The following is a 56,626-nucleotide window of genomic DNA, read 5'->3' as shown; positions in this document are numbered from 1 at the left end:
GCATCAGCCTCTTTTGATGGAGAAGTACTAAAAACCGTTACTTCGGCACCAAAGGCAACCGCAAATTTAACGGCCATGTGACCTAAACCACCCAAACCTAAAACTGCAACTTTATGGCCTTTTGTAATTCCCCAACGCTTAATCGGCGAATAAGTAGTAATACCTGCACACAATAACGGTGCAACACCTGCTAAAGGTAATTTATCTGAAACATGCACTACAAATTCTTCGGTACAAACGATTTTGTTCGAATAACCGCCATAGGTTGGTGTGGTTTTATCGCGTTCAACACTATTATATGTCCAAACAGTTTCGCCTTTTTCGCAAAATTGCTGCTGACCACCTTTGCAGGTAGGACATTCTTTACAACTATCTACCATACAGCCAATTCCGGCCAAATCGCCAACTTTAAACCTGGTAACCTGCGATCCTACTTCGGTAATACGGCCAACAATTTCGTGTCCCGGAACCATCGGATACCTTGCTGGTCCCCATTCGCTCCTTACCTGGTGGATATCAGAATGGCAAATACCACTGAATAAAATTTCTATTAATACATCTTTCGGCCCAACATTCCTTCTATCGAAATTCCATGGAGCCAATTTATCGGTTTGGCTATGCACAGCGTATCCTTTTGCAGCTATCATATCTATTTTAAATTTTGTTCAAAGCTAGAAGATTAAGCATTAAGCTTTGTCAGCGCGGGTTCATTTCGGCAGGTGCCATATTGTTGCAATTACGCTATTACACGCAAATATCGCAGGTTTAAAATTTATAGTGATTTTCTTAATTGTTCAAAAATGGCAAATATTTCCAGAAAATGTAGGGTTCGGTTTTCCATAGAAGGTTTTCGTCCCGCTCTTTGCTAAATTCCGATGAAAAATGGGAATACCGCTTTCGATCGGGTTTATATACTATGGATACTGCACAGACCTAAGCTAACACCTTATCTGGCGTAATCGGCAAGGTTCTGATCCTTTTACCAGTGGCATTAAACACTGCATTGGCAACCGCTGCAGAAAAACCGATCAACGCGATTTCGCCCATTCCTTTTGCGCCCATCGGGTTGATATATGGATCGGGTTTATTGATAAAATTGACGTCAATTTCCGGCACATCAGCATTTACCGGAACATGATAATCGGCAAAATTGTTATTGATGTACCTTCCGTAACGGTGATCGATTATTGATTCTTCTGTTAAAGCCATACCAATACCACCTACCGCACCGCCCAGCATCTGGCTCCGCGCTGTTTTCGGACTCACAATCGTACCCGAATCGCCAACGGAAACGATTTTACTCACTTTTACCACTCCGGTTAAAGCATGAACTTTTACCTGCACAAAGTGGATCGAAAAGGAATACATTGAATAATTATCCTTTTCCTTACCGCTCTGGCTTTCTTTGGTTACCTCTATAGAAGGTAAATTGTTCTTTTTTAATACCTCCACAAAATTAGCAGTGGCATCCATATTCGAATTTGCTGCCAGCTCGGCAATTGCCGATTTCAAAGCCACGCATACATCGTTAACAGCAGACCCGACGGTAGATAATGTTGCGGAACCACCCTGACTAGGCGCAGGAGGTAAAGAAGAATCGCCCAGTTCGAAAGTAATTTTATTCACCGGAATTTTCATCAGTTTATTGGCAATTAACGTCATACCGGTACCTGTTCCGGGGCCGATATCGCTTGTTGCACTTTGTAAAAGCAGCGATCCATCGGCCTTTAATATGCCTTTAACGCTGGCCTTACCCCTGTTGGCATTAAATACACCAACACTTACGCCATAACCCGTTTGCCATGGTCCTTCAACCAAACTGCCCGGTTTATTTTTACGGTTGCTCCAGTCAATTTTTTCGGCACCAATTTTATAGGCTTCCTTAATATTCTTACTTGAAAAAGGTTTATTTTTTTGTTGATCGGTTTCAGGATCGTTTTTGATCCTAAAATCCAATGGATCCATATCCAGTGCATGTGCCATTTCGTCGATAGCGCTTTCCAGAGCAAAAGCACCTGTGGCTTCACCAGGACCGCGCATCCAGATCGGCACACCAAGATCAACCGGAACAATGGCATAAGAAGTATTTACGTTATCGCATTGGTACATAAACTTCGCCATATTTACCACGCCTTCGGTAAAGTTCTCGTAAGTAGAAGTTTCGCCATAAGCCCGGTGTGTAATGCCGGTTAATTTACCATCTTTATCTGCCCCCAAACCAATGGTTTGGATAGCCGCAGGCCGGTTACCTACCATCGTAAACATCTGCATCCTGGTAATCACCACTTTTACCGGTTTGCCAATATGTTTCGAAGCCATTACCGTTGCAATTTCCAATGGCCAGGTACGCAAAGCCATGCCAAAACCACCTCCCACAAACTCCGAATTTACCTGAATATTTTCCATCGGGATTTTAAAAACGTTGGCAATGGTGCCCTGCGTAGCTTTTACACCCTGTGTTTTGGCATAAACAGTAACCTGATTATTCGGACGCCAATCGGCAATAATACCATGCAGTTCCATTGGGTTATGCGTTTCAATTGGCAAAAAATACCGTTCTTCGAGTTTTACTTCGGCAGTTTTATAAGCATTTTCCACACCTCGTTTATAATCGGCCTGCCCTTGTAGTTTTTTTGCCTTCGGATCTTTTAAAGCCTTTGCAAAATCAGTATTAAATTCTTCTTTCGCATATGTTGCTTTTACCAGAGAGGCCGCATAAGTAGCCCTTTCGAAGGTATTGGCCACTACGATAGCAATCGGTTGTCCGTTATAAAATATCTTATCAGTATAAAATATCTTCATCTGCGGACCACCTTCCTGCTCGTAAGCAGTTGCCGATGGTTTGTTTAAATGCGAAATCACAGCAATAACGCCAGGTGCATTTTCTGCAGCTTTTGTATCGAGGCCGGTAATTTTTCCTTTAGTAATGGTACTGGTTACCAATACCCCATAAGTTAAGCCGGGGAGTTCGTATTCTGCAAAATATTTAGCTTTTCCCGTAACTTTTAAAATGCCATCTACGCGGTCGGTATCTTCTTTTAACATGCGCTTTTCCATAATTAAGCTTTCGATTTTGCAAGATTTAACGCCTCGATAATTGTATTGGGTGCCAGTTTAAGCTTGAAATTATTTTCGCCAAAACCCTTAGCACCCGTCATGGCCAGTTCTGCTGCCTGTTCGAAATTCGACAAGGTAGCTTCTTTTCCTTTAAGGAAATTTTCGGACGCCGTTAAACGCCATGGTTTGTGAGCTACACCGCCCATAGCCAAACGGATGTCGGTAATTTTATTATTGTTCAATTCAAAAGCAGCTGCAACCGAAACGAGTGCAAAAGCATAAGAAGCACGGTCGCGTACTTTTAAATAATAGTAGTTTTTAGCGAGATTATTCACTGGTATTTCCAGTCGGATAATCATTTCATTTGCTTTCAGGTTATTGTCTAGCTGTGGGGTATCTCCCGCCAGGCGGTGGAAATCTTTAAAAGCTATTTTCCGCTCGCCTTTGCTATTGGCCAGCACCACTTCGGCATCTAAAGCGGTTAAGGCAACACACATATCGCTTGGATGCACGGCAATACATTTTTCGGAAGTACCAAAAATGGCATGCATACGGTTAAAACCTTCCATTGCGCCACAACCTGTACCCGGCTGACGTTTATTGCAGGGCATTTCGGTATCGTAAAAATAACCACAACGCGTACGCTGCATCATATTTCCTCCTACCGTGGCTACATTACGCAATTGCGCCGAAGCACCGGCCTGTAAAGCCCACGAAAGCAATGGCAGTTTTTCTTTGATCAAAGCATGGTCTGCAACGGCAGTATTGGTTGTTAAGGCTCCAATGTGGATTTTATTTCCAATCTGTTCAATCTGTTTTAAGGGAATGTGATTGATATCGATCAGTTTTTCGGGTGCAGTAACACCCCTTTTCATCAGGTCGATCAGGTTAGTACCGCCAGCTAAAAATTTAGCACTTTTATCTTTTAGCAATAGCGCAATGGCCGATTTGGCCGAGGTTGTTCTTAAATATTGAAAATTGATCATACGTTTGCCCCTCCTTCCTTCACATCCACAATGGCATCAACAATATTCGGGTAGGCACCACACCTGCAGATGTTGCCACTCATGTATTCGCTGATTTCGGCCCTCGAACTGGTGTGTCCTTCGCGGATGCAGGCCACCGCCGACATAATCTGTCCGGATGTGCAATAACCGCATTGAAAACCATCATGTTTGATGAAAGCGGCCTGCATCGGATGTAAGGTATCTCCATCGGCCAGACCTTCTATCGTGGTAATTTTCTTTCCTTCGTTCATCACCGCTAAACTTAAACAGGAATTTACCCTCTGCCCATCTACGTGTACGGTGCAGGCGCCGCACTGACCATGGTCACAGCCTTTTTTGGTTCCGGTTAAATGCAGTTCTTCGCGCAGGTAATCCAGAAGGGTTACCCTTGGCTCTACTGATGCTTTATATGTTTTATTATTTACAGTCAGATTTAGTGGAATTTTCTCAAAAAGCTCGGCGAAACGTTCATCGGCATTGTTTTCAGCTGCTTTAACCGCGATGCCCGGCGTTAAGGCAATAGCCGTAATTACGGAACTTTTTTTAAGGAAATCGCGTCTGCTATCGCCCTGATTTGGTTTTTGATCAGAAGGTTTCATATTTGAATGAGATTAGCTTTAGGATGTTTTTCTAAGTTCGTAATTCTAAAGTTTAAATGATAGTAAATCAGAAATTTAGAATTGTTCTATCTAACAATATTTGAGATAACCCACTAGAAATAAATCATTAACAAAATAATTTCCATAATGTTCATCCAATTTATATTTTTATAAAATGGACAACGTAAAACCACTCCCCGATTTAACCGCAGAAGAGCAACGCGTTTTAGGCGCTTTAATAGAAAAAAGCCGCACCACGCCCGATTATTATCCAATGACTTTGAACAGCTTAACTGCTGCCTGTAACCAAAAAAGTTCAAGAAATCCTGTAGTAAATTACGATGAGGAAACAATTACCTTAACCTTAAACCAACTTAAAATAAAAGGCCTCATCTCAACCGCTACAGGCGGATCGAGCCGCGCCACAAAATACAAGCATAATCTGGCGATAGTTTATCCATTATTGCCTTCGGAACTGGCCATTATCTGTCTTTTACTTTTGCGCGGACCGTTAACTCCTGGAGAAATCAACAGCAACTCGGGTCGCTTATACGAATTTGAAAGCATTGAAGAAGTATTAGAGCAGCTTCAGAAACTATCGGATGATGAACCTGCTTTCGTAAAACAGCTGACTAAAAAAGCCGGACAAAAGGAAGCCCGCTTTGTTCACCTTTTGGGCGAGCAGGCAGAAACCACCTCCGAAGCAGAAACCGAAACCCTTGCAGCACCAAGTTTTGATACCACAGAATTGGAAAACCGCATCCAAAAACTGGAATTAGAAGTAGAAGAGTTAAAAGAGCTGGTTAATTTGTTGATGGATAAGTAGGTTCATTAGTCATTGGGCATTGGTTTATTAGTTTGCTACCCCTAAACCAACTCCGTCATTTCGAGCGGAGTGCAACGTAGCCGAGAAATCTGTCTCGAGATAGGTCTCTCCGTTCCGCTTTGCTCCAGTCGAGATGACGACGCTTTTTTTCAGTGCCTCCGTGGCAAAAACAAAACTTAACAAAAAAGGTCTTAGCGGGACGCTAAGACCAGTAAATCACTTTAATCTATAAACCTAAATTAAGCCTCATACTTTTTAAAAATCGTACTTGCAGTATGTCCGCCGAAACCAAAAGTGTTGTTTAAAACATAATTGATTTCTTTTTTAATCGGTTCGCCCAATACAATATTTAATCCTTTCGGGATATTTTCGTCGAGGTTTTTAGTATTAATGGTTGGAGGAATCACATTATCCCTGATTGAAAGGATACTGATCAAACTTTCAACGGCTCCTGCTGCGCCTAATAAATGGCCAGTCATCGATTTAGTAGCTCCAATTACCACAGGTAAGCCATTAAAAACAGTATTAATACCATTTAATTCGCTTAAATCGCCCAATCCGGTTGAAGTAGCATGTGCATTGATATAATCGATTTTATCAGCTGTAATATTGGCGTCTTTTAGTGCACTTCTCATGCCCAAAGCTGCTCCAATTCCATCCGGAGGTGTTCCGGTTAAGTGGTAGGCATCAGCTGCCATTCCACCGCCAACAATTTCAGCATAAATATGAGCACCACGTTGTAAAGCATGCTCCAGCTCCTCCAAAACCAATGCTCCCGCACCTTCGCTCATCACAAAACCGTCCCTGTCTTTATCGAAAGGTTTTGAAGAACCCTGCGGGTCTTCGTTATTTTTAGACAATGCCTGAGCTGCATTAAATCCACCAACCGATGATTTTGTTAAAGCGGCTTCCGAGCCTCCGGCAATCATTACACTTGCTTTTCCTAAACGAATGGTATCAAACGCATTGATAATTGCTGTGTTTGATGATGCACAAGCCGAAACCGTGCAATAATTTGGTCCGCGAAGTTTATGACGGATGGAAATCGCCCCGGCAGCGATATCAACGATCATTTTCGGAATGAAATAAGGATTAAACCTTGGTGTTCCATCTCCGGCATGAAATTCTTCCAGTTGCGCTTCAAAAGTACCGATACCGCCATTTCCGGTTGCCCAGATTACCCCAACTTCTGCCAGTTGATCATCGTTCATTGTACTGAAATCCAATCCTGCATCTTTTATCGCCTGATCGCTCGAGCCGATGGCGTACTGGGTAAACAGATCGTACTTTTTAATTTCTTTTTTCTCCAGGTATTCTTCAGGATTAAAATCCTTCACTTCACCTGCAAATTGCGTTTTAAATTTGCCTGAATCAAATTTTGTAATGGGGCCAATGCCACTTTTACCAGCTAAAATCTGTTGCCAAAATTGCTCAACAGTATTGCCAAGCGGGGTTATAGCACCTAAACCTGTAACTACTACTCTTTTCATTTTATTTTTTTTAGTCACTAAGCTCAAATGATCAAACCATGAAATATGGCCGGTCATTTGAGTTTTTACACTTATTGCCGCGAAAGTAAGCATTCCTGCGGTGAAAAATGTCATAATAAAAGCAAAGGAAAATCCTTGCCGGTCTGTTCTCCGTTAATTTTGGACCGAATCAATATTGGCCTTTCTGCTGGCATTCATTACGTTTAATGCATCAACCGGCGATTGCCTGAACAGTTCGTAAATCTTAGCTGTATCACCCACCCTGATCTCATATTCATCATTGGCCAAAGCAGCCACTAAGTCATCGGCCACCACTGATGGTTTGATACCATTATGTCCACCAATTTCTTTTGAAAATTCGGTATCCACCAATGGAGGCATCAATTCGAAAACCTTAACAGCTGTATCTTCCAGACTTAATCTTAAAGAAGTGCTGTACGAATGAAGCGCTGCTTTACTGGCCGCATAAGTAGGCAAACTTATACCCGGAACATAAGCCACAATAGAAGATACATTAACAATTGCCGACGCTTCCTGTGCTTTTAAAACAGGCAATAATTTTTGATTGATCCTGATGATCGACAGGTAATTGGTCAGCATTTCGTCTTCTGCATTTGCAAAAGCGTCCTGACCTTGGTCTGCTAAATTATAAAGAATTGCCCTACCAGCATTGTTAATTACGATATTTAACTGAGGAAAATCTACTTTAATCCTTTCTACCAATTGCTCAACATCGCTAGCTTTGCTTACATCCGAAAGGATGGTAGTTACGTTATTTAGCGACGCAGCAGCAGCATCAAGCCTTTCCTGGTTTCTGCCGGTAATAATCACATGGTTATCTAAAGCGGTTAATTGTTTTGCGATTTCTAAACCGATACCGGCAGTTCCGCCGATTAATAAAACTGTATTTTGTGAAGTTTTCATTTCTATATTTTTTTAAAATTTTAAGATTAAACAGGTGCTCACAGCATGAGTATAAACGGTATGAGTTTCATCAATTAACTGTGCTTCTACCAAAGCGGTGCGACCGCCCAGATTAATCACTTTGCCAGTGGTTTTCAATTTTCCGGTTTTAATGGTAATGGCCTTGAGGAAATTTACTTTAAGCTCTAAAGTGGTATAACCTTTCCCTGCAGGTAAGAGCGAATGCACCGAACAGCCCATGGCCGAATCTAAAATGGCTGTAATTACTCCGCCGTGTACAGTACCGATGGGGTTGTAATGAAATTCCTGAGGCGTGAATTCGAAAACTACGTTGCCGGCTTCAATTATACTTACACTAAAATCAAGTGTATGTAAAAGCGGAGGCAGAGGAAATTTATCATCGCTCATGGCCTGTAAATAATCAATTCCGTCCATTTGCATGGCTTCTTTTGCGCCTTTCATGGGATCATCCCAGGTTATTGTTCTTTTTCTTTCCATATTAAAATACCAATCGGTATATTTTTGGCTAAAAATTTTTAGCCTAGGCTATCAACATATTTTTTTAGCGAGCCCATAATCAGGCTCCAGTATTCTGTTTTTGAGGTTAATTTAGAAATCATAATTCCTCCTTCCACCATTGCAATAATGGTTAAAGCAATTTGTTCCGGATGTTGATCTGCACTGATTTCTTTATTGGCAATTCCTGCTTCAACCAGTTTAGCGATTTTGTTTTTCCAGTCTAAAACAGCCTTTAGTACCCTGTTCCTCAATTCCGGATGGGTATCATCGGCATCAATTGCCGTGTTTAAAACCGGGCAGCCTCCTTCAGACACCGAACCATCAATAAATTTCTGATAGATATCGATGTACACCAAAAGCTTATCTTTCATGGTAGTTTGCCTGCTCATTTCAGCTTCTATCCTGCTAGAAACATTATTCAGGTTATAATCAAAAGCGGCCAGCGCAACCTCATCTTTATTGGTAAAATTGCCATAAATGCTACCCTTGGTTAAACCTGTAGCAGCCGTGATATCATTTAAAGAAGTACCCGCATAACCCTTCATATTAAAAATCGGTGCGGTTTTCTCTACAATGAAATTTCTCGTTTTTTCTGCTTTAGTCATGTTATTCTGGATTGACAATGCAAATATATATCAATCGGTATATTAATTACAAATCATTTTATCATTACAATCTCCTTTTCGCAATACATAAATCAATAGATCATAAGTCGTACAAAAAGCCGATTATTTGTTTTACGTTTGAATTTTGTAACTTAGATTTATGAACAAACCAGAAAGTATAGAAGACTTTTATCAGAACAAATTCAGTTTTTTGCCGGATAATTTACAGAATGGCGTTGGACACTTTAATGTTTTTAAACTGGAAGATTGTTTAAGGGACGACCACAAGCCGATGAGCTATAACCGCAGGGACTATTATAAAATATGCCTTACACGCGGCCATAATGTTTATCATTACGCAGATAAAAGTATCGAGATAGACGGAACGGCACTGATTTTTTTCAACCCCCTTGTTCCTTATACCTGGGAGCTGGCCAGCGGAAAACAAAGTGATGTAACCGGTTATTTCTGCATTTTTACCGAAGCTTTTTTTAAAGAAAAAATCCGCGGGAACATTGGTGATCTGCCGATGTTTGTACCTGGAGGAAATCCTGCCTACTTTTTAAATGAAGGTCAGGATGCACAGGTAGAAGCTATTTTTGCTAAAATGTTTGAGGAAATTAATACGGATTATGTTTATAAATACGACCTCCTGCGAAACTACATTACCGAAATTACCCACTTTGCATTAAAAACACAGCCTTCAGAAAGTTTATTTAAACATACTGACGCCAATACGAGGATTACCTCAGTATTTACAGAACTGCTGGAACGCCAGTTCCCGATTGAAACGACTACGCAAAGACTTACCATGCGCTCAGCGAAAGATTATGCGGCACAACTTTCGGTACACGTAAACCACTTAAACCGGGCCATTAAAGAAACTACCGGCAAAACCACCACAAATTATATCACAGAACGTTTATTGAGTGAAGCAAAAGCTTTATTAAAACATACTGACTGGAATATATCTGAAATAGGCTATTGCCTGGGCTTCGAAGAACCCACTCATTTTAATAACTTTTTCAAAAAACTGACCAACCATACCCCTACTTCTTACCGAATTGTTTGAATTTCGTAATCATAAGTTTGATTAGCGTAATAGTTAGAAGTCGTTTGTACTGTAATTTTGTACTAAGAAAAAAGAATAAAATTATGGGCATGAAAAAAGTTTGGTTTATTACCGGTGCTTCAAAAGGCTTAGGATTAAGTTTGGTCAATCAATTATTGAAAGCTGGTCAATCTGTTGCAGCTACCTCAAGAAACATTGATGAACTTAAAAAAGCCGTAAATGCTGATACCGGAAAATTCCTTCCACTCGCCGTTAACCTGGCTGATGAAAAAAGTGTGGAAGATGCGATTAAAGCGACCAATTCAAAATTTGAAAGGATTGATGTGGTGATCAACAATGCCGGCTATGGTATAGGAGGCAGTATTGAAGAATTAAGCGATGCCGAAACACGCAATAGTTTTGATGTAAACGTTTTCGGAACGTTAAATGTAATCAGAAAAGCTTCACCTTATTTACGTGCACAACGTTCGGGACATATCATCAACATTGCATCGATTGCAGGTATTGCCGGCGCAACAGGTTGGGCGGTTTATGCTGCAGCAAAATCGGCGGTTATTGCATTATCGGAAGTATCGGCCGAAGACCTTAAAGAATTTGGTGTAAAAGTAACGGTTGTTGCTCCGGGGGCTTTCAGAACGAGTTTCCTTACTCCTGATTCATTAACATTGGCCGCCAATCCAATTGCAGAATACGAAGAAGTGAGGGCGATCCACAACAAATATTTAAAAATGGATGGTCAGCAGATTGGTGATCCGGAAAAAGCAGCTGCCGCTATGATTTCGCTGGCCAGTATGCCAAATCCGCCAGTGCATCTACTTTTAGGCAACGATGCTTTTCAAAGGGCAAACAGTAAACTAGAGGCTTTAACCAAAGAGTTTAAAGACTGGAAAGCCATCACGATCTCAACAGATTTCGACGATTAATCACATGCTAAGTACGAATTAGCAATCAAAGCAGAGGTTGTATTATAAGTATAGAATTGTCATCCTGAGCTTGTCGAAGGACCTGCGATAAAACTGTCTAAGGCGTTTCGACAGGCTCAACATGACCAATTTTAGAGAAACTAGTTTTATAATCCAACTTCATCAATTCATTTCAACTTAAAAAACAATTATCATGGAAAATCAAAAAGTTTGGTTTGTAACAGGCGCGTCCAAAGGTTTAGGACTAACCTTAGTAAAAACATTATTAAACAACGGCGTTAATGTGGCCGCAACATCGAGAAATTTAAACGATTTAATTCAAGCAGTGGGTGAACACGAAAACTTTTTACCGCTAAGCGTTGATTTGATTAACGAAAACAGCGTAGAAACTGCAGTTAGCCAAACCATCAGCAAATTCGGTCAGGTTGATGTAGTGGTAAACAATGCCGGATATGGTATGTTGGGCGCATTGGAAGAATTAAGCGATAAAGAATCGCGTGAAAATTTTGATGTTAACGTTTTCGGCTCGTTAAACGTGATCAGAAAAGTGCTTCCACAATTAAGGAAACAACAATCAGGTCATATTTTCAATATCTCTTCTATAGGTGGTTTTTCAGGCAATTTTCCTGGCTTCGGAATTTACTGTGCTACAAAATTCGCGGTAGTTGGTTTTACCGAATCGTTGGCTGCAGAAGTAAAATCTTTGGGTATTAAAGCAACCGTTGTTGAGCCAGGTTATTTCAGGACAGCATTTCTTACTGAAGGTTCGTTAGCTGTTCCAGGTTCACCAATTGATGCTTACAAAGAGGTACGCGAATCGCAGGCAGCGCACCAAAATGATATCAACAATCAACAGCCAGGCGATCCGGCTAAAGCAGTTGAGGTAATTATCGAGGCATCTAAAAGCGAAAACCCGCCACTTCATTTATTTTTAGGCCCCGATGCTTATCAGGTTGCGGATGCAAAAATTGCAGATGTACAAAGAGACATGGCAAACTGGAAATATCTTGCAACGGCGACCAATTTCGAGGAGATTGGGGCGTAGTATTTACACAATCGTCATTTCGAGCGAAGTGCAATGCAGTCGGGAACCCGAAGGCTCAGCGAAGCTAAATCTGTCTCGAGATAGATTTCTCTCCCGGACCTTCGGAACTGCGCTTCAGTCGAGATGACGATTTTTATTAAAGCCCGTCAAAACGAAGGTTTTTATCCTTATTGCTGGGTTCTAATTGAAAAAAATATTTGCCAACACACTAACTTTTTACATTTTCATTTACAAAATCCTGCATATACGTCTTGATCAGCTCCCTTGTACTTCTGAACTGCGCCATAATTTCGGCTTCGGTGCCCATTGCTTTTGCCGGATCGGGAAAGTTGTGGTGTAATTTTATAGCCTTTGTGGGGAAATACGGACAACTCTCTTTCGCGTGATTACAAACCGTAATCACATAATCGAAAGGCACATTGAAATACTCCGCAATATTGTTCGATGTTTGGCCGGAAATATCGATTCCATCCTCTTCCATTATTTTTATTGCCCTGGGGTTAACACCATGAACCTCAATTCCGGCACTGTAGATTCTGGCATTATTTTGAGCAAAGTATTTTAAATAACCTTCTGCCAGCTGACTTCTGCAACTATTTCCGGTGCAAAGCACCAATACATTTTTCATTGATATAAATTTTATTAATTAACAACAACCACTACCTGGTGTGCAGCTGTTCTGATCAGCTGCCAGATTAACCAATTCGATCTTTCTTTTTTCAGTTTGAGCAGGTGCGCAACATTCTTCATCGTTTTCTGTGGTGCCGCAACTTCCGCCGCGACTAATGGCTTTGCATTGTGTGGCATCGGGTGTTAAATTTATAACCAGGTTATCAACATCAACTATAAACTCAGCCGGATACATTTGTCTGGTATCAAATTCTGAATTACCAAATTCGATTTTCACCACTCCTTTAGGGTTTAAAGAGAGCTTACTTTCTACCAGATCGATAATTGACAATGCTTTTTTCACCTGCATAGCCCTGCCATCTTCCTCTTCTGTAGGTTCCCATAGCTGCACAATAATTTCTGTCCAGGCGTTCATCACCCCTCCGCAATCAACTGAAGTAATCGGTGCCTGTTTAATTTCTGTGATGTGATAATTGGCTTTTACCCAATTATTTCGGGCATATTGAAACTGTAAAATCAGCTCGGGATGTTGTTGAAGTTCAGCTTTAAAGCTGCTCCATTCGATTGAAAATTTATTAATCATAATATTGCAATTTAACGATTGATTTAGGTAAAAAATTTTAACAGCAGTTTTGTTCGCCTTTATAAGAAGCGAAAAAATTGCCCAATTGATTTTGAAGTAATTTCCATGTTTTAGGTTCGATACAATAACAAATACTTACCCCTTCTATGGTGCCCTGTATAATACCGGCATTTTTAAGCTCTTTTAAATGTTGAGAAATGGTTGCCTGTGCCAAGCCCAGTTCCTCAACCAGATCGCCACAAATGCAGGTATTTGATTTAAGAATGCGTTGAAGAATGGCAATACGCGCGGGATGTGCCATCGCTTTTAGCAATGCCGCCATTTGGTTTTGTTCTTCAGAGAAGATTTCGGTTTTGGTAAGTCCCATAATTTTACATCGCAATATTACGATAGATATTTTAGAAATCAAAACTTTATTTTAATTTTCAGTTTCATTAAAAACAGATTATCTACAGAATTGGATAGTTTATTTACTGTATCGTGTTTATCAATAAAAATTAAGCAAAAAGGTTATGTGGAAATTTTATGCCATACTCTCTGCTGTATTTGCAGCGGCAACGGCCATTTTAGCCAAAGTTGGATTAAAAGGTGTTAACGGAAATATAGCAACTGCTGTAAGAACCATTGTGATCTTATTTATTGCATGGGGCATTGTTTTAGCCAGCGGAGAAATTGCAGAGCTTAAAACGCTGAGTAAAAACAACCTGATATTTTTAGGCTTATCAGGTTTGGCAACAGGTTTATCATGGATTTTCTATTTTAAGGCACTCGAAACCGGCAGTGTTTCTAAAGTGGCCCCTATTGATAAATTAAGCGTGGCCATTGCCATGGGCTTAGCCTTTCTGATTTTAAAAGAACCGATTGATACAAAGACATTAATTGGTGGAGGGATGATTGTAGCGGGTAGTTTGGTGATATTACTTTAAGATTTGGTGTTTATTTTTAGCCATGGAGGTACAGAAAGCACGGAATCGACTTAAGCACTAATTTTTCATCATTAAGAAGTTAAGAACATTAAGACGTTATTAGATAAGATGATTAATTAGTCCAAAGTCTTAAGTCGGCAGTCCGTAGTCTATGAACCATCAGACTATTGACTAATGAACCACTAAAATAAAAAACGTCGACTAAAAATAGCCGACGTTTTTTGGTTTACGAAAATTTTAAATATTATTTCTTAGGTTTCGGGCTCATGTAAAAAGTAAGCTTCCCGCCATTGGTGATATCTGCATGTTTGATTTTATGATCGGTAATTTCTTTGCCGTTCAATAAAACCTTTTCTACATATACATTTTTATCACTTTGTTTAATGGCTTCAACCGTGAAAGTTTTGCCGTTCTCTAAATTGATTACCGCATTGTTAACCAACGGACTACCTAATGAATAAACATCAGAGCCTGGTGCCACCGGATAAAATCCTAAAGAAGAGAACATGTACCAGGCACTCATTTGTCCGCAGTCGTCGTTTCCACCTAAACCATCAGCAGTAGGTTTATACTGCATATTTAAAATGTGGCGAACCTGTGCCTGTGTTTTCCATGGCTGATCGGTCCAGTTGTAAAAATATACAATGTGGTGTGCCGGCTCATTTCCATGAACATATCCACCAATGATACCTTCGCGGGTAATATCTTCAGTATGGGCAAAAAACTCATCAGGTAAATGCATGGTAAATAAAGTATCTAAACGTGTTGCGAATTTCTTTTTGCCGCCCATCATTTCTATTAGCGAAGCCGGATCCTGTGGAACAAAGAAGCTATAATTCCAGCTATTTCCCTCAATAAAACCCTGTCCTTCAGTATCTTTCGGATCAAACTGTTTTTTAAAGGTTCCGTCTGCCAGTTTCGGACGCATAAAACCCGAAGCGTTATCGTAATTGTTCTTCCAGTTGTTAGAACGTTTGATAAACTCGTTGTAAACATCCATGCGGTTCAGTTTCTTGGCCAATTGTGCAATCGACCAGTCATCGTACGAATATTCTAAGTTATTGGAAACTGAAATACCCGATTTTTCGGCAGGGATATAACCTTTATCCATATAATAGCCGATGCCTTCGTAATCGCGGTGTTTAGCTGTTGCAATGCAGGCGTCCAGTGCTTTGTTCGGATCGCCGGTGTAAGTACCTTTTATAATTGCGTCAGAAATTACCGAAACGCTGTGGTAGCCACTCATACACCAGTTATCATTGGCATAGTGCGACCAAATGGGTAACATGTGCAAGCTGCTCTGATCGTAATGCGCTAACATTGATTTCACCATATCATTACTGCGGGCTGGTTGTGTAATGTTGAAGAATGGGTGTAAAGCCCGGTAAGTATCCCAAAGTGAGAAAGTAGTGTAATTGGTAAAACCATCGGCTTTGTGTACGCCCTGATCTAAACCTTTATATTCGCCGTTAACATCGGTATAGGTTGTTGGATTTATATACGCATGATATAAAGCGGTATAAAAGTTTATTTTATTATCGTTTGAGGTTTTTACCTGAATTTTATTCAGTTCTTTATTCCAGGTAGCCTGCGCCTGCGCTTTTATTTTTTCGAAATCCCAGCCCGAAATTTCTGCACGCATGTTTTGCAAAGCATTTTCCTGACTAACCGGCGATAAAGCAAATTTAATTTTGATCTTCTCCCCTTCTTGCGTATCAAAATCGAAGAACATTTTTAACTTTTTGCCTGCAATTTCAGGGAAGTTCTGATCCTGGTTAAATTTACCCCAGAAACCTCTGTAAGCCTGTTTAGCATCGTAGCTTTTGCGTCCGTAGCTTTTAAAAGGTTTGGAAAAACTCATGGCAAAATAAACAGTCCTGGTTCTGGCCCATCCATTGGTTTGTCGGTAACCTGTAACCAAGGTGTCATTTACCACGCGAACATAAGTCCAAACGGTTTTTTCTTCGTAATTGTAAATACCAGCCATCAGATCTAAAATAATGTGCGACTGATCTGATTTAGGGAAAGTATATTGATGCATCCCTACCCTTGTGGTTGAGGTGAGCTCTGCGGTGATGTTATCGTCATCTAGTTTTACCTTGTAATAACCTGCCTCGGCAACTTCATTAGCATGCGAATATGCAGAACGGTAACCACCTTTAGGATTTGACGCAACACCAGGGTTTAACTGTAATTTTCCCTGTGTTGGCATGATCAGGAAATCGCCCAGATCAGAGTGGCCGGTACCGCTGAAATGCGTATGGCTGAAACCGGTGATGGTTTTATCTTCGTATTTGTAACCTGCGCAGTATTTATATACATCGCCATTGTATTTTCCGTTTACTTCGTAAGATAAAGTATCCGTTTCGGGACTTAACTGTACCGCGCCAAAGGGAACGGTTGCACCAGGATAGGTATGCCCCATTTTTGAGGTGCCGATAATGGGCTTTACATACTGCACCAGATTCTGCTGTGCCGATGCCATCATGGAGGAAAGCAAAAGACAAGGCAGGATAACTTTTTTAATCATATCTTTTTAAAATTAGCTTGTTTTGTTGAAAATTCTAAGGTATAAATTTATATTCAAATATGCATAAAACACAAGACTAAAACGTTTAAGTAAAACAAAAAATACATTTCAGACTGTTGAAGATACGATTTATTGCAGTGCCAAACTCCACAGATTTAGAAAAACTGCGAGGTTTATGTTCCTTATACCAAAGGCGCTGTTAAATAAACCTGATAGAACGGAAAGCCCACAGGCAAGGTACGAGCCGAGGACTTGAAGAGATAGCAGGACTGCCGGCAGCCATTAACACCGAACCACTCCTTTTCAAAAAAAGATTGATCACCTTAGCCACATAAGCAATTTGACAACCGCTTTTTACAAGTAACTGACTTCGTTTAAATAATTTCAGCTAAATAAACCTTATTTTTGCATCCTTATATTTTTAAGATGAGTAAACACGGTAGAATTCTGGTTGCCATGAGTGGCGGGGTTGATAGTTCGGTAGCGGCTGTAATGTTGCATGAGCAAGGTTATGAGGTGATTGGCTTAACGATGAAGACCTGGGATTATGCCAGCTCTGGTGGTAGCAGTAAAGAAACCGGTTGTTGCTCGCTGGATAGCATTAACGATGCCCGTACGCTTGCAGTAAACTATGGTTTTCCGCATTATATTCTGGATATCCGCGATGAATTTGGTGATTATGTAATCGACAATTTTGTGGATGAATACCTGGCCGGAAGAACCCCTAACCCATGTGTATTGTGCAATACGCACATTAAATGGGAAGCGCTTTTAAAACGTGCCAATAAACTGGATTGCGAATTTATTGCAACGGGGCATTATGCCAACATTCGCCAGCAAGATAGCGGCCGTTATGTTATTTCGAAAGGAAAAGACGAAAATAAAGATCAGTCTTATGTACTGTGGGGTGTTTCGCAGGAAAACCTTTCACGTACTAAATTTCCGTTGGGCAGTTTTGCAAAATCGGAAATCAGGCAGATGGCTTTGGATATGGGACAGGAAGAACTGGCTAAAAAATCGGAGAGTTACGAAATCTGTTTCGTACCGGATAATGATTACAGGGCTTTCTTGAAACATAAAGTAGAAGATTTAGAAGACAGGGTTGCCGGCGGAAACTTCATTTTAAGCAATGGAATGGTGGTTGGACAGCATAAAGGTTATCCTTTTTATACCATCGGCCAGCGTAAAGGTTTGGGAGTGGCATTTGGAGAGCCAATGTTTGTAACCCAGATTTTGCCAGAAAGCAATACCGTGGTTTTAGGCAGAGCCGAAGAACTTGAACGTAAAGAAGCCATGGTTCGTAATTTAAACCTGGTTAAATATGCCAGCATTGAAGAACCAATGAATGATGTGATTACAAAAATCCGTTATAAAGATGCGGGTATGTTAAGTACAATTGTTCAGGAGAAAGATAAAATGCGTGTAGTGTTTGATCATAATGTTTCGGCAATTGCACCAGGCCAATCGGCTGTTTTTTATGAAGGAAATGATTTATTGGGTGGCGGATTTTTGATTTAACAGACTATCCATTACAACTTAAATAGCAATCATCATATTGTTCTGATTTTAACGTTGGAATCAGCATCTTAATAATAGCTCAATAGAACGCTAGTCATCTCGACCGAAACGTCCCGAATATTCGGGAGAGAGATCTATCTCGAGACAGATTTCTCGACTGCGTTGCACTCCGCTCGAAATGACGGTATTTATTAGGAGTGTACTTATTAACCACTCCGTCAGTAAAATTGATCTTTATGTAATAAATTCAAACACGAATGACGGTATGAATTGAGCTATCGTAAACAAAGAGGGCTTTGCAAATCAACTATTCAATCCCTTTAAAAACATTAATTGCGGCGGTTTTCCATTGGATGTAACCTAATTTGCCGCAAATCTGCGTTACAAAGTCTTCAATTTCTTCCGGAACATCGTTAACTACGCGCCACCTGATTTTATATTTAGGGTTATAGCTCACATAAACCACCACATCATCACTCCGCTGACCAATAGCATTTAAATGCTGCAGATGAATATCCTGCAGATCGGCCGCAGCAATCCTGAGTCTTTCATTCATAATTTTGCCTAAAGAGGCATCAGGTCTAAAATCGGTTTCGTATATGGGTAAAACGGTAACAGTCATAGAATGGGCAAATAAAATTAGCTTAAGCTATTCTTAAAAAATCAATTGCATGTGCAGGGAAAACTCAAGGTATCGGGTTTCTCCTTAAACAAATATACTAAAAATATTAGTAATATAAATTATTATCATACCTTTTTTTAGTAAAATTTAATGCTTAAAGAAGAACAGAAATCAATTACATAAAAGTTGATAACTCTACAATTGTGTATAACTCATCTAAACATCTGATAATTAGACAGGTTATTCCATTATAAACAATAGAGCTTATGAAAAAGTGCATCTATGTAGTGGAAGATAATCCTAACATCAGGGAAATTATCGAATTCCTATTGATTGAAGAACTTTACGAGGTAAGAACGTGCCCGAACACCAACGACTTCTGGCTTCAAATGAACAAACACATTCCTGATATGGTGATTTTGGATATTATGTTGCCTGATGGAAATGGCCTGGATATCTGCAATAGTTTAAAGCGGAACATTAAAACGCACAATATCCCGGTGATGATGATGTCGGCAAATAACCATTTAAATGCAGTTAAAGCGAAATGCGACGCGGAAGATTTTATCAATAAACCTTTTGATCTGAATGATTTTGCCAGCAGGGTGGAGAAATATCTGGCAGCTTAGTTTTAGTTTAAAGTCTATAATATAATAGGTCGTCAATTCGACTGAAGCGAAGTGAAATGGCCGCTTCTGTGGCCAGGAATAGATCTATTAGATTTCCCGACTACACTGCGCTCCGCTCGAAATGACGACCTCGTGTTATGAACTATTGAGTTTAAATCGCTATACTTTCGATCGCTTTATCTAAAGCTACATCTTTTAAATCCGGAATACTTAGACCTTCTGCGCGATATGCCGTAATATCGGTCATGCCCATAAAACCTAGAACCGACCTTAGATAAGATTCAGTAAAATCGTAAGCTTTCATTGGTCCTTCGGAATATACACCACCCGATGAAATAGCCAGATACAGTTTCTTGTTTTTCACTAAACCTTCCGGACCGTTTGCAGTATAGCTGAATGTCTGGCCGGCACGTGCAATATGATCAATCCATGATTTTAAGGTAGACGGAATACCAAAATTGTACAATGGCACGCCAATTACCAGTATATCGGCATCTTTAAGTTGAGCAATAGCCTCATCAGAGTGCTTTATCGCTTCTGCGAACTCGGGAGTGTGGTTTTCTTTTGGTGTAAAGAAAGAATTAATGTGAACCTCCTCTAAATGTGGAAATGGAGATTCAGCTAAATTCCGGGTAGTTAAAGTGCTGTCAGGATTTGCAGCCTGTAATTTTTCTACTATGGCATTTCCCAATTTAATACTGAAAGATGCTCCGCCCCTTGGGCTTGATATAAGATGTAATATTTTCATTTTTTTGCCTTTTTGTGCCCGACAAAATTATGGATACGAAGTATCAAAAAGCTATTACTATACTAAAGGATAGCGCTATCCTTTAGCATAGCAGCTATGCTTTTACACAAAAAAAAAGGGAGCTGATCCTGTTATGATGCTCCCTTTTAAAACTATCTTTCCATTATAAAATGAGTTACTGAATGAGCTTCAGCCGCTACCTTTTACCTTCAACCTTTATTTAACCGGTTCAATTACTGCCACAAAACCACCATCTTTTACCATATTGATATCGATGGTTTCGCCTGCTTTAATTGGTTTTACGATGCGCTTAAAATCCATGGCCTGAAAATCGGCGTTAATCCCATCTTTAATCAAAGTGATCTGATAGCTGGCATTAGGTTTTAAAAAGCCGGTTTCTATCTTTAAATCATGCTTTTGGTCGTTACCCATGGCGCCGATAAACCATTTTTCTCCTTTTCGTTTCGCGGTAACAATATATTCTCCAACGCTGGCATCTAAAATTCTGGTTTCATCCCAGGTTACAGGAACATTTGTGATAAACGAGGTAGTTTCGGGTTCGCGCAAATAATTGAACGGATTATCGGCCAGCATCTGAAAACCACTCTCGAAAACGATGTACATGGCCAGTTGATGCGCCCTGGTGCCGATGCTCATCGTATTTACCCAGCTTGGTTTGTAATCCTGCTTGTGTGCAGAGCGCATGGCCCCGGGCGTATAATCCATCGGACCAACTGCATTACGCAGAAAAGGCAAAAATAAATTATTGTTTGGGGTTGCCAGTCCGCCGCCGATATTTTGCTCCATCCCTACAACTCCTTCGTACGAAAGCACATTGGGATAAGCCACTTCAAGTCCTGCAGGTTTAAATGCACCGTGAAAATCGACCAGAATATGGTGTTTCGCTGCTTCTTTTGCCACACGGGTATAATAATTTACCATCCACTGGTCGCTCCTGTCCATAAAATCTATTTTCATCCCGGCAATGTCCCATTTCTCCAGGGTTTCGAAAATGTTGAAGTTATTTTCTACCGCCAGCCAGGTAAACCAAAGCACAATTTTCACGTTTTTCTGCTTGCCGTAGGCAATCAGTTCCTGCAGGTTAATGGTAGGATTTGGTTCGAAAGGATTTAAGGTTGTTTTCGCCCAGCCTTCGTCCATGATAATATAAGGAATACCAAATTTTGAAGCAAAATCGATGTAATATTTATAAGTATCCTGATTATACCCTGATTTAAAATCGACCCCATATACATAGGCATTATGCCACCATTCCCAGGTAACCTGACCGGGCTTTATCCATTTGGTATCCTGCAACTGGTTGGGTGTGCTTAATTTATAAACCATCTGGTTGGCAGCCAGTTGAGTATCTTTATCGGTAATCACCAAAAACCGCCATGGGAATGATCTTTTTCCGGCAGTTTTGGCAATATAATCACCTTCTTTTAAAATTTTCCTGCTCCTGTCGCCATCTTCTCCAAAAGCTAAAGGTACTTTAGGAAAAACAGCATCGATGCTTTTATCGCCGGTTGCTTTTACAAACAAACATGGATAATCATAAAGATCGGCCTCAGATAGTAATGCTTTATATTTTCCGGTGTTAAATAAAACTGGCAGTACGCTCATTTTATCTTTATTTACTTTTCCAAGATCATCCTGTCGATAAAGGATTTCGTAAGCAGTTTTAAAACTACCCGTTTCCAGGTAAGCTGTTTTAACATTATCGCTGAAATTAAGGTGAACATCTTCGTTGCTTACGGTAATGGAATCTTTTTTATTGGTGATGAAACGATAAGCAATGCCATCGTTATAAGCCCTGAATTCGACACTAAAATCGCCTTTAAAATCGAGTTTTAATAAATTATAATGATTTACGACTGTACTATTTTTAAGCGGTACAACGGGATTTGAACTGGAATTAACTGTTGAAAGGCTTTTTTTGATCAGCTTTGCATTGGCACCTAATTTAACCTGATCTAAATTTAGCTGTAGATAGGAATTGGTTAAAAGCGGATCGCCATTAAAGGTAACGGCATAACTGATTTTATCTTTAACATTAACAGAAACTTTAATGCGTTTATCGGGAGATAAGAGCTCAATTGGTGCGCTAAAGAGTTTTACAGTAAAAAACAGCAGTAAAATGAACAGGAATAAGTGTTTTCTCATATTTGATCAGGTTTATTTGTGTCAGAAAGATTGATAAATCGTTTTAGTTAAATAAAGTTAAACAAGTTTTTGTATTCACCAATGGATTTTAAACCAATAATGCTCGTTGTAAAAACGGAAAGTCTGAAAAAACCATAAAAAAAGCCGGTCTGTTAGATCAAACCGGCTATTGATTAAAGAATGTAGGAAATTATTTTGTAGCGAAGGCATTCACCTGTTTCAAATGTTTTTTCAATATGGGTAAGTATTTGCTGGCATATGCTTTTATGGCCTGGTCACTACCCATTGAGGCTTTTTCAAATAGTGCGATCGCATTTTGATGATCAGCAACCATCATGTCTACATATGCTTTATCAAACGCAGTTCCGTTTAAAGCTTTAAGTTTTTCAATTGCATCAGTTACCGTGCTTTCTTCGGCACCAGTTTTTTTCGATAAACCTGTATTGCCTGCTTCGCCAGCGGTATTTTTAGTCCGCGAAGTATCCCTGAGGTTTTCGGGAGCAGAATCTACCCTCCCATCCGGCCGCTGCCCTCCTTCCGGTGAACTCATAGGCAGATCAATTTTTTTAAGTTTGGCCAAAGCCCTCAGTTCTTCATTGGCTTTGCTGTGGTCATCTACCATCATCTGACCAAATGCTTTAATCTTTTTATCGGAAGCTTTATCTGCTGCGAGTTTTCCAGTAAGCACTTCTTTCATCCCGGCAATGGCTGCCTGCTGCAAAAACTGAGCATTTGTTAAGCTATCCTGCTTATAAACGATACTAAAAGGATATGCTTCGGCCTTAACAGGATAATTAAGCGAAATTGCTGAAATGGCTATTGCCACTGTGGCGATCTTACGGATGTAGAAATGATTTTTCATGGCTAAATGGTTCTGGTGTACATCCATACAACCTTAAGAGTGGCTAAAAAGTTTCAAAAACGATAAAAAGCTTACAACAGCAAGGGTTTAAAAACATGCATTTTGTTTAAACTTAATCGGTTTTAAACCTGTTCTATTATAAAAAGAACATACCATGGAAAATCAAGAAAATAATCAACCGGAAGAAGAAATTCAAAACATTGAACAGTTTCAGATCAACAGATCGCAGGGAAATGCAGCAGAAGGACATGCTAGTCCGGAGCCAGGCGATGATGATGAAAATTATACTGAAGATGAAGTGCCATTTGCAGATGGTGAAGGCACCCGGTTAAATGAAGAAATTGAAGGCCCTGAAGATGAAGAGGATGATGATGAAGAAGGTGAAGAAACCGATGACTACAATGAATCGGACATTGAAGAGCTGGACAAAGACCCCAATGCCTATGATGAGGATGACAGCGAAATGCTATAATCCATAACTTACACACAATGAACCGGTGCCAGATTGTTGATCAGTCTGGCATTTTTTATTTAAATAAGGATGACCCGCAATATTTGCAGAACAATGCATCGCTATCATGCCCTTCCCTGCTGCAGCTTGGGCATGATTCTGGTAATTCTTTTTTCTGCCGGGCAGCAACGGCTATGTCATGCGTTATAATACCAGTAGGCACAGCAATAATGGCATAACCGATGAGCATCACTACCGAAGCCACAAACTTACCTAGCGGCGTTATGGGCGAAATATCGCCATAACCTACCGTTGTAATGGTTACAATTGCCCAATAAATGCTTTCAGGAATATTAGAGAAACCGTTTTCGCGCCTTTCTACCAAATACATAATGGAGCCCAGAATTACGGTAATGGTTAAAACCGTAAGCAGGAAAATACTGATTTTGCGGACACTGTTTTTTAAGGCCTGGGTGAGAAAATTGATCTCAGTTAAAAAATGGCCAAGTTTAAAAATCCTGAACACCCGGAGCAACCTTAAAGCCCTGAAAACCAGTAAAGATTGTGCGCCAATAAAAAATATACTTAAATAAGATGGCAATAAGGCAATTAGATCGATAATACCCAGCGGACTGAATACATACCTGATTGGTTTCCGAATACTCACCAGCCTTAAAATATATTCTATGGTAAAAAGTGCAGCGAAAATCCATTCGGTAATGTTAAACAGCTTACCATATTTTAAATGGATGCTCACTACGCTATCAAGCATAACCACGATAATGCTGGAAAAAATGGCGATTAATAATCCAATATCAAAGGCTTTACCTGCAGGGGTATTCGATTCGTAAATGACTTCGTGAAGTTTAAACCGCCAGTCTTTTGGTTGATCTGATGCCATAGCGTTACATTTAGGCTAAAGGTAAGCATTAACCATTTACCACTTCCCCACCGTTTACATGCATCACCTGTCCGGTAATAAAAGAAGCATCATCAGAAGCGAGGAAAACATAAGCCGGACCTAATTCGGATGGCTGTCCTGCCCTTTCCATTGCTGTTTCAGATCCAAAGGATTTAATTTTTTCTTCATCAAAAGTAGAAACGATTAGAGGCGTCCACACCGGTCCTGGTGCAACGGCATTAACCCGGATACCTGTTTTAGCCAGATTTGTAGCCAGAGAACGGGTAAAAGAAGTAATTGCGCCTTTGGTTGATGAATAATCGATCAGGTTTGGTGAAGAACGGTAAGCCGTTACCGAAGTGGTGTTAATAATCGTATCGCCTGATTGAAAATGTTCCAGTACCTCGTTTGCAAAATAAAAATAACCGAATATATTGGTGCGGAAAGTATCCTCGAGCTGCTTATCATCAATTTTCTTCGGGTCTTTCTGCGGTACCTGCATTCCGGCATTATTCACCAATATATTGATCTTTCCAAATTTTTTAACGGTTGATTCTACTGCTTTTTTGCAAAAAGCCGGTTTCTTCACATCGCCTTTAATTAGCAAACACTTCTTACCTTCAGCTTCAACCATTTTTTGGGTTTCCTTTGCGTCTATATCTTCATCCAGGTAAACAATGGCTACATCGGCACCTTCCCTCGCAAAATGAACGGCTACTGAACGGCCAATCCCACTATCGCCACCGGTAATTAATGCCACTTTTTTATCAAGCTTTCCGGCACCTTTGTAATCAGCTTTAATCACTTCGGGTTTTGGATTCATTTTAGCTTCAATGCCTGGTTGTTTATTTTGTTTGGCTGGTGTTTTCTGAGTTTTCATTGCTTTGGCTTTATCAGGTTAAAATTCTGCTATAGTTCTTTAAACAAAAATTTCAGCAGCAAAGTTTTCCATTACTAAATCCCATACAGCCTTTTTAAACCAATTTAACTTAATATTTTGCTCATATCCCAACATTTTTAAAGTATATAGCTCAGTAAATTAGCACTTTAACCTAACCAAAATAGCTACAAATGAGAAAATCTATTTTATCGGCACTGCTGATGCTGAGTTTAACTTTAACCGGCTTTGCCCAAAAGCGATTAGGCAACGAAACCGCAGCACAAAAAACCAAAAGAATGGAATGGTGGACAGATGCCCGTTTCGGGATGTTTATCCACTGGGGTCTTTATGCCTTACCTGCCCGCCACGAATGGGTAAGAAATATGGAACGTATTACCAACGAAAACTACCAGAAATATTTCGATGAGTTTAATCCGGATTTATTTGACCCTAAAAAATGGGCCAAAGAAGCTAAAGCGGCAGGAATGAAGTACGCCGTATTAACCACCAAACACCACGAGGGTTTTACTTTATTCGACAGCAAATACACAGATTATAAAGCCACCAATACACAGGCTAAAAGAGACCTGGTAAAAGAGTTTCTGGATGCTTTCCGTGCGGAAGGGATAAAAGTAGGCTTTTATTATTCGCTGATTGACTGGCATCACCCCGATTTCCCTGTAGACAAAATCCATCCGTTAAGACCGCAACCTGAAACTGAGGAAGCTTATGCAGCGCTAAACAAAAACAGGGATATGGCTAAATATCGTAAGTACTTATATAACCAGGTTACAGAACTTCTCACCAAATATGGTAAAATTGATATCCTCTGGGCTGATTTCTCTTATCCTGGCAAACATGGTAAAGGCCGCGATGATTGGGGATCGGTAGAATTGCTGAAACAGATCAGAAAGTTACAGCCAGGCATTATTGTAGATAACCGCTTAGACCTGGACGATTACGAAGATGGTACCGATTTTGACACGCCTGAACAAGTGGCTCCTAAGGAACTGGAAAAATACCGTGGAAAAGTTTGGGAAACCTGTCAAACCTTCTCCGGATCGTGGGGCTACCACCGCGATGAAAATACCTGGAAGACGAACAGGAAATTATTGGATTTACTGATCACTTCGGTAGCCAATGGCGGTAACTTATTATTAAATGTTGGTCCTACGGCCCGCGGCGAGTTTGATAACCGTGCCATTACCGCTTTAGATAGTTTGGGGCTCTGGATGCACGCCAATTCAAAATCAATCTACCACTGTACTTTTGCCCCGGCCGAATTTAAAGCGCCTGAAGGTATTAAACTCACCTACAATAAGGATGCAAAAAAATTATATGTTCACCTTTTCGAATATCCTAATACAGGTACCATCAGTTTTGAGGGCTATAAAGACAAAGCAAAATATGCCCAGTTTTTACATGATAATTCAGAAGTACAAATCGACAATGAAAAATCAACAGGCAACACACTGGTATTAAAGCTGCCAAAGAAAAAGCCGGATTTTGAGATCCCTGTAATTGAATTAACGCTAAATTAATCTGCCTACATTAACAATTGAAAGCCTGCAAGTTAAATCTTACAGGCTTTTTTTTTGCGCATAAAGCTTCACTTACTTAACTAAAGATGAACAAAACATATTTTTGGTTTTTATTGTATTCCAATAAAAAGAAATACCATGAAAGTAAAAGGCACATTTATTTATACCCTTAAAACCGGCGAAAATGCTTTGATTTTGTTAACAGAAAGCAAAACCGATCAGGATAAACTTTACCATCATTTAACGGTAGACGCTTATCAGTTTAAAAAGGAAATTGTAGAAGAAGAGCCTCGTATTGTATTGATATCAGCAGGTTATAAAAATGAAAATGATGAAATTATCTGGAACCAGGATTACATACCAGTGCCTAAATGGTATGATTTGAATTAATTCGGGTAAACATATTAAGGTTAATTGATGTTAAAACATTTATGAAGTTTTTTTTGCCGCTATTTTTACTCTGCTTGTGTTCTGCTCAATCTTTTGCCCAATATACTGATAGTACCAATTATCATATATTGCTCACCTCAACAGGCTCTATTAACCGCACCAATGAAGACCGTGCCTATCTGTTAAACAATGCGTTAAATTTTGGGTTGAAAAAGAAAAGTTTTGTATTAAACTCTACTTCAGCATGGCTTTATGGCAAACAAAATAACAGCTTAACCAATAACGATTTTTCTACCACATTAAACTTTAACCTGTATAAAACCTTTCCTCATTTTTATTATTGGGGACTAGTAAATTATAATACCAGCTATTCGTTAAAATTAAAAAATCAGCTGCTTGCCGGTGGTGGCATTGCTTACAGTGTGCTGGATAAACCAAATGCTTATATAAATTTAAGCGATGGGGTATTATTTGATCAAAGTAGTCTAATTGTAGGCGATAGTTACCATACCTACCGAAATTCGTTAAGGTTACAGTATCACTTTATGATCAAAGAACTGATTACTATTGATGGAAACCATTTTTTACAGAATTCTTTCAGTAGAAAAGGCGATTATATTATACGTTCTTCGGCAACGCTGGGGTTAAAACTCCGCAAATGGATCAGTTTAACAACCGCGCTGAATTATAATAAACTGAATATTACCAATAGCGAAAACTTAAACCTTACTTATGGATTAACGATTGATAAATATTTTTAGTTTAATCCTTAGTCTCTTGTCCCGAGTCTATAGTCTTAAGTCCATAGTCGATTAGCTAGATTAGTCACCCTGAGCGGAGTCGAAGAGCAGTAGTAGTTTCGGGCAGTTAACCAATTTAAATACTTAGCCTAGCCTGTGACCATTAAGAAGTTAAGTAAGTTAAGATCTTAACGATGGCAACATGCAATCTGCCTCTCATTAACCAATAAATGTGGGTTTGAACATTTGGTATCAATTAACCGGCTAACCAATTTAAACAATTAACCTAATAAACGCATTTAGCGCCGGTTAACCAATTTAAACAATTAACCAATAAATCAACTAGCCCGACTTTTCTTCACTATTGTTGAAAATTTTATAAGAATAAAACCCGCTGAAATAGAACACTTAGCATTTTTTTTGTCACTACTGGCAAAAAGAAGTTTCAAGATATGTCTTCAAATGATAATTTTGTGCTATGGCAAATACGAACGTTAGAAAATCAATCCAGAATAAGATCGAATCATTAGGTAAGGAAATCGAAACCTTACAGGGAGAACTCAAAAGATGGGAAAAAATTGCAGCCGATTATGAAACCAATTCGGAAAGCATTGATTTGATTTTATCGATACAATTACCCGAAAAACCTGAACCAAAAGCTAAAAAGGTAAAATTGTAAAGCATTTAAACAAATAAAACCCGGGCAATTGCCCGGGTTTTTAATTGTCGTCAGCCTGAATTTATTTCAGGGTCTTTATAGCATGAAAGATGCTGAAATAAATTTAGCATGACGATCGAATGAAACAATCAGCGTTATTCCAGTACTTCTTCTATCTTTTTTACCGGAATTTTCGCCCTTGGTTTAACATTAGCCTTATTATTCCCGCCTTCCTTTAAAACAGGTTCTTTTTTAGCCGGTTTTTTCTTAAACTTACGGCCATACCAGATTAAAAAACCAGTAATCGGCAAACTCGCACCAATTAAGGAAGCCAAAAAAGCCATCACTTTACCTGGAAAGCCCAAAATGCTGCCTACATGGATATCATAATTCATTTTCCGGAGCTTTCCTCCAAAACCAGCCTCTTCATAAGGCACTGCATAAACACCCTCGCGTTTAAACTCTTTTAAAGTATGCTGATCGAAGGTATAACCAATGTTATTATAAAACTGCCCTATATTGGGATAAACCGTAATATTGATGGTGGCTTTAGCTTTTGAGGTATCAGGAAAAGTATAATAAAAACCCTGTGATTTCGGGTGACGGGTAATTATTTTCTGCCAGGCCAGGTCCATTGCTTTTTGTGGAGTATAAAATTTACCCAGTGCTAATGAATCAGATTCCAGACGCTGGAAATCGCCCAATTTTTCTCCTCCAGACGTTACCCAATATAAGCCTTCGCTATACCATTTAATGCCGTAAACCATTCCGGTTAGGGCAATAAAAAGCAAAAAGATTAAGGAATAAAAACCCAGCACGTTATGTAAATCGAGGTTTACCCTTTTAAATGAGGCGCCCCATTTAATTTTGAAACTTTTATCGCGGGTTGATTTATTCCATTTTTTAGGGTACCACCAAATCAATCCGGTAATTAATAACACCACAAATACCATGGTGCCGTAGTTTACAATTGGCCTGCCGATGGCATATGGCAGCCATAAAAATCGGTGACCATTCAGAATGAACCTGAAAAAATCTACCTCACCCTTTTTATGTACCACTTTACTGATGACCTCGCCCGTGTATGGATTAATTTTTAAACTTGTTCCTCCACCTCTTCTGCCTTCCTCTTTTTTACCCCTCAAATTTAAATTAATCGTCCTTCCCTGCTGATACTGTGCATATGAAGGAATTTTTTCGGGATAAAGTTTAAAAGCAATGGCACTCAGTTGCGATGGTGTAATTACAGGTTTATCCTGCTTTTCAATTTTGGTTTCAGGTTCCAGTAAACCTGTAATTTCTTCGTTAAAAACCCAGATACAGCCCGTTAAACAAACAATAAGAACAATGACACCTGAAATCAGGCCAAGCCAGAGGTGAAGCCATTTATTGATTCTGTTAAATAACGAATCTTTATTTTTTTTCTTTGCCGGAATAGTTTTATTTAGCGTTGCCATTGTTCTGTTTTGTTAAGGGTGAAAGTTTTAAGTTTAATATTGAAGGGCATTTATTGCTGTGATGGTACCACCTTCAACCTTTAAGCCTTTTTTTGCAGCTGCAATTTCTGCATCGAATACATACACATAACTTCCTTCGCTGGCAGTAGTAATTCCTATGTATCCTGTTTTGCCATCTTTTGGCGAATAATTATTAATCGTTGTTGCTCTGGTGATATCTGCCGGAATGCCGGTTACCCATTTAAAACTTTTACTGATGACATCAACAACCGCAAATTTCCTTGCTGTTCCTGCCAATGAGTTAGGCTGTGAATACATCTGAAGGATAAAAAGCCCTTTTCCTAAATAAGTCTGCCCAGCGATATGGTAACCTCCGGAAATCTCCTGAACATTGAAGAAATAATTTTTATCAAACTCGGTTGTACCTTTATTAATGCGGATAACGGCCGATGGATTTTTAGAGGTTGGAATACCTCCGTTAGTTGCTGCAGCAAATGAAAAAGCATAAGCATCTCCATTATCTGTTTCAACAAGTCCATCCGTGAAATAAGCCCCAATATAACTCGTGCGGTTATCTCGGATAATTTTCTCTAATTTTAATTCTGGATAAGTATAAACGGCTACCCACGAACTATCCGGATAGGCCGTACCAAATGCATCAGGCGCTGCGCCTTTTATGCTCATGTAAGGTGCAAAAAGCTTATCGCCAACCTGCGTTGCCCAGGTAAAGTGTGCCCTTTCGCCATTTCCTGCAAGTTTTACAATGTTTACCTGCTGCTCACCTACAATCTGATATTTGCGGGCATCTATCCTAAACATGGTGGCAAATTCGTTTCCTGAACGGGGAACTTTGATGGTCAGTACATCATCTTTTATGGGTGCAAAAAGCTGTACGGTTTCACTTTGGAAGTTAGTCAGCTTAGTCAGTTTGCCTGCCCCATCTAAACGGTATGAAGTTACAGCGCCAGGATTCCCCTGACCATACAACAAACTAAAGAAACGGTTTTTATGGGTAAGATAATAACGGTACGATCCGTCCTGTTCAATTCCGTTACCCTGTGTCGTAATCATGCCCGACTCTAACGAATTGGCTGTAAGCAGGTAATCGGCAATGCCCGAAGTACCAATTGGTGTAGCAGAAATTACAAATTTAGTTGCACCGGTAAGTTCGGTGTCTACATCTATTACTTCTGATGAATCCAGCTCTTTATCGCAGCCAGAAAATACAGTCAGTATCGATAAGCTTAAAAAAGGAAGTATAAATTTAGTTTTCATGTTATAATATTTTAGGTTGCGGTTATCTGTTATTGCTAAAAAAGTACCTTACTTTGGCATAAAATGCCCTGCCGGGTTTTTGCAGGGAGAAGTTGTCGTAAATGCGGTTATCCAGCAGGTTTTTACATTCCAGGCCGATGTTGTATCTGCCTCCGCCCAGGGTATAAACGGCATTTACATCCTGCATCCATTGTCTGGGAATATCATATTTGGTATCAGATGTGCCCTGGCTTGGCCATGATAAATAATAGGCATGCACATAAAGCACATTATAACCCAGGGTAAGCGTATTGCCTTTTTTGCCAAAATTGTTAAAGAAAAGCGACGCATCGGCATTGCCAAAAAGGTATGGCATGTTAGGAATACGATCTCTGAATAAAGGACTTTGCATCGTTTGTCCCTGTTCAAAACGCGTATTATTTCTTAAATTCTGGTAAGTCACATTTACTCCGGCCGTAAATAACTGTTTGAAAGAATACCTGATTTCAGATTCAAAACCCAGATTGGTTACATCGGCCAGGTTGCCCATTACCTGCTTGGTTTGGTTATTGTTTAAGGATGGCCTGATAAAATCTTTCGCATCGCGGTACATTAAATTGCCATCAAAACTAAAACGATGGATTTTGTTTAACTGCGCCTGGTAACTTAAACCTAAATTATAGTTATTGCTTTGCTCAGGCTTTAAATCGATATTCCCTTCAAGATTTAGCAAATCGCCAAAAAGTTCATCGGTTTCCGGCAAACGGTAACTTTTTTCGTATGATGCCTTAACCTGTAAATTTGGAACAATAAAATAGGTAGATGCAATGCCATAACCTGTTTTGCTATAGCTGTTTTTCTGCGTTAAATAAGCAATATCACCCCAGTTACCACTTGGATTATAACTTTGCGAATATTTATTGGATTGATAAAACTGTTTCATAAATACCGAAGTATTCCACTTTTCTGAAGCGCTGTATTTATAGCCTAATCCCAGTACATTTTTATTATTAATGCGTGGTTGTTCATATTTCTCGGCATCAGGATAAAGCTCATCAGAACCTTTTCTGTTAAAGCTGTTAAATACGTTGTTTAATGATAATGAATGGTGCTCATCAACCGTATAACTCAGGTTTGCAGTCGCTAAACCATTATTATTGCGGAATTTATACATTGAACGTTCGCGTTCGCTACCTGCACCAGGGTATTCTTTATAATCCTGAAACCAGTTATAGCGACGGTAAACCGTATCAATATTCTGCTCGGTACCGAAATTAAAATTTCCGTTCACGCGAAGGTCTAAACCTTTCGTAAACAGGTCTTTTTTGGCATACTTTACTGTTGGCATTAAAATACTGCCCTTTCTGTGCCAGTCACCAAACACGCTGATCATCCTTGCGCCTGTCTGGATTTCCGAATAATTTTGTCCAACGGTTAATCCGAACATTAACTGATCGGCAAACGATTTGTTAACCACACCTGCACCCGCAATTAAAGTTTCGTTATGATAAGTATCGTTGAAACGTTTAACCACCTGGTTTCTTAAATACTGACCGTTAAAAGCTGCCACATCAGTGGTTACTTTATAATCGTTATCAGAATAGTTCTGGAAAGCATTTAGCTGCACTTTAAAACCCGATGGAGCCGTATATCCAACATTTACAGCTGTTTTATGCGTGTTAAAAGAGCCATATGAATAAGAGGCATCCATGTAACTTTTTGTGGTATTATCGGTTACAATATTAACGGCACCGCCCAGTGCATCAGATCCTAACCAAACGGGAACTACACCTTTGTACACTTCTACACGCTGTGCAAGGTTAATCGGGATGTTATTGATCTGAAAGGAAGAACCAAAATTATCCATCGGTACCCCGTCAATAAAAAACTTTACCTGCCGGCCTGTAAAACCGTTCAGCGAGAAATCCATTCTCGAGCCTAGTCCTCCGGCTTCTCTTACCCTTACACCCGAAACACGGTCTAAAGCGTGGGAAATATCGAGCGTACTATTGTGCAGTTTTTTGGCATCGATTGAAGTAACGTTAAAAGCCTGCCTGTTTACCTGCTGGTTGGCCGTGCGACCGATAACGTTCAACGTTTCCATCTGTTCTGACGACTCTTCTAAATTAAAATTAAAAGCGCTAAGCTGTCCGTCTGTTACATTAATTTCTTTTTTCTGTGTTTTAAAACCTATTGCCGATACCTGCAAGGTGTAATTGCCAAAGGGAATATTCAGAATCTTAAAATTCCCGCTCTGATCGGTGATGGTACCATAACTGGTTTTGTGGATTTTAATGGTAGCACCCGGGATGGCTTCGCCGGAACTGGTTTTGATTTGGCCCGAAATGCTGGAGAGTCGATTTTGGGCAGAAGTAAAAATTACGCAGGCACATAACATGCCGAGTAGCAAAATTTTCTTAATTTGCATGGCTTTTAATTAGAGATTAAAGGTGAGCCGGATTTCCGGTTTTGCCACACGGGTCCGAACCGTGTGGCTTTCTTATCTGCCGCAAATATAGCCTCTATTTAGATCAAGTCCAAATAAGAATTGAACAGGATTTAAACAAATCCCTGCATTAACTGCTCAAAAAACCATAACTGCCTTGAACTACTGAACATTAGCACCACACCTTTTAATAAAAAAAGGTTAAAACCCTTTTGCCCCTCTGCATGTTATTTAGCTACAACAAAAACAATGTATATGAAAAAGTTAATTTATGTAATGGCCGTTTCAGCCCTAGCCTTTCAGGCCTGTGGTGGTGGAAATAAAGATGCCAAAGAAAGTGCCGATAGTTTAAACATGGCAAAAGATACTACATCGAATGTGGCTGCCACTGGTGGTATTGCAGTAGATGATGCAGATGCTAAATTTACTACCCAGGCGGCTGTTGGTGGCATGGCCGAAGTAGAATTAGGTAAACTGGCGCTCGAAAAAAGCAGCAATGCACAGGTTAAGGAATTTGCAACCATGATGGTTAAAGATCACGGCATGGCGAATGCAGAACTGATGGCCATTGCAAAACAGAAAAACATTACACTGCCCAGTACAGTTGATGATGAGCACAAGAAAAAAATGGATGATCTGAGCAAAAAAACCGGTGCAGATTTCGATAAAGCATATGTTAGCGCCATGGTAGACGGACATAAATCGACCTTAAAACTGATGGAAGATGAATCCAAAGATGGAAAAGATGCAGATTTGAAAGCATTCGCCACTAAAACTGCTCCTACGGTTCAAAGCCACCTGGTAATGATCAATAAGATTAACGACAGTATGAAATAATTCAGTGCAGCGTATTAAATCTCTTGAATTTAAGAGATTTAATACGTTTTTTATTACCGGCTGTCTCTCATAATAATATCTATTATAGCCGAGTTTATTTTTTCATAAGTAACGGGTTTAACGATAAACTTATCACAATAAACAGCAAAAGCATCTAATGCATATTTTTCGTGGCCGGTAACAAATATAAGATAACGGACATGATCTCGTATTACTTTAGCCACATCAAGGCCTGAAACTTCCATCCCAATATCCAGAAACAGAATATCCAGATCACTTATTTCTCTAATGGCCAAAATACCGTCAATTGGATCGGTATAGGTAGCAATGGTAATTAATTGATTATTACGGGCAATAAAATTGCCTAAAATATCGATGCTGAGCTGATCGTCATCAATAATAACACATTTGAGTTGAGCGGTATTAAATGGTTGCATTATTTAATATTTTTAGATAGTATTGCCAAAAATATGCCTAATAGCAAATTTATTTCTATAAAATAACAGTTGTATCTTTAATTTGAGTTGGAATAATTTTGATTTATATCAAAAAATACTCAATTTTTTTAAACATATACTCAAATATGGTAGCTGTAATTATTAGCCTACAGCGCTGTATGATAAAGTTCTACCGCAGATTTGCGTATTTTGAGACTCAAAATTCAGGTGGAGTATGCCAGTTAACAAAAGTTTTCCGGCTAATGATTTTCAGATAAGGATAATTTCCATTTAATTGTTTTCGTTGTTTTAGCTCATATAAAAAATGTCCTCCCAAGTCTACAATTATTTTTGCGGTAGCTAAATACCATACACTATGTGGTTGTTTCCAGCAAAAAGAGTATAGATTAGAGGTCAGTTTAATGTCCTTAAGTTCGGGATGGTAAAAATTAAGTATTTTAGGATTGGTTACTCCCTCAGCCACTTCTGCTTTTCGTACCATCGAAAGGTGATCGGAATGACAAAACTCGTAATCTGCCAGTTTTGGATCATCTACATCAGGCAGGTGTTTCAGTATTTTAAAACCTTTAAATTTTTTACCATTCAATACCCAGATGAGGTTGGGGTAAAAGGCTTCCCTGCTCTGGAGTTCTGCAACGGTAATCGGCGAATTCTGAAATTCGATGGTATAACCGGATGGCGTAAATACATCGGCACGATGAATGTCGGTATTTGCGGCATCGTAAAAAGCGACTTCTCTAAAAGAAGGTGGGAAAGCCAGTTTCCAGTCGCGGTGCCAGGCCGTTTCTTTACGGTAATATTCTTTCTTCTGCGCGGCAACATCAGGGATTATCTGAGCAGGGAGAATATCTTTTTTCATTTCACTGTTATCCATTCTATGCGGTTGGCATAAGCAAATCATCAATAGGGATAGCAAATTTAAGCTAATTATTTTAGTACGGCAAGAATTTTGGGGCGGAGCAGTTGGCATTAGGTAAGTGGCGAACCACAAAGAACGCGGAGAAATGGCGCAAAGAACACAAATTTGAATGGCTATTTTTTCAAACTATATCTTCGGACCTCAGACTTCGGACTCCCGACTATAAGACTAAGGACTAAATTACTAACTTTGCAGCATGACCATCCCAGAAATACAACAGTTAGAAGATTTTTTTGCCCAGGCGGGGAAGCAACAAGTTCCTATTTACCTTAATGAAGCTACAGTGATTACCGATTATGAGCATTTTCTGGAAAGTCATTTAACACCTCTAAAAGCTAATCCGGAGGCCAAAGTGAATATTCCAATTATTCACCGGTTAAAAATGTTAAAGCTCTTGATCGAATCGAACGCTTAAAATTCTGATTTAATTGCTATAAAAATTTTCCACATCCGTTTAAAACTTTCCCTCGTTAAAATTTGTTCTCTTGTTGATTTTTGATCCACACAAATTTTAACAACACATGGAAACCATTCTAACTGACGCTGATTACAAATTGGTTATCAACCGCATTGCGCTGCTTTCTGCAAAAAACAGCACTGGTAATGCAGAAAACGAGGAATTAAAACAATTAAGCGCTATGGCAATAGCATACGAATGCCGAAGGTATGATTTTACGATTCAACCTTATCAGAATCGCCAAATTTGTCATCCTGAATAAAATGAAGGCTCTATCAAAAGTAAGTTAACTATTGAATTTGATAGTGAAGCGTCTTCATTTATCCTCAGAATGACAAATTAACTGACAGGAAATTATTTCCTTATTTGTTATTTCCGAAATACTGGTCCAAATTATCCAGGCCGGCAGTAAATCCTTCTCTGAAACCCATTTGGAGAATAGCATCCATATCTTCGGCTTTATCGAAAGTTATTTCTACATGTACTATCGTTGCCTGTCCGTCAGCCGAAAATTCTTTTTTCCAGTACATGGTTGGGAAACCGGTATTTTCTTTACCATCTTCATCGCAAAATGAAACCGCATTGGTGATGCGTAACTCCGGCTCAATGGTTTTAAAATTTTCTTTGCACCACGATCCTTCCCCTTCCGGCCCCAGCATTTGGTATAGCCAATAGCCACCTTCTCTAAAATCCATCGTTTTGGTTACTGCACGGTAAGGATGCGGCGCCCACCATTGGTCTAAAATTTTGCTATCCGTCCACGCTTTCCAAACACTGGCCAAAGGTGCATCGAATGCTCTTTTTACAGTCAGTTTTTTGTTTGCAACGTCTTTCGTAAAGACTGCTTCATTTTTACTCATAACTTTGTATTTATTGGTTTTTTAATAGGTTGTCTAACTGGTTAAAACGGCTTTCCCAACTTTTACGGAACTGTTCCATCCAAATATCTACTTCCTGCATTTTTTGCGCATTAAAATGATAATGAATTTCCCTCCCGTTCTGCTCCTGCTTTAAAAGCTGGCATTCGGTTAAAATTTTAATGTGTTTGGATATGGCTTGCCTGCTGCTGTCAAAATGATCAGCAAGTGCATTCGGCGTCATGGCCTGTAATGCCAGCAAACTCAAAATGGCCCTGCGTGTTGGATCGGCAATTGCCTGAAATACATCTCTTCTCATAAAACTTGGTTATTAGCAACCGTTCAGTTGCAAATATAAACGCAACCATTCGGTTTCGCAAATTAATGTGAAATTATTTTTTATTATCATTAAAAACTTAAGCTCCTTAAATTTTTAAAATAAATATTTCCAACTATATTGGGCCTAATTGGTTTATTGCTATAAATTGCTCCTTATTTATGACTAAAAATATATACATCGCTTCTGCCGAGCCCTATACCGGAAAATCAGTTATTGCCTTCGGGATGATTAATATGCTGCTGGCCAAAACCCAGAAAGTAGGTTATTTTAAACCCATTATCGCGCAGGATGATCCGAACCAGCGGGACGAACATGTTGAAGCCATGCTGGATTATTTTTCGCTTCCGGTTAAATATGAGGATGCCTTTGCTTTTACCAGGCAGGAAATGCTTCACCAATCGGAAGATAGCGGTGCCATCATCAATACCATCATCAGCAAGTATAAAAAACTGGAAGATAATTATGATTTCACCGTAATTGAAGGTAGCGATTTCCTGGGCGAAGGCATGGCTTTCGAATTCGAATCGAACGCTTTAATGGCCAAAAACCTGGGTGCTCCGGTTTTGATTGTGGTATCAGGGAAAAATAAAACCGCCAGTCAGCTTTTTAAAACAGCCATCAATATTTACCGCAATTTCCTGTTGCGCGATGTACAGGTATTGGGCGTAGTGGCCAACATGGTAAATCCTGAAGAAGCAGAGCGTATTAAACAGGCTTTAACCAACCAATTGCCGGCAGAACTGCTTATTGCGGTAATCCCGACTGAAACAGGATTGCAAAGTCCTACCATGAAAGAAATTACTTTGGCATTGGGTGGCGAAGTGCTTTTTGGCGCAGAACTGATGGATAACCAGGTTGATAATTTTGTGACCGGTGCCATGATGTTGCCTAACTTTTTAAGGCATATAAAAGATAACCTGCTTATTGTTACCCCTGGCGACCGCGGGGATATTATTATTGGGGCATTGCAGGCCAATTTATCGGCCAATTACCCCAAAATTGCAGGTATTGTATTAACTGCGGGCAGCTTGCCTGATGAGCCGATTATTAAATTAATTGAAGGTTTGCAAACCATCATCCCGATTATTGCCGTACAAAAAGGAACCTTCGAAACCACCACAACAATCGGTGGGATCCATTCTAAGATCACCATCGAAAACAAAAAGAAAATTGCCCTGGCGATTGAGCTTTTTGAGAGATATGTAGACATTAAAGCCCTTGACGATAAGATCATTACCTTTAGCTATCAGGGCATTACGCCGCACATGTTTCAGTACCAATTGGTTAAATGGGCCAAACGGGATAAAAAACACATTGTTTTACCTGAAGGAAATGACGAACGTATTTTAAAAGCAGTTGAAAAACTGATTGCCCAGGATATTGTTGACATTACACTTTTAGGCGACCCTGCCGAAATTACCAACAGCATAAAAAGGCTGGGACTTAATTTAGATTTAAATACGTTAAGAATCCACGATCCCAGACAATCTACCCACTATAATGATTATGTAGATACCCTGCACGAACTGCGTAAAGCCAAAAATGTAAACATGGAAATGGCCAGGGATATGATGACTGATGTTTCCTATTTCGGTACCATGATGGTGTATAAAGGTGATGCAGATGGAATGGTTTCGGGAGCTGTACATACCACTCAACACACCATCAGGCCGGCTTTGCAGTTTGTTAAAACCAAGCCGGGTGTATCGGTGGTATCTTCGATCTTTTTTATGTGCCTGCCAGAGCGTGTGGCCATATTTGGCGATTGTGCTGTTAACCCCAATCCTACTGCCCAGCAACTGGCAGAAATTGCCATTTCATCGGCAGAAAGCAGTGCTAAATTCGGCATTGAGCCCCGCATTGCCATGCTTTCTTATTCTTCCGGAACATCAGGTGAAGGTGAAGATGTAGAACGCGTAAGGGAAGCTACCGCGATTGTAAAAGCAAGACATCCGGAGTTAAAAATTGAAGGCCCGATACAATATGATGCGGCAGTTGATCCATTAGTAGGCAGGCAAAAATTACCGGGTTCTGAAGTGGCCGGAAGGGCAAGCGTTTTGATCTTTCCCGATTTAAATACCGGAAATAATACCTATAAAGCTGTACAGCGCGAAACCGGTGCATTGGCCATTGGCCCGATGTTACAGGGATTAAACAAACCAATAAACGATTTGAGCCGCGGTTGTACCGTAGATGATATTTTTAATACCGTTGTGATTACAGCAATCCAATGTCAGGACATTTAATATGAATATTTTAGTTATCAATTCAGGAAGCAGTTCCTTAAAATACCAGCTTTTTAAAATGCCCGAAAAAGCACCGGTTTGCAGTGGTTTAGTAGAGCGCATAGGCATTGAAGGTTCGTTTATCAAACATACCGTTTATAGTAATGGTGAAAAGCACAACATTGAAGAATCGGGTTTTATAGCCAACCATGGCGAAGGATTAAAACAAGTGCTGGCCTTGTTAACCGAGGGCGAATATGCCGTAATTAACAGTCCTGATGATATTGCCGCAGTTGGTCACCGGGTGGTGCATGGTGGTGAACATTTTACAGGCGCAACGCTCATCACCGATGAAGTAAAGCAACAGATCAAAAAGCTGTTTTCTCTTGCTCCATTGCACAATCCCGTTAATTATAAATGCATTGAAGTTGCAGAGCAGACTTTTAAAAATGCCAGACAGATTGCCGTATTCGACACTGCTTTTCATCAAACCATACCTGAGCAAGCCTACCGTTATGCCATTCCCGAATGGTATTATAAAGAACATGCCATCAGGGTGTACGGATTTCACGGTACCAGCCATAAATATGTGAGCGAACAGGCCATTAAATGGTTAAATAAAGAAAATTCTAAAATCATTAGTATCCATTTGGGTAACGGATGTAGCATGGCGGCAATTAAAGATGGAAAATCTATTGATACCAGTATGGGCTTCGGGCCATTAAGCGGATTGATGATGGGTACCCGTTCGGGAGATATCGATCCATCGGTGATTTTCCATTTAATGGAACATTCGGGTTATACTTTAGAACAATTGAGTACTTTGGTTAACAAACAATCGGGATTATTAGGCGTGGGCGGATCGAGTGATATGCGCGACATTAGAAAACTGGTTAGTGAAGGAAATGCCGCTGCTGCTTTAGCTCTTAAGTTATATGCTTACCGCATTAAGAAATTTATCGGTGCTTATGCTGCCATCCTAAACGGAATAGATGCGATTATATTTACCGCAGGTGTTGGCGAAAATGATAGTAATATGCGCGAAGCGGTATGCACTGAACTGGATTACCTGGGCATTGAACTGGATCCAGCTCAAAACATTGCGTATAAAGGAGAACTCAAAGAAATTAATACTAAGGACTCAAAGGTTAAAATTTTAGTGATCCCAACCAATGAGGAATATGAAATTGCACACCAGTGTTACGGGCTTTAGCCCAATACTTCCGAAGTCGGCAACGCGAAAAGGCTAAAGCTAACTTCGGAAGTTTTCAAGGCAATTTTATAGATTTATTCGATATGGTGGAAATGACGCAACTATTTAGGTCGTTTCCAAAATAGATAAAATATTTCCTGACGGATCTCTGAACCAGGCAATATTTGGTCCGCCGTTACCACGGGAAATACCTTTTTCATCGGTTTTGATCGACTCCTGGTTGTAAATTTCGAACTTTACCCCTTTGGCAATTAGTTCATCAGCAGCCTGATCTATATTGTCAACGGGAAAATTAAGTACCGTAAAGGTAGCCGGAACATGATTTGGTTTGGGGTAAAGCAATATATTCGATGATCCCGAAACCACCACTTCGATTACCCCCATTGGGTTATCTTTAACTTCGAGGCCCAATACGCCCTGGTAAAAATCTTTTGCTTTCTGTACATCATCTACAGAAAATGAGCTGAACGCTTTTGAATTTTCTAACATAACCTTGTTTTTAAATCATTTATGAGAACAATGGTAAATTTAGATTGAATATTCAGTATCAACCGGTTGCAAAAGCGGCAAATAATGCACCTAAACGAGACAATATCCTGGAATACTTAACTACAGATGAAAAGGATGCACACAGATATTATCAGCGTTTAATTGTGATCAATACCTAAATTTCCAGGCACCCAACAAACGCCTGATTACTACAATTTCTGCAATGTGATAAGCATTATGATCAGCAATCTGCAAAGCTTCACGCAGTACCGTTTGTCCATCTCCATGCGGAATCTGCTCAAATAAATCAACCGAATCCAATAAGGCAATAAATTCTTTCAGGTCACTATCAATCTGTTTAAGCGTATTATTCCATGTTTCCTCATCTTTTGGCGCAACTTCTTTAGGCCAGTATTCGTCCGGCCATTTTGGTGACTGGTGTGCGCCATCTTTACTAAATTCGAGCATATCCCACTGGGCAATCTTAATGTGCTCTGCCAATTGCCAAATGCTGTAAGGCAAATGGTGTGGTTTCTCTCCTAAAAGCTCAAAGGGCAGATTGGCAACGGCATCTTTTAGTCCTACATGCGCTCCGCCACCGTTTAATAATTTTTTAAGTTCTGTAATCAGTATTGAAGTTTGATTTTCCATAATCGTTTAAGGATTGTATTAACTTAACAAACGTGATTCTCATAGGTTTGTATAAAATTCAATTTCGGAAGGCGACATATGACTTTAATACATATTTATTTTAATTTTGGATATGAACCTATCCTTTCCGATCCTCAAAAACTACACCTATCTAAATACCGCTAATTCTGGTCTGCTATCAACAAATCTGGCCGCATGGAGAAATAAACACGATGAGGCCTTTATGGCCGGTGGCAGTATTTTCAGAATGGAAAACTTACCGCTAATCGATGAGCTGAGAAACAATATTTCCAGAATTTTCGGTTCAAAGCCAGAAAACACCTTTTTGGTGCAAAATTTTTCGGTAGGTTTTAATACTTTATTAAGCGGATTGGATAAAAATCATCGTTTTCTGCTGCTTGAAGAGGAATATCCATCGGTAAGTTACCCCGTAATCAGTATGGGATTTGATTATCATATAATCAATATAGATGAAAATCTTGAGTATAATATCATTAAAGCCATAGATGTTTTTAAACCTACCATATTTGCTTTTAGTATGGTGCAATATATTAGTGGATTGAGAATGGACGACGATTTTATCCAGAAATTAAAAAGCACTTACCCTAATCTTTTATTAATCGGTGATGGCACACAATTTTTGGGAACTGTTGATTTTAACTTCGAAAAATCTGGTTTAGATGCTTTGTTAGGCAGCGGTTACAAATGGCTGTTGGGCGGATATGGAAATGGTTATGTTTTTCTTTCCGACCAGATGAAGGCTGCTATTTACATGAAGAATAAACTTGCAGCATTGCCTGCAGCGCCATTTTTAAAGGGCAAAGATCATTTATCAATGTGTTTCGAACCCGGCCACTTAGACAGCTTAAACTTTGGTACTTTAAATGAAAGCTTAAATTATCTTGATGCCATCGGTTTTGATTGGATTGAAAAAACCAATCAAACACGCTGTGATAAAGCAAGGCTAGAACTAAGTTCAAGAGGACTGATCCCAGACTGGATGTTAAACCGGAAATATCAATCAACTATTATGAGCCTGCCATTAGAGCAAAAAACGGTTGATAAACTTGCTGCAGCCAAAATTCTATGCTCTCCCAGGGGAACGGGGACTAGAATTTCGTTTCATTTTTATAATACGGAAGAAGATTTGGATAAACTGCTTAAAGTTCTTGACCAATCATAGTCGTCATGCTGTCCCGAATCTTTGGGATCAGCATCTGTTTAGCATTAAGCCCCTGAAATAAATTCAGGGTGACGACCGATCTTAAATAAAAAGATTAATCTACCTTCCAAATTGCATCTACAAAATACTGGTGCTGATCAAAAAAGCGCTGCAGTGGTTTAAAACCTGTTTTTTCTGCAAGCTGATCAATGTCACTTAGGGCGTATTTCTGTGAGATTTCCATAAAAATATATTCATTTTCAGCAAAATGTATGGCCTGGCGACCAATATTTACGATCTGGTTTTTTAAACTGATGAGGTAACTTTTGCATGCACCAGATGCAGGGTCGTAGCTGGCATAGTGTTCAAAATTTTCGAGGTTGAAATTGCCATCCAGTTCTTTATTGATGCGTTGTAGCAGATTAAGGTTGAACGACCTGGTTATTCCGCCTTTATCGTTGTAGGCAGCGAGGATTTGTTGGGGATTTTTCTTGAGGTCGAAACCAATAATGAGCAGATCGTTGGGAGAAAGCAGTTGTTTTAAAGATGAACAAAAGTCCTCAGCATCGGTAATTGTCATGTTGCCAATATTTGCCCCCATAAACAGCACTACTTTTCTGCGATCAGATAATTGAGTGGCTTTTTTAAGCATATCAAAATAATCACCATTTAAGCCTTTTATATCCAATTCAGAGAGTTTTTTAGGTAAATTTTCCTCCAGGTCTGAAATAACATGCTCAGAAATATCAATCGGAACATAACTAAATTCCATTTTATTATCCAACAGGGATTTTAGAAGATGAATGGATTTCGTGGCATCACCAGCACCCAATTCGATCAGGTCAAAAGCGGTTCCATCTGCAGTTATGGCCTGCGAAAGCTGTGCAGACTGGTACCTGAGAATTTCCATTTCTGCATTGGTAAGGTAATATTCTTCCATTTCCATAATCTGCTGAAATATGCGGTCGCCGGTAGCATCATAAAAATACTTGGAGCGCATAAATTTTGGTTCAGATTGTAATCCTGTTAAGGTTTCCTGAAGAAATTGTGTTTTGTTGTCTGTTGTTGTTTCAATGGTGGTGGTCGTGCTCATATTGATCTATTTTACCAGGCGGATGCCTGTATATTGCCATCTTAAATGCGGATGAAAAAAATTGCGATAGGTTATTCTTGAATGATTTTCCGGAGTGGCTATTGATGCCCCACGGAGTACCTTCTGGTTGACCATAAACTTGCCATTATATTCGCCAATGGCACCGGGTGCTTTGCTAAAACCGGGATAAGGAAGATAAGCGCTTTCGGTCCACTCCCACCTTTCGCCCCAGTTAAAGCTTTTTGCAGCTGTTTCCCATTCAAATTCGGTTGGCAAACGCATGCCTTTCCAGCTGGCAAAAGCATAAGCTTCGTAATAACTGATGTGGCTTACCGGAGCATTCAAATCAATTGGCAAAAGTCCACCCAAAGTATAATTAAACCATGCGCCATCAATTAAATGCCAGTACATAGGCGATGTGATGTGGTTACTGTTTACCCAATCCCAGCCCTCTGCATGCCAGTAGTTAAAGTTTTTGTAGCCTCCTGCATTGATAAACTCTAAAAATCCGGCATTGCTAACCAATGTTTTACTGATAGAAAAATCGTGCAGGTACACTTTATGCCTGTTTAATTCATTATCAAAGCTGAAATCTGATCCTTCATACCCAATTTCATAAATTCCTTCCGGGATATCGATAAAATCAGATGTTGTTTGGTTAACAGCCGCTTCTTTTTTCTCTTTTGAGTACACAGGAAAAAGCGGATTATTGCCTAAAATATATTTAATATCGGTTAATAAAAGTTCCTGATGCTGCTGTTCGTGGTTAAAGCCCAAAATCAATAACTCCTTCACTTCATCCTTTAAAGGAGCAGCTAAAAATTTTACCATGGCTTCATCTACATAACTGCGATATTGATAAATTTCGTTCACACTTGGCCGGCTTAAATTACCCCTGTCGGTACGGATTACGCGGTTACCCACGGTTTCGTAATAACTATTAAAAACGAAATTATATTCCTCGTTATACACCTGATAGTTAATGACATACGGTTTTAATATAAAAGTTTCGAAGAACCAGGTGGTGTGGCCTAAATGCCATTTGGGCGGACTCACATCTGCAACAGGCTGTACTACATAATCTTCGGTTTGTAAGGGTTCACAAATCTGTTCGGAATATTTCCTAATCTGCAAGTATTCTTCTACCAGTGTCATTAGTTTTTATCTAAATAATTTTTAAGATCTGTGATGCTATTAACATCCAGTTCTTTTGATTGTTTTTGCCGCATCATTAAAGCGTAAGAATTATTAAAACCAATGGGTTTAAGCCATTTGATTTTAAACTTTTTTTCAAATTCAGCACTTACATAATTGAAAGTTTTCTCTTTATCGTGGGCCATTTCTTTTGCAATTTTTGGATCTGGCTGCAATAGCACCAATAGTCCTGTTCCGGTATATTCGGGGTAAAAATCGATCTGATCATTCGTTAGGGCATCAAAACAGATTTTCGTTCCACCCAGTCCGGTTTTAGTAGCCACATCGTAATCTGTATTCCCTTTAATTAACATGCTGTACATTTCTGCAAGAATATATTGTTCGCCAAAAATCTTCGAACCAATTTTTACAGTACCATTATGCCCGTTTTTAGGCGCTTTATACAAACCATTGCTGATCAGAAAATCCTTTGCTACCCTTTCAGGTTGCTGGTGCAGGTAATCGGTTTTGTAGTTCAGATCGGTCATGATGGAATCTGTAATCTTCCCGGAAAGTAAATTGAGCGTTTTTTCCAGCTCCGGAAATTTCTTCAAAGCTTCATCACGAACAATTGGCGCAGCGTAATAAGGCGGAAAAATATGCTTGTCATCATTTAAGATTTTGAGGTCGAAAGCTTTTAAACGTCCATCAGTGGAATAACCGCTGATTACATCGAGTTCTTTTGCAAAAGCGGCTTTGTACATCACGGCATCACTGATCACGATGGTATGGATTTTCAGGCCATAGGTTGATTTTAATCCAAGATCGCCATCCTGCCTGCCCATAAATTCAGGAGTAAAACCAGCTGTTAAAGTAGAACCATAGGCAGTTGGTAAAGCATAAAAACCACCCAAAACTAAAATCACAACAGGAAAAATGTACAATGCCTTTCTCAGTTTTTTAAAATCCATCTTTTGGATTAGGGAAAGCAGTGCATCTAATATAATCGCCAGCAAAGCTGCAGGAATTGCCCCGGCCAAAATCATATTGGTGTTGTTGAGTGAAATGCCGCCGAAAATAAACTCGCCCAGGCCTCCTGCGGCAATAAATGAGGCCAGCGTAGCCACCCCGACATTAATTACAGTTGCGGTACGAACACCTGCTAAAATAACAGGCATAGCCAGCGGCAATTCTACTTTTAGTAAAATCTGGCTTTTGCTCATACCCATGGCCCTTGCCGCTTCTTTTACGTGCTGATCGATGCCAATTATACCGGTGTAAGTATTTCGGATAATGGGCAATAAGGCGTAAATAAGTAAGGCTACAATGGCTGGTTTGGCGCCAATCCCTAAAACAGGGATCATAAAACCCAGTAAGGCAATGCTTGGTACCGTTTGCAACACACCTGCGATACCCAAAACCGTACCTGAAAGTTTTCTTTTCCTGGCAATCAATATACCCAAAGGTAAACCGATGGCAATGGCAAGAAGCAAGGAAATAAAGGTTAAACCTACATGCTGCAGGGTTTGACTGAGCAATTTATCAGATTGCCCGGACATAAACTGCCATAAGGTTTGATGTTGCTCATTCATGTACCTGCGCGTTTTGATACTGGTTAAAACCTTTGGTTAGCTGTTCGAAATTGATTACTTTATTTTCTTTGTTACTACCCGAAATCAGGAGTTCGGAACGGTTATTACTCCTTAATAGTTCCAAGGCTTCCCATACACTTAAATCAGCAGGATAACTTTCTCCATCCTGAATAATTTCTTTAGGTAGATAAGGCCATATATCCTGTATATTAACCACTTTAAATTCTAATACAAGCCTTTGTCCGGCCAGAAATTTTCTGGCAAAATCATTTACCGGTTGGTAAAGTAATTCTTTAGGCGTGCCGATCTGAACCACTTCGCCCTTATCCATTAAACAGATCCGGTCAGCCAGCTCAAAAGCTTCCTGAACGTCATGGGTAACCATTACAATGGTTTTTCTTTTCAATTCTTCAAGCGCTTTAAATTCTTTCTGAATACTGGTACGGGTAACATTATCTAAAGCACCAAAGGGTTCGTCCATTAATAACACTGAAGGATCGGTAACTAAGGCCCTGGCCAAGCCTACGCGCTGTTGCTGCCCTCCGCTTAATTCATGCGGATACATCGCCAATGCACTTTCAGGAAGGTGAAGCTTCTGAATGAGTTCTTGCGTACGGTTTTTTATTCTTTCTTTATCCCACTTTAAAAGTTTGGGCACCAACGCAATATTTTCTGCAATGTTGTAATGCGGAAATAATCCGATATTCTGCATTACATAACCTATTCCCTTACGCAAAACATCAGGATCCTGACCGGTAATGTTTTCACCGTTAATAAAAACCTGACCTTCATCAGGCTCAATTAAGCGGTTAATCATTTTTAAGGTGGTGGTTTTGCCACAACCACTCGTCCCCAGTAATACCAACGTTTCCTTTTCGGCCACTTTAAAAGAGACTTGATTTACCGCCCGGGTATCTCCAAATTTTTTACTTATCCCTTTTAATTCGATCATGTTATTTATCGAGTTTCATAAACAGGTTATTCAGCGATTCGGTATAGGTAGGATGCGCAAAAACGCAATACCTGATTCTGTCGTAGGTAATACCACCTTCCATGGCCATTTGGAGTACAGACATGATCTCTCCACCTTCCGATGCCAAAATAGCTGCGCCCAAAATCTTTTTTGTATCTGCATCAACAACGGCCTTCATTAAACCTAAAGTTTCGTTGGTTTCGATGCCACGGGCCACCTGCGACATTGGAATTACAGCAACATCATAATTCAGTTTCTTTTCTTTTGCCTCTTTTTCTGAAATCCCTATCCGGCCAAGCTGAGGATCGGTAAACATGCAATAAGGTACAGGCCGATCCTGAATGGAATAGTTTGTGCCTTCAATCAGGTTACGGTACACAATGGTATAATCGTTATAAGCGATATGGGTAAAGGCTGGCCCACCTTTAACATCTCCCAATGCATAAATTCCTTTTACGTTGGTTTCCAGCTTTTCATTCACGATAACATGTCCTTTATCATCGAGTTTTATGCCACAATTTTCGAGGCCTAAATCTGCAGTTTGTGGCGTACGTCCGGTTGCAATGAGGATATGACTTGCGGTAATGCTCTTTTTCGTTTTACCAGATTCAAGTGAAATATGGATCTGTTTTTTATCCTGACTGATGTGATTAATCTTTACATCGGTGATGATTTCGATCTTTTCATCGGTTAAGATTTCGGTAAGTGCAGATGAGATATCCTGATCTTCTTTATCCAATATGCCTGATGATTTTTCCAAAATGGTTATTTTACTACCAAAGCGATTAAACATTTGCCCGAACTCCAGCCCGATATAATTGCCACCAATTACCACCAGGTGCTCCGGAACGGTTTCTATATCTAAAATTGTTGTCGATGTAAGATAATCAATCTGATCCAGTCCTTCAACATCTGGTATAGCTGTTTTTGCGCCGGTATTGATAAAAATCAAATCAGCAGTAACTTTTTCTTCGCCACCACCACTAAGGGCAATGGTGAGTTCCTTTTCTCCGCTAAATTTAGCCGTACCAAAAATCAGCTGAAGCCCTTTGGTACTGTTAATTCCTTTTTCCGACGACTCCCTGAATTGTTTTACGATATCATCTTTACGTTGTTTAATCTTTTTGAAATCAATTTTAACCGATCCGATCTCAATGCCTAATTCCGATGCTTTTTTAGCCTGATAAACCGCTTTTGCAGAAGCAATCATGGCTTTAGTTGGCGTGCAGCCATCATTGATACAGGTACCACCAACCAGTCTCTTTTCGATAATGGCTGTCTTTTTTCCTGCTTCGGCAAGTTTTTTGGCCAATGGCGTACCTGCCTGCCCCGCTCCGATTATAATGGCGTCGTAATGTTTCATTGATAAGATTTGTTTTGTCGTTATTATAACCTGAATAAGAAGCTCAATGTTTGACCGGATATGATTTATTCTTAAACTGATATATTATTAAAGTTCAAATAAAAAAGTTACAAACCATATTTAAATATCGGCGTTAGATAATTGTAGACATTAAATTGACAAACATAATTCCCTAACTCATGCATACTCAAGCCGCAGACAACACGAACCTAACCGTTTATATCCAGGATGATCTTTCTATTGAAGATAAAAGAGAAATGGTTTTAACCAGTTTACTGGATGATTTGAACAGCCAGACAGAGTTTATTACACATGATCGTCATCTCGATTGAAGCGTAGCGAAATAGAGAGATCTGTCTCGAAATAGATTTCTCGACTGCGTTGCAATCCGCTCGAAATGACGGCACTGCAGAAGTTTAGTCGAGATGTTGGCTAATTAAAAAAGAAAAGGGCAAACAAATTCATGTTTACCCCTTTCCATCTAAATTAACGCTCTCGCAACAAAAGTATAAATTCTCTGTAAGCCTGCATGTAACAAATTCAGCTACAAAGAATAACATCATTAAATTAATGAACAATCTGCTGCGCTCTCCGGAGGTTATCAGTAGCCTGTAAAATCTTATCTTTTAATTTAGGATTATAATCAGGATGCGATTTTAAGAAATCCTGCACAATGGCATAAGCCTTTTTGTCGTTATAACCGGAAAATATTGCTACCAGCCACGATTGGGGAAAAAATATATCTCCCGTTTTTTGTATTTCTTCCAATAAATCTAAACTTCCCGGAAGATATTTTTCTGATGTAACCTGCCTGATGGGATGATGCAAATAGGCCAGAGCAGTGGTTACCCAGGCTTCTTTCCGGCGGTTTTTACGGTCTTTTAAACTATTGAAAAAGTTATCACGTTCTTTTACGTCTAATGATATTGCCGGCATTAAATAAACCAACCTGTTTTTACGGTCTTCATTTTTTGTACGCGCCAATTGCTCTTTTAATATATTATTGATCGTATCTGTTTTAAGCGCTAGGGTTAAAGCCAGCGAACTATAATCATCTTCCTGAAGTTTGATGCCCTCAGGCGCTGATTGTTTCAACCAGATATCATACAAACGTTTTCCTGCCTCGGGGCTTTGGTAAATGTTTTGGTAAGCGTTAAACAGTATTTTCTTATTGTTGGCCAGTGGCTCTGCTATTAAGGCGTTCCAGATGGTTTTCTCCATCAAAACATTAACAGATTCGCGCTTATCTGCTGAGAGGAATGTCCAGTAAATATTAGTCATATAGCCTGTTAGCAAACGCAAATTCATTTCATTTTTTTCTACAGTAATTCCTTTAAGCAGTATCACCATCAGTTCGTAAGGCTTAAAACTTTTACCCGAAAGCATGTTTTCATAGCAATTGATGTAGGCAGAGGCCCTTTCTAAGGGATCAGCAATATTATAAACATCGGCAACCATATGCTGATCGACGGGAAAAAGGCCATAGCCCGCCCCATCAGCATTAAATAGGATATATTGAGGTTTTGGAAGACCTTTTGCTTCAGCCACAAGCGTTTTAGCTGTCATGGCATTTACAGTTAAAACCTTACTATTGGTTGGGTAAACCAGTTTTACAGTAAAAGATTGTGGCCAAACCCTTTGCCCTCCCGTTTCGCCTGTTTGACTAAGGCTTAAATCACTAATTTTATCGCCTTCATACTTAATTTCATAACTAAAAACCGGTCTGCCGGGCTCATTTACCCAAACTTTGTTCCAGCTGTACAGATCGCTTTTAGTGTATTGGCTTAAAATGGTAATCAGATCGTTCCAGGTGGCATTACCATAAGCATATTTTTTAAGGTATTCCCTGATTCCTTTCTGGAAGTTCTCTTTTCCCATCAACAGCTCTAACTGACGCATCATGATGGGCGCTTTATGGTAAATGATATTTCCATACATGGAACCAGCTTCCTGAAGATTCTCCAGTTGCTGTCGGATGGGATTAGCGCCCAATGTCCTGTCTACACCATAAGCCGCCGGGTAATGGTCCTGAAGGAATTTAAGGTCGAAAGTACTTTTACCCATCAGTTTTTCGGTTACTTTATCGGCCATAAAATTGGCAAATACCTCTTTCATCCAAACATCGTTAAACCATTTCATGGTTACCAGATCGCCAAACCACATGTGTGCAGTTTCGTGCGAAATGAGGTTAGAACGCGAAATAAACTGATCTTTGGTTGCGCCCTGGTCCAGAAACAAAGCCGATGCTTTATATTGTACTTCGCCCGGGTGTTCCATCCCGCCAAACTGAAAATCAGGAATCCCGGCAAAACCAATCTTCTGAAAAGGATATTTTATTGCCGTCCAGTTTTCTAAAAAATCAATGGCATCGCGATGGGCTACGAAAACAGAATCTACACTAAATTTGATTTTGGCCGAATCGGTTTCGCGGTGCAGAAATTCCATATCGCGGTCTTTCATTTTCTGATTAACATATGTGTATTTACCGGCCGTAAATGAGAATAAATAAGTGGGTAATTTGTCTGAATTTTTAAAATGATAAGTGATAGCATCTGCCAGTTTTAATGAGTCCTTTTTCACCGCATTAGCCATTACCTTCCAGTCAGTTGGAACAGTTAACGAAAGTAAAAAATTAGCTTTAAGATCTGGCTGATCAAAACATGGAAACACCGTTCTGGCATGATCAGGAACAAATAGTGCATATAAAAAATCCTTGTTCCTGTTCAGCGATTCATTGCCAGCAACAAAACCAATCTCGATGTGGTTATTACCGGACTTTAGATATTGCTGATCTACGATGATATGTTCATTTTTAAAATCAATATTTATCGCTTTTCCGTTAACGGCAATAGCTTTTAAATGAGCTATGTCTTGCTTAAAGTCAATTTGTAACTGATCTGATTTATTTAACTTAAAATCAATACCTTCTGTTGATTGAATCGGAGCGGTTTGTTCAGCAGGAATATTAAAGTGGAGCCGATACTGAATGTTGCTGATGTTGTTGCTTCTGGCAGTTGCCAGTGCAAGCGAGACACCAAGTTCAACAGCAGTTTTCTGCCCGCCCTGTTGTGCAAAGCCGTTTGCACTTAAAAGAGAGAAAAGAAGGAAATATTTTGTGACTTTGTTCATTGTATAATTTTTATTCTCCGTTAATCATTTGTAAAATGGTACCATAACTCATCCATACCATGGTGATTACTACTGCCAGCCCTGTTAACGTTAACCAGAGCGGCTGTTTATAATTTGCAATTATTTTTGTTCTATAAGCAGCAATAAGCATAATCCCCAGGGCTATTGGTAAAATGAAACCATTTATAGCACCTACAGCAAGTAATATTTTAACAGGTTTACCAATCAGTATAAAAATAAAGCATGAAATGGATATAAACGCAATAATGATTTCCCTGTTAAATTTTAAAATTAAAGGGTGGAAGCTTTTGATAAATGAGATGGAAGTATAGGCCGAGCCCACCACCGAAGAAATACCTGCCGCCCAGATCACTACACCAAAAATCTTGTAACCAATTTCGCCACTGGCCAGTTTAAATACCGATGCTGCAGGGTTGGATGGATCTAAAGTAAAACCTTTACTCACCACACCTAAAGCAGCGATAAACAGCAACAAACGCATAACAGAAGCCAACCCTATGGCACTTAAAGCACCTTTATTTACCGCACCAAGGTTGTGGATTCCGGTTTGCCTGGCATCTAATAAACGATGCGCACCCGAAAAGGTAATGTAGCCACCAACAGTCCCACCAACAATGGTTAATACAGCTGTGAAACTAAACTGAGTAGGATTTACGGCCCGCAAAGCCGCCTCTGCCAGGGGTGGCGAACTGGTATAGGCAATAATTAATGCCAGTACAATTTTAATAAGCCCCATGGTTTTGGCAAAAACATCCATGGCTTTGCCTGCTTCTTTGTAAATAAAAATCCCAATGGCCATAATGGCGCTGATTACCGCACCCTGCCCTACACTGATGCCGAACAGCACATTTAAACCTAAGCCTGCACCAGCAATGTTGCCTATATTAAAAGCTAAACCACCCAGAAAAACAAGAAAAGAAATAAAGTAACCTAAACCCGGAAAAACTTTATTGGCAATATCCTGTGCAGGTTTATCTGCAACGGCAATAATCCGCCAGATGTTTAATTGCGCAATGGCATCTAAAATAACTGATAGCAGAATCACAAAAGCGAAACTGGCTCCCAATTGTTGGGTAAAAACAGCTGTTTGCGTTAAAAACCCCGGACCAATTGCCGATGAAGCCATTAAAAAAGCGGCGCCTAAAAGTACACTCCAGTTGTATTTTGGCTTCATTTACCTGGTGCTTTAATGAAAACACCTTCTTCTTTTAACCTTTCAGAAATGAGCTTAGCAAAAGCTACGGCATGTTCGCCATCGCCATGCAGGCAAACTGTTTCGGCCACCACCGCAATGCGGTTTCCGTTTATACTGCTTACCTCTTGTTTTAAAGCAAAATTGAGCACCTGACTGATGGCACCTTCCTCATTATCAATTAATGCATTACCGGCAGAACGAGGTGTAAGTGTGCCATCATCCTGATAGCTACGGTCGGCAAAAACCTCTGAAGCGGTTACAATTCCTTTTTCTGCCGCTTCGGTAATCATTTTACTTCCGGCCAGGGCATACAAAATTAAACCCGGATCGAAATCGTAAACGGCCTGTACAATGGCTTTAGCCAAAGTTACATCTTTTGCTGCCATGTTATAAAGTGCACCATGTGCTTTAACATGATGTAATTTACTGCCAGCGGCTTTTACAAAACCGCTTAAGGCACCGATCTGATACAGGGTGAGCTGATAGGCCTCATTTGCGGTAATCTTCATTTCCCTTCGGCCAAAACCCTGCAAATCAGGTAAACCAGGATGTGCACCAATGGCCACTCCTTTTTTTATGGCCAAAGCAACCGTTTGCTGCATTACTCCGGGATCGCCGGCATGGAAACCACAGGCAATATTTGCAGATGAAATATAATCCATCAGCTGATCATCATTGGGCATGGCATAATTCCCAAATGCTTCACCCATATCGCAATTAAGATCGATCATCTTCATATTTTAATATATTTAAGGCTTATCGCCGTACTAATCAGTGCTAAATCGCACTCGCGTTCAAGATAGAGCTCTTCGGCTTCTTCTGCTGAAATTTCAGAAAAACGGATTACCTCATCTGGTTTTAGCTGAGCAAATACAGGCAAATCTACCGAAGCAATACGTGCGATACGCGGATAACCGCCTGTTGTCTGGCAATCGGCCATTAATACCACTAAACCGCCACTTCCCGTTACCTGGATCACTCCCGGTGTTACAGCCGTACTGAGCAATTCTTTTTTAATTTTCCTTACCAAAGGTGTTCCCGTTAAATGATAGCCCATGCGGTTGCTCCGCCTGTCTATCGTATAACTTTTGGTTAGAAAGGCAATAATGGAGGAAGCATCAAACCAATTGATTTCATTGACCGGCACCACCCTGACTGTATGCCTATCGTGAGGCAGCAAATCCGCTCTCGAAATGCGCCAGTTCGGATAAATGATTCCTTTTTGACGCAACTGATCGAATATCTGCGCGGAAACCCTGCCTACAGACTGATTATGAATTAAAACATCGCCTTTCCTGAGCGCCCTGCCATTTAATCCACCAAAACCGGCAGGAAGATAGGTACTTTTGCTTTCCATTACATCGGGCACCTCCCATCCCCCAGCCACAGCCAGGTAAGTCCACACGCCTGCAGTGTTGGCAATAAGGTTTACAATAGCGCCAGCGCGAAAAAACAATGGTTTTTCTGCAGGCATTATTTCGTCATTATAAACCAGAAAAGCCCCATCGCCCGAATAGGCAACTAAAATATCAGTTTCTGCTCTAAACGAAGCATCTGCATAGCTCAACTCGATGGTTGCAGCATCATCATCGTTCCCGACTGCTTTATTGGCCAGCCGGTGTGCCAGCTGATCCATTGCCCCTGAAACTGGCACGGCCTGCGAAAGGTACCGGTACCTGCCCGGATCTTGTACAGTGCTTAACATACCAGGTTTAATAATGCTGATTTTCATATTCGTTTTGCAGCATGGTATTAAACTCGTCTGTACCAACAGACTTAAAAGTAACCTGATCTCCCCCTTTTAATAACGAAGGTTGTGAACGGCTTACATCGAACATTTTTAGCGGTGTTCTTCCTATAATCTGCCATCCGCCAGGGGTTTCCATTGGATAGATACCGGTTTGCCCTCCTGCTATACCTACTGCACCTGCAGGTATTTTTGCATCAGGAACAGCCTTTCTTGGCGTAGTCAAACGAGTATCCATCCCACCCATGTAAGCAAAACCGGGCACAAAACCGATCATAAATACAGTGTAAAGTTTAGACGAATGTATATCAATTACTTCTTTTGTGCTGAGGTGATTAGTTTGTGCAACCGCCGAAATATCGGGGCCAAAATCTCCACCATAGCAAACGGGTATTACAATCGTATCACTCTGCATGTAGGATTCTTCTCTTTTAGTACGACCAATTTTTTTAAGGTATTGCGATACCTTATCGAAAGAAAATTTACCGGGAAGATCGGATGCAATAACCACCAAGGGATCAAAAAAAACGGTTAAGCTGGCATACGCCGGAACAGCGGTAATTAATCCTGGAAAAGGATTCTGCACCAAAAACTGATTAAAACCGGTTATTAATTTCAATAATTCTTCGCTTATTACGGTGCCGAACTCCACAGTAACAGATTGTTCGCTTAATGCATAAATATTTACCGGATAATCTGCAGAAAAATACGCGCACTGTTCAGCCATATCAATAAACCTGGTCATATTTTAGCCTAAATCATCTTTATTAAT

The 56,626-nt window shown here is 39.8% G+C and carries 56 protein-coding genes (1 of these 56 running past the window's edge); 19 read left to right on the top strand and 37 right to left on the bottom strand.

What is annotated here, in order from left to right:
• The 4 genes from ACTJKC_RS18505 to ACTJKC_RS18490 all read right to left on the bottom strand — a co-directional run.
• Window positions 1-647, bottom strand: partial view of an NAD(P)-dependent alcohol dehydrogenase gene (locus ACTJKC_RS18505; protein WP_440794219.1) — the 5' portion only. The gene continues 400 nt to the left of window position 1, outside the view; the window shows 647 of its 1,047 coding nt (coding positions 1-647); its start codon is at window positions 645-647; its stop codon lies off the left edge, out of view.
• A 286-nt stretch (window positions 648-933) separates the two neighbouring features.
• Entirely contained in the window at window positions 934-3,057 is a 2,124-nt protein-coding gene (locus tag ACTJKC_RS18500) for a xanthine dehydrogenase family protein molybdopterin-binding subunit (RefSeq protein ID WP_440794218.1), read from the bottom strand.
• Window positions 3,058-3,059: 2 nt separating this feature from the next.
• Window positions 3,060-4,043 carry an FAD binding domain-containing protein gene (locus ACTJKC_RS18495; protein WP_440794216.1) on the bottom strand — a complete coding sequence of 328 codons (984 nt, stop codon included), beginning with the start codon at window positions 4,041-4,043 and terminating at the stop codon, window positions 3,060-3,062.
• A complete protein-coding gene (locus ACTJKC_RS18490; protein WP_440794214.1) occupies window positions 4,040-4,663 on the bottom strand; it encodes a (2Fe-2S)-binding protein in 624 nt (207 codons plus the stop codon). The genes ACTJKC_RS18495 and ACTJKC_RS18490 overlap by 4 nt, the downstream gene beginning before the upstream one ends.
• A gap of 175 nt (window positions 4,664-4,838) precedes the next feature.
• Here ACTJKC_RS18490 and ACTJKC_RS18485 point away from each other — a divergent pair, with 175 nt between their 5' ends.
• Complete coding sequence (locus ACTJKC_RS18485; protein WP_440794212.1) at window positions 4,839-5,489, top strand: YceH family protein; 651 nt, start codon at window positions 4,839-4,841, stop codon at window positions 5,487-5,489.
• 239 nt (window positions 5,490-5,728) lie between these two features.
• On the opposite strand, the gene fabF is transcribed toward ACTJKC_RS18485, so the two are convergent.
• From fabF to ACTJKC_RS18465, 4 genes are all read right to left on the bottom strand, one after another.
• Window positions 5,729-6,979 (bottom strand): beta-ketoacyl-ACP synthase II, encoded by a 1,251-nt coding sequence (fabF, locus tag ACTJKC_RS18480; RefSeq protein ID WP_440794210.1) that lies wholly within the window; start codon window positions 6,977-6,979, stop codon window positions 5,729-5,731.
• Between the two features lie 153 nt (window positions 6,980-7,132).
• Window positions 7,133-7,903 carry an SDR family oxidoreductase gene (locus tag ACTJKC_RS18475; protein ID WP_440794208.1) on the bottom strand — a complete coding sequence of 257 codons (771 nt, stop codon included), beginning with the start codon at window positions 7,901-7,903 and terminating at the stop codon, window positions 7,133-7,135.
• 12 nt (window positions 7,904-7,915) lie between these two features.
• Complete coding sequence (locus tag ACTJKC_RS18470; protein WP_440794206.1) at window positions 7,916-8,401, bottom strand: PaaI family thioesterase; 486 nt, start codon at window positions 8,399-8,401, stop codon at window positions 7,916-7,918.
• A 38-nt stretch (window positions 8,402-8,439) separates the two neighbouring features.
• Complete coding sequence (locus ACTJKC_RS18465) at window positions 8,440-9,027, bottom strand: TetR/AcrR family transcriptional regulator (protein WP_440794204.1); 588 nt, start codon at window positions 9,025-9,027, stop codon at window positions 8,440-8,442.
• A 160-nt stretch (window positions 9,028-9,187) separates the two neighbouring features.
• Here ACTJKC_RS18465 and ACTJKC_RS18460 point away from each other — a divergent pair, with 160 nt between their 5' ends.
• The 3 genes from ACTJKC_RS18460 (at window position 9,188) to ACTJKC_RS18450 (ending at window position 12,067) form a co-directional block, all read left to right on the top strand.
• Window positions 9,188-10,099, top strand: a complete 912-nt coding sequence (locus ACTJKC_RS18460) for a helix-turn-helix domain-containing protein (protein WP_440794202.1) — start codon at window positions 9,188-9,190, stop codon at window positions 10,097-10,099.
• An 89-nt stretch (window positions 10,100-10,188) separates the two neighbouring features.
• On the top strand, window positions 10,189-11,022 hold the full coding sequence (locus ACTJKC_RS18455; protein ID WP_440794200.1) for an SDR family NAD(P)-dependent oxidoreductase: 834 nt from the start codon (window positions 10,189-10,191) through the stop codon (window positions 11,020-11,022).
• Window positions 11,023-11,215: 193 nt separating this feature from the next.
• On the top strand, window positions 11,216-12,067 hold the full coding sequence (locus ACTJKC_RS18450; RefSeq protein ID WP_440794198.1) for an SDR family oxidoreductase: 852 nt from the start codon (window positions 11,216-11,218) through the stop codon (window positions 12,065-12,067).
• Window positions 12,068-12,275: 208 nt separating this feature from the next.
• Here the strand turns inward: ACTJKC_RS18450 and ACTJKC_RS18445 are convergent, their stop codons facing one another.
• The 3 genes from ACTJKC_RS18445 to ACTJKC_RS18435 are packed head-to-tail and all read right to left on the bottom strand — an operon-like array spanning window position 12,276 to window position 13,647.
• Window positions 12,276-12,695 (bottom strand): arsenate reductase ArsC, encoded by a 420-nt coding sequence (locus ACTJKC_RS18445; RefSeq protein ID WP_440794196.1) that lies wholly within the window; start codon window positions 12,693-12,695, stop codon window positions 12,276-12,278.
• Window positions 12,696-12,713: 18 nt separating this feature from the next.
• Window positions 12,714-13,280 carry a DUF6428 family protein gene (locus tag ACTJKC_RS18440; RefSeq protein WP_440794194.1) on the bottom strand — a complete coding sequence of 189 codons (567 nt, stop codon included), beginning with the start codon at window positions 13,278-13,280 and terminating at the stop codon, window positions 12,714-12,716.
• 37 nt (window positions 13,281-13,317) lie between these two features.
• A complete protein-coding gene (locus tag ACTJKC_RS18435) occupies window positions 13,318-13,647 on the bottom strand; it encodes an ArsR/SmtB family transcription factor (RefSeq protein ID WP_440794192.1) in 330 nt (109 codons plus the stop codon).
• Window positions 13,648-13,792: 145 nt separating this feature from the next.
• Between ACTJKC_RS18435 and ACTJKC_RS18430 the strand changes: the two genes are divergently transcribed.
• On the top strand, window positions 13,793-14,206 hold the full coding sequence (locus ACTJKC_RS18430) for an EamA family transporter (protein WP_440794190.1): 414 nt from the start codon (window positions 13,793-13,795) through the stop codon (window positions 14,204-14,206).
• 244 nt (window positions 14,207-14,450) lie between these two features.
• Here the strand turns inward: ACTJKC_RS18430 and ACTJKC_RS18425 are convergent, their stop codons facing one another.
• Entirely contained in the window at window positions 14,451-16,736 is a 2,286-nt protein-coding gene (locus tag ACTJKC_RS18425; protein WP_440794188.1) for a GH92 family glycosyl hydrolase, read from the bottom strand.
• 426 nt (window positions 16,737-17,162) lie between these two features.
• Between ACTJKC_RS18425 and mnmA the strand changes: the two genes are divergently transcribed.
• Window positions 17,163-18,254, top strand: a complete 1,092-nt coding sequence (gene mnmA, locus ACTJKC_RS18420) for a tRNA 2-thiouridine(34) synthase MnmA (protein ID WP_113948804.1) — start codon at window positions 17,163-17,165, stop codon at window positions 18,252-18,254.
• Between the two features lie 307 nt (window positions 18,255-18,561).
• On the opposite strand, the gene ACTJKC_RS18415 is transcribed toward mnmA, so the two are convergent.
• Window positions 18,562-18,876 (bottom strand): hypothetical protein, encoded by a 315-nt coding sequence (locus tag ACTJKC_RS18415; RefSeq protein ID WP_344851043.1) that lies wholly within the window; start codon window positions 18,874-18,876, stop codon window positions 18,562-18,564.
• A gap of 266 nt (window positions 18,877-19,142) precedes the next feature.
• Between ACTJKC_RS18415 and ACTJKC_RS18410 the strand changes: the two genes are divergently transcribed.
• Window positions 19,143-19,505: a response regulator transcription factor gene (locus tag ACTJKC_RS18410; protein WP_344851044.1), complete on the top strand. Its 363-nt coding sequence runs from the start codon at window positions 19,143-19,145 to the stop codon at window positions 19,503-19,505.
• A gap of 151 nt (window positions 19,506-19,656) precedes the next feature.
• Here the strand turns inward: ACTJKC_RS18410 and ACTJKC_RS18405 are convergent, their stop codons facing one another.
• The 3 genes from ACTJKC_RS18405 to ACTJKC_RS18395 all read right to left on the bottom strand — a co-directional run bounded on the left by ACTJKC_RS18405 (window position 19,657) and on the right by ACTJKC_RS18395 (window position 23,281).
• Window positions 19,657-20,253: an FMN-dependent NADH-azoreductase gene (locus ACTJKC_RS18405; RefSeq protein ID WP_440794185.1), complete on the bottom strand. Its 597-nt coding sequence runs from the start codon at window positions 20,251-20,253 to the stop codon at window positions 19,657-19,659.
• 216 nt (window positions 20,254-20,469) lie between these two features.
• Complete coding sequence (locus tag ACTJKC_RS18400) at window positions 20,470-22,419, bottom strand: glycoside hydrolase family 97 protein (RefSeq protein ID WP_440794183.1); 1,950 nt, start codon at window positions 22,417-22,419, stop codon at window positions 20,470-20,472.
• Window positions 22,420-22,609: 190 nt separating this feature from the next.
• A complete protein-coding gene (locus ACTJKC_RS18395; RefSeq protein ID WP_440794181.1) occupies window positions 22,610-23,281 on the bottom strand; it encodes a DUF4142 domain-containing protein in 672 nt (223 codons plus the stop codon).
• Between the two features lie 154 nt (window positions 23,282-23,435).
• On the opposite strand from ACTJKC_RS18395, the gene ACTJKC_RS18390 reads away from it, so the two are divergent.
• Window positions 23,436-23,753, top strand: a complete 318-nt coding sequence (locus ACTJKC_RS18390; protein WP_344851049.1) for a hypothetical protein — start codon at window positions 23,436-23,438, stop codon at window positions 23,751-23,753.
• Between the two features lie 55 nt (window positions 23,754-23,808).
• Here ACTJKC_RS18390 and ACTJKC_RS18385 read toward each other — a convergent pair whose 3' ends face one another.
• The gene (locus ACTJKC_RS18385) at window positions 23,809-24,633 is read right to left on the bottom strand and encodes an ion transporter (protein ID WP_440794179.1); all 825 of its coding nucleotides are present in this window, start codon (window positions 24,631-24,633) and stop codon (window positions 23,809-23,811) included.
• Between the two features lie 28 nt (window positions 24,634-24,661).
• Window positions 24,662-25,513, bottom strand: coding sequence for an SDR family oxidoreductase (locus tag ACTJKC_RS18380; protein ID WP_440794177.1), 852 nt, complete (start codon window positions 25,511-25,513; stop codon window positions 24,662-24,664).
• Between the two features lie 191 nt (window positions 25,514-25,704).
• Here ACTJKC_RS18380 and ACTJKC_RS18375 point away from each other — a divergent pair, with 191 nt between their 5' ends.
• From ACTJKC_RS18375 to ACTJKC_RS18360, 4 genes are all read left to right on the top strand, one after another.
• Window positions 25,705-27,054, top strand: a complete 1,350-nt coding sequence (locus tag ACTJKC_RS18375) for an alpha-L-fucosidase (RefSeq protein ID WP_440794175.1) — start codon at window positions 25,705-25,707, stop codon at window positions 27,052-27,054.
• 138 nt (window positions 27,055-27,192) lie between these two features.
• The gene (locus ACTJKC_RS18370; RefSeq protein ID WP_344851053.1) at window positions 27,193-27,444 is read left to right on the top strand and encodes a hypothetical protein; all 252 of its coding nucleotides are present in this window, start codon (window positions 27,193-27,195) and stop codon (window positions 27,442-27,444) included.
• 41 nt (window positions 27,445-27,485) lie between these two features.
• The gene (locus ACTJKC_RS18365; RefSeq protein ID WP_344851054.1) at window positions 27,486-28,205 is read left to right on the top strand and encodes a DUF481 domain-containing protein; all 720 of its coding nucleotides are present in this window, start codon (window positions 27,486-27,488) and stop codon (window positions 28,203-28,205) included.
• Window positions 28,206-28,662: 457 nt separating this feature from the next.
• Window positions 28,663-28,863, top strand: a complete 201-nt coding sequence (locus tag ACTJKC_RS18360) for a hypothetical protein (protein WP_025142317.1) — start codon at window positions 28,663-28,665, stop codon at window positions 28,861-28,863.
• A 134-nt stretch (window positions 28,864-28,997) separates the two neighbouring features.
• Here ACTJKC_RS18360 and ACTJKC_RS18355 read toward each other — a convergent pair whose 3' ends face one another.
• From ACTJKC_RS18355 to ACTJKC_RS18345, 3 genes are read right to left on the bottom strand one after another with little or no spacing between them, the layout of a single operon-like run.
• The gene (locus tag ACTJKC_RS18355; RefSeq protein ID WP_440794172.1) at window positions 28,998-30,299 is read right to left on the bottom strand and encodes a PepSY-associated TM helix domain-containing protein; all 1,302 of its coding nucleotides are present in this window, start codon (window positions 30,297-30,299) and stop codon (window positions 28,998-29,000) included.
• Between the two features lie 33 nt (window positions 30,300-30,332).
• Window positions 30,333-31,574, bottom strand: a complete 1,242-nt coding sequence (locus tag ACTJKC_RS18350) for a DUF4374 domain-containing protein (protein WP_440794170.1) — start codon at window positions 31,572-31,574, stop codon at window positions 30,333-30,335.
• Between the two features lie 22 nt (window positions 31,575-31,596).
• A complete protein-coding gene (locus ACTJKC_RS18345) occupies window positions 31,597-33,981 on the bottom strand; it encodes a TonB-dependent receptor (RefSeq protein WP_440794168.1) in 2,385 nt (794 codons plus the stop codon).
• A gap of 273 nt (window positions 33,982-34,254) precedes the next feature.
• Between ACTJKC_RS18345 and ACTJKC_RS18340 the strand changes: the two genes are divergently transcribed.
• Entirely contained in the window at window positions 34,255-34,836 is a 582-nt protein-coding gene (locus ACTJKC_RS18340; RefSeq protein ID WP_440794166.1) for a DUF4142 domain-containing protein, read from the top strand.
• 53 nt (window positions 34,837-34,889) lie between these two features.
• On the opposite strand, the gene ACTJKC_RS18335 is transcribed toward ACTJKC_RS18340, so the two are convergent.
• Together ACTJKC_RS18335 and ACTJKC_RS18330 are read right to left on the bottom strand one after the other, a co-directional pair.
• On the bottom strand, window positions 34,890-35,273 hold the full coding sequence (locus tag ACTJKC_RS18335; protein WP_440794164.1) for a LytR/AlgR family response regulator transcription factor: 384 nt from the start codon (window positions 35,271-35,273) through the stop codon (window positions 34,890-34,892).
• Between the two features lie 217 nt (window positions 35,274-35,490).
• Window positions 35,491-36,168 (bottom strand): competence protein, encoded by a 678-nt coding sequence (locus ACTJKC_RS18330; RefSeq protein ID WP_440794162.1) that lies wholly within the window; start codon window positions 36,166-36,168, stop codon window positions 35,491-35,493.
• A gap of 241 nt (window positions 36,169-36,409) precedes the next feature.
• On the opposite strand from ACTJKC_RS18330, the gene ACTJKC_RS18325 reads away from it, so the two are divergent.
• Together ACTJKC_RS18325 and ACTJKC_RS18320 are read left to right on the top strand one after the other, a co-directional pair.
• Complete coding sequence (locus ACTJKC_RS18325) at window positions 36,410-36,628, top strand: DUF6965 family protein (RefSeq protein WP_440794160.1); 219 nt, start codon at window positions 36,410-36,412, stop codon at window positions 36,626-36,628.
• A 106-nt stretch (window positions 36,629-36,734) separates the two neighbouring features.
• On the top strand, window positions 36,735-36,932 hold the full coding sequence (locus tag ACTJKC_RS18320; RefSeq protein ID WP_344851063.1) for a hypothetical protein: 198 nt from the start codon (window positions 36,735-36,737) through the stop codon (window positions 36,930-36,932).
• Window positions 36,933-37,032: 100 nt separating this feature from the next.
• Here ACTJKC_RS18320 and ACTJKC_RS18315 read toward each other — a convergent pair whose 3' ends face one another.
• On the bottom strand, window positions 37,033-37,530 hold the full coding sequence (locus ACTJKC_RS18315; protein ID WP_440794158.1) for an SRPBCC family protein: 498 nt from the start codon (window positions 37,528-37,530) through the stop codon (window positions 37,033-37,035).
• 10 nt (window positions 37,531-37,540) lie between these two features.
• Window positions 37,541-37,846 (bottom strand): ArsR/SmtB family transcription factor, encoded by a 306-nt coding sequence (locus ACTJKC_RS18310; protein WP_344851065.1) that lies wholly within the window; start codon window positions 37,844-37,846, stop codon window positions 37,541-37,543.
• A gap of 179 nt (window positions 37,847-38,025) precedes the next feature.
• Here ACTJKC_RS18310 and pta point away from each other — a divergent pair, with 179 nt between their 5' ends.
• Window positions 38,026-40,113, top strand: a complete 2,088-nt coding sequence (pta, locus tag ACTJKC_RS18305) for a phosphate acetyltransferase (RefSeq protein ID WP_440794155.1) — start codon at window positions 38,026-38,028, stop codon at window positions 40,111-40,113.
• Window position 40,114: 1 nt separating this feature from the next.
• Complete coding sequence (locus tag ACTJKC_RS18300; RefSeq protein ID WP_440794153.1) at window positions 40,115-41,305, top strand: acetate/propionate family kinase; 1,191 nt, start codon at window positions 40,115-40,117, stop codon at window positions 41,303-41,305.
• A 105-nt stretch (window positions 41,306-41,410) separates the two neighbouring features.
• On the opposite strand, the gene ACTJKC_RS18295 is transcribed toward ACTJKC_RS18300, so the two are convergent.
• Both ACTJKC_RS18295 and ACTJKC_RS18290 read right to left on the bottom strand, forming a co-directional pair.
• Window positions 41,411-41,794, bottom strand: coding sequence for a VOC family protein (locus ACTJKC_RS18295; RefSeq protein ID WP_344851068.1), 384 nt, complete (start codon window positions 41,792-41,794; stop codon window positions 41,411-41,413).
• 168 nt (window positions 41,795-41,962) lie between these two features.
• Entirely contained in the window at window positions 41,963-42,445 is a 483-nt protein-coding gene (locus ACTJKC_RS18290) for a DinB family protein (RefSeq protein ID WP_440794150.1), read from the bottom strand.
• A 112-nt stretch (window positions 42,446-42,557) separates the two neighbouring features.
• On the opposite strand from ACTJKC_RS18290, the gene ACTJKC_RS18285 reads away from it, so the two are divergent.
• Entirely contained in the window at window positions 42,558-43,628 is a 1,071-nt protein-coding gene (locus ACTJKC_RS18285; protein ID WP_440794148.1) for an aminotransferase class V-fold PLP-dependent enzyme, read from the top strand.
• Between the two features lie 94 nt (window positions 43,629-43,722).
• On the opposite strand, the gene ACTJKC_RS18280 is transcribed toward ACTJKC_RS18285, so the two are convergent.
• The 5 genes from ACTJKC_RS18280 to ACTJKC_RS18260 are packed head-to-tail and all read right to left on the bottom strand — an operon-like array spanning window position 43,723 to window position 49,762.
• A complete protein-coding gene (locus tag ACTJKC_RS18280) occupies window positions 43,723-44,700 on the bottom strand; it encodes an L-histidine N(alpha)-methyltransferase (RefSeq protein ID WP_440794146.1) in 978 nt (325 codons plus the stop codon).
• 6 nt (window positions 44,701-44,706) lie between these two features.
• The gene (gene egtB, locus ACTJKC_RS18275; protein ID WP_440794144.1) at window positions 44,707-45,855 is read right to left on the bottom strand and encodes an ergothioneine biosynthesis protein EgtB; all 1,149 of its coding nucleotides are present in this window, start codon (window positions 45,853-45,855) and stop codon (window positions 44,707-44,709) included.
• Entirely contained in the window at window positions 45,855-47,426 is a 1,572-nt protein-coding gene (locus ACTJKC_RS18270; RefSeq protein WP_440794142.1) for an ABC transporter permease/substrate-binding protein, read from the bottom strand. Before ACTJKC_RS18270 ends, egtB begins: the two co-directional genes overlap by 1 nt.
• Window positions 47,419-48,378, bottom strand: a complete 960-nt coding sequence (locus ACTJKC_RS18265; RefSeq protein ID WP_440794140.1) for an ABC transporter ATP-binding protein — start codon at window positions 48,376-48,378, stop codon at window positions 47,419-47,421. Before ACTJKC_RS18265 ends, ACTJKC_RS18270 begins: the two co-directional genes overlap by 8 nt.
• 1 nt (window position 48,379) lies before the next feature.
• A complete protein-coding gene (locus ACTJKC_RS18260) occupies window positions 48,380-49,762 on the bottom strand; it encodes a mercuric reductase (protein ID WP_440794138.1) in 1,383 nt (460 codons plus the stop codon).
• Window positions 49,763-49,941: 179 nt separating this feature from the next.
• Between ACTJKC_RS18260 and ACTJKC_RS18255 the strand changes: the two genes are divergently transcribed.
• Entirely contained in the window at window positions 49,942-50,094 is a 153-nt protein-coding gene (locus ACTJKC_RS18255; RefSeq protein WP_440794136.1) for a hypothetical protein, read from the top strand.
• A gap of 235 nt (window positions 50,095-50,329) precedes the next feature.
• Here ACTJKC_RS18255 and ACTJKC_RS18250 read toward each other — a convergent pair whose 3' ends face one another.
• The 5 genes from ACTJKC_RS18250 to pxpB are packed head-to-tail and all read right to left on the bottom strand — an operon-like array spanning window position 50,330 to window position 56,599.
• Window positions 50,330-52,891 carry a M1 family aminopeptidase gene (locus ACTJKC_RS18250; RefSeq protein WP_440794134.1) on the bottom strand — a complete coding sequence of 854 codons (2,562 nt, stop codon included), beginning with the start codon at window positions 52,889-52,891 and terminating at the stop codon, window positions 50,330-50,332.
• Between the two features lie 10 nt (window positions 52,892-52,901).
• Window positions 52,902-54,086, bottom strand: coding sequence for an NRAMP family divalent metal transporter (locus tag ACTJKC_RS18245; protein WP_440794132.1), 1,185 nt, complete (start codon window positions 54,084-54,086; stop codon window positions 52,902-52,904).
• Complete coding sequence (locus ACTJKC_RS18240; protein WP_440794130.1) at window positions 54,083-54,838, bottom strand: 5-oxoprolinase subunit PxpA; 756 nt, start codon at window positions 54,836-54,838, stop codon at window positions 54,083-54,085. The genes ACTJKC_RS18245 and ACTJKC_RS18240 overlap by 4 nt, the downstream gene beginning before the upstream one ends.
• 2 nt (window positions 54,839-54,840) lie before the next feature.
• Window positions 54,841-55,839: a biotin-dependent carboxyltransferase family protein gene (locus ACTJKC_RS18235; RefSeq protein WP_440794128.1), complete on the bottom strand. Its 999-nt coding sequence runs from the start codon at window positions 55,837-55,839 to the stop codon at window positions 54,841-54,843.
• The gene (gene pxpB / locus ACTJKC_RS18230; RefSeq protein WP_440794126.1) at window positions 55,820-56,599 is read right to left on the bottom strand and encodes a 5-oxoprolinase subunit PxpB; all 780 of its coding nucleotides are present in this window, start codon (window positions 56,597-56,599) and stop codon (window positions 55,820-55,822) included. Before pxpB ends, ACTJKC_RS18235 begins: the two co-directional genes overlap by 20 nt.
• Window positions 56,600-56,626: the final 27 nt, after the last annotated feature.

Source organism: Pedobacter sp. 22226, from assembly GCF_052045455.1.
GTDB classification, from domain to species: Bacteria; Bacteroidota; Bacteroidia; order Sphingobacteriales; family Sphingobacteriaceae; genus Pedobacter; species Pedobacter jeongneungensis.
This window is presented reverse-complemented; position numbering and strand designations above follow the sequence as displayed.

What these genes read in the sequence shown, in the direction of transcription:
- ACTJKC_RS18460 (WP_440794202.1), top strand. Translation starts at nt 9,188, where the DNA reads ATGAACAAACCAGAAAGTATAGAAGACTTTTATCAGAACAAATTCAGT.
- ACTJKC_RS18335 (WP_440794164.1), bottom strand. Translation starts at nt 35,273, where the DNA reads ATGCAACCATTTAATACCGCTCAACTCAAATGTGTTATTATTGATGAC.
- mnmA (WP_113948804.1), top strand. Translation starts at nt 17,163, where the DNA reads ATGAGTAAACACGGTAGAATTCTGGTTGCCATGAGTGGCGGGGTTGAT.
- pta (WP_440794155.1), top strand. Translation starts at nt 38,026, where the DNA reads ATGACTAAAAATATATACATCGCTTCTGCCGAGCCCTATACCGGAAAA.
- ACTJKC_RS18370 (WP_344851053.1), top strand. Translation starts at nt 27,193, where the DNA reads ATGAAAGTAAAAGGCACATTTATTTATACCCTTAAAACCGGCGAAAAT.
- ACTJKC_RS18310 (WP_344851065.1), bottom strand. Translation starts at nt 37,846, where the DNA reads ATGAGAAGAGATGTATTTCAGGCAATTGCCGATCCAACACGCAGGGCC.
- ACTJKC_RS18425 (WP_440794188.1), bottom strand. Translation starts at nt 16,736, where the DNA reads ATGATTAAAAAAGTTATCCTGCCTTGTCTTTTGCTTTCCTCCATGATG.
- ACTJKC_RS18395 (WP_440794181.1), bottom strand. Translation starts at nt 23,281, where the DNA reads ATGAAAAATCATTTCTACATCCGTAAGATCGCCACAGTGGCAATAGCC.
- ACTJKC_RS18340 (WP_440794166.1), top strand. Translation starts at nt 34,255, where the DNA reads ATGAAAAAGTTAATTTATGTAATGGCCGTTTCAGCCCTAGCCTTTCAG.
- ACTJKC_RS18490 (WP_440794214.1), bottom strand. Translation starts at nt 4,663, where the DNA reads ATGAAACCTTCTGATCAAAAACCAAATCAGGGCGATAGCAGACGCGAT.
- ACTJKC_RS18245 (WP_440794132.1), bottom strand. Translation starts at nt 54,086, where the DNA reads ATGAAGCCAAAATACAACTGGAGTGTACTTTTAGGCGCCGCTTTTTTA.
- ACTJKC_RS18410 (WP_344851044.1), top strand. Translation starts at nt 19,143, where the DNA reads ATGAAAAAGTGCATCTATGTAGTGGAAGATAATCCTAACATCAGGGAA.
- ACTJKC_RS18260 (WP_440794138.1), bottom strand. Translation starts at nt 49,762, where the DNA reads ATGAAACATTACGACGCCATTATAATCGGAGCGGGGCAGGCAGGTACG.
- pxpB (WP_440794126.1), bottom strand. Translation starts at nt 56,599, where the DNA reads ATGACCAGGTTTATTGATATGGCTGAACAGTGCGCGTATTTTTCTGCA.
- ACTJKC_RS18495 (WP_440794216.1), bottom strand. Translation starts at nt 4,043, where the DNA reads ATGATCAATTTTCAATATTTAAGAACAACCTCGGCCAAATCGGCCATT.
- ACTJKC_RS18485 (WP_440794212.1), top strand. Translation starts at nt 4,839, where the DNA reads ATGGACAACGTAAAACCACTCCCCGATTTAACCGCAGAAGAGCAACGC.
- ACTJKC_RS18320 (WP_344851063.1), top strand. Translation starts at nt 36,735, where the DNA reads ATGGAAACCATTCTAACTGACGCTGATTACAAATTGGTTATCAACCGC.
- ACTJKC_RS18455 (WP_440794200.1), top strand. Translation starts at nt 10,189, where the DNA reads ATGAAAAAAGTTTGGTTTATTACCGGTGCTTCAAAAGGCTTAGGATTA.
- egtB (WP_440794144.1), bottom strand. Translation starts at nt 45,855, where the DNA reads ATGACACTGGTAGAAGAATACTTGCAGATTAGGAAATATTCCGAACAG.
- ACTJKC_RS18355 (WP_440794172.1), bottom strand. Translation starts at nt 30,299, where the DNA reads ATGGCAACGCTAAATAAAACTATTCCGGCAAAGAAAAAAAATAAAGAT.
- ACTJKC_RS18285 (WP_440794148.1), top strand. Translation starts at nt 42,558, where the DNA reads ATGAACCTATCCTTTCCGATCCTCAAAAACTACACCTATCTAAATACC.
- ACTJKC_RS18415 (WP_344851043.1), bottom strand. Translation starts at nt 18,876, where the DNA reads ATGACTGTTACCGTTTTACCCATATACGAAACCGATTTTAGACCTGAT.
- ACTJKC_RS18300 (WP_440794153.1), top strand. Translation starts at nt 40,115, where the DNA reads ATGAATATTTTAGTTATCAATTCAGGAAGCAGTTCCTTAAAATACCAG.
- ACTJKC_RS18295 (WP_344851068.1), bottom strand. Translation starts at nt 41,794, where the DNA reads ATGTTAGAAAATTCAAAAGCGTTCAGCTCATTTTCTGTAGATGATGTA.
- ACTJKC_RS18290 (WP_440794150.1), bottom strand. Translation starts at nt 42,445, where the DNA reads ATGGAAAATCAAACTTCAATACTGATTACAGAACTTAAAAAATTATTA.
- ACTJKC_RS18380 (WP_440794177.1), bottom strand. Translation starts at nt 25,513, where the DNA reads ATGAAAACTCAGAAAACACCAGCCAAACAAAATAAACAACCAGGCATT.
- ACTJKC_RS18350 (WP_440794170.1), bottom strand. Translation starts at nt 31,574, where the DNA reads ATGAAAACTAAATTTATACTTCCTTTTTTAAGCTTATCGATACTGACT.
- ACTJKC_RS18385 (WP_440794179.1), bottom strand. Translation starts at nt 24,633, where the DNA reads ATGGCATCAGATCAACCAAAAGACTGGCGGTTTAAACTTCACGAAGTC.
- fabF (WP_440794210.1), bottom strand. Translation starts at nt 6,979, where the DNA reads ATGAAAAGAGTAGTAGTTACAGGTTTAGGTGCTATAACCCCGCTTGGC.
- ACTJKC_RS18470 (WP_440794206.1), bottom strand. Translation starts at nt 8,401, where the DNA reads ATGGAAAGAAAAAGAACAATAACCTGGGATGATCCCATGAAAGGCGCA.
- ACTJKC_RS18250 (WP_440794134.1), bottom strand. Translation starts at nt 52,891, where the DNA reads ATGAACAAAGTCACAAAATATTTCCTTCTTTTCTCTCTTTTAAGTGCA.
- ACTJKC_RS18375 (WP_440794175.1), top strand. Translation starts at nt 25,705, where the DNA reads ATGAGAAAATCTATTTTATCGGCACTGCTGATGCTGAGTTTAACTTTA.
- ACTJKC_RS18440 (WP_440794194.1), bottom strand. Translation starts at nt 13,280, where the DNA reads ATGATTAATAAATTTTCAATCGAATGGAGCAGCTTTAAAGCTGAACTT.
- ACTJKC_RS18500 (WP_440794218.1), bottom strand. Translation starts at nt 3,057, where the DNA reads ATGGAAAAGCGCATGTTAAAAGAAGATACCGACCGCGTAGATGGCATT.
- ACTJKC_RS18445 (WP_440794196.1), bottom strand. Translation starts at nt 12,695, where the DNA reads ATGAAAAATGTATTGGTGCTTTGCACCGGAAATAGTTGCAGAAGTCAG.
- ACTJKC_RS18240 (WP_440794130.1), bottom strand. Translation starts at nt 54,838, where the DNA reads ATGATCGATCTTAATTGCGATATGGGTGAAGCATTTGGGAATTATGCC.
- ACTJKC_RS18390 (WP_344851049.1), top strand. Translation starts at nt 23,436, where the DNA reads ATGGAAAATCAAGAAAATAATCAACCGGAAGAAGAAATTCAAAACATT.
- ACTJKC_RS18435 (WP_440794192.1), bottom strand. Translation starts at nt 13,647, where the DNA reads ATGGGACTTACCAAAACCGAAATCTTCTCTGAAGAACAAAACCAAATG.
- ACTJKC_RS18255 (WP_440794136.1), top strand. Translation starts at nt 49,942, where the DNA reads ATGCATACTCAAGCCGCAGACAACACGAACCTAACCGTTTATATCCAG.
- ACTJKC_RS18280 (WP_440794146.1), bottom strand. Translation starts at nt 44,700, where the DNA reads ATGAGCACGACCACCACCATTGAAACAACAACAGACAACAAAACACAA.
- ACTJKC_RS18330 (WP_440794162.1), bottom strand. Translation starts at nt 36,168, where the DNA reads ATGGATAACAGTGAAATGAAAAAAGATATTCTCCCTGCTCAGATAATC.
- ACTJKC_RS18365 (WP_344851054.1), top strand. Translation starts at nt 27,486, where the DNA reads ATGAAGTTTTTTTTGCCGCTATTTTTACTCTGCTTGTGTTCTGCTCAA.
- ACTJKC_RS18235 (WP_440794128.1), bottom strand. Translation starts at nt 55,839, where the DNA reads ATGAAAATCAGCATTATTAAACCTGGTATGTTAAGCACTGTACAAGAT.
- ACTJKC_RS18325 (WP_440794160.1), top strand. Translation starts at nt 36,410, where the DNA reads ATGACCATCCCAGAAATACAACAGTTAGAAGATTTTTTTGCCCAGGCG.
- ACTJKC_RS18265 (WP_440794140.1), bottom strand. Translation starts at nt 48,378, where the DNA reads ATGATCGAATTAAAAGGGATAAGTAAAAAATTTGGAGATACCCGGGCG.
- ACTJKC_RS18400 (WP_440794183.1), bottom strand. Translation starts at nt 22,419, where the DNA reads ATGAGAAAACACTTATTCCTGTTCATTTTACTGCTGTTTTTTACTGTA.
- ACTJKC_RS18405 (WP_440794185.1), bottom strand. Translation starts at nt 20,253, where the DNA reads ATGAAAATATTACATCTTATATCAAGCCCAAGGGGCGGAGCATCTTTC.
- ACTJKC_RS18430 (WP_440794190.1), top strand. Translation starts at nt 13,793, where the DNA reads ATGTGGAAATTTTATGCCATACTCTCTGCTGTATTTGCAGCGGCAACG.
- ACTJKC_RS18315 (WP_440794158.1), bottom strand. Translation starts at nt 37,530, where the DNA reads ATGAGTAAAAATGAAGCAGTCTTTACGAAAGACGTTGCAAACAAAAAA.
- ACTJKC_RS18465 (WP_440794204.1), bottom strand. Translation starts at nt 9,027, where the DNA reads ATGACTAAAGCAGAAAAAACGAGAAATTTCATTGTAGAGAAAACCGCA.
- ACTJKC_RS18450 (WP_440794198.1), top strand. Translation starts at nt 11,216, where the DNA reads ATGGAAAATCAAAAAGTTTGGTTTGTAACAGGCGCGTCCAAAGGTTTA.
- ACTJKC_RS18360 (WP_025142317.1), top strand. Translation starts at nt 28,663, where the DNA reads ATGGCAAATACGAACGTTAGAAAATCAATCCAGAATAAGATCGAATCA.
- ACTJKC_RS18345 (WP_440794168.1), bottom strand. Translation starts at nt 33,981, where the DNA reads ATGCAAATTAAGAAAATTTTGCTACTCGGCATGTTATGTGCCTGCGTA.
- ACTJKC_RS18475 (WP_440794208.1), bottom strand. Translation starts at nt 7,903, where the DNA reads ATGAAAACTTCACAAAATACAGTTTTATTAATCGGCGGAACTGCCGGT.
- ACTJKC_RS18270 (WP_440794142.1), bottom strand. Translation starts at nt 47,426, where the DNA reads ATGAATGAGCAACATCAAACCTTATGGCAGTTTATGTCCGGGCAATCT.